This is a genomic window from Allorhizobium ampelinum S4, assembly GCF_000016285.1.
Classification (GTDB): domain Bacteria; phylum Pseudomonadota; class Alphaproteobacteria; order Rhizobiales; family Rhizobiaceae; genus Allorhizobium; species Allorhizobium ampelinum.
Genome location: NC_011984.1, coordinates 57,672 through 115,342 on the forward strand (window position 1 = coordinate 57,672; position 57,671 = coordinate 115,342).

Sequence of the window (57,671 nt, forward strand, 5' to 3'; positions counted from 1 at the left end):
CGATGTGTACTGGCGACACGGCGCGGGTGATCGACATCGATAAGTCGAGCGGTGGCGTTACAGCATCAGCGGGAGGTAGGAGCGGTACCGTTGGCGCCGTGACGTCCGCTATAATGCGGAATGGGTTGCGCAGGTAAAGTTCGCGAGCCTGACGCGGGATGTCAGATGCGGGATAATGGAGACCGAGAAAGCTTTCCATTCCAGCGCGTGCCGATTCCGCGATGACTTCGCCATGGCCCTCGGTGTCGAACTGATAGATCATGACGCGATCAAAGCCTGTGATCGCCAGCACCTGTCGAGCCGTATCATGGTGAAACTTAGCGATCGTTGGTGATTTAAGGAGACGTGCAGCCATCGCACGAACCATCGAGGCCGCCTCCACCCGTTCGGCCTTCTGTGTCCGTTCGCCTTCGATGATCAGCAGGTCGCCCTGGAAGTGGATCGAGAGATCGACGTTGGGCAATCCCTGCACCAGCTTCAAGTCGAAAATCCGCTCACCTGTCGTTGACGCCAGGATCGCCATCCGGTTGCGAATGTCGTGGAGCGCGATCTCACTGATCCATCGGTCGAAGCGAGTGCCGAGCAGTTCCTGGGGTTTAACTTTAAAGAACTTCTCGCAATTTTCGGATGCGCGAACAATCGTCCAGTCGTTCGACATTGCGATGAGGAACGCAAAGTTCTGGATCTCATCGAGTCGCGTGATCGGTTCCCGGTCGCAGACAGTCAGGTTCGCATCGGTGTAGTCATTGCCCATTGGTTGGCCCCCGCCATCTATTTTAACGTCGCAGACGATATTTCAGCGGAGAGGTACCCATTACCTCATGAAACGCCCTTCGAAACTGTGGTGTGCCCTTGTACCCGACTGCCCCCGCAATCGCGTCGATAGGGAGTTCAACCTGTTCCAGTAGTTTGACAGCTCGCGAGATGCGCCGCCTTTGGACGAACGCATGGGGATTTTCCCCGGTTGTCGCCTTGAAGGCACGAGAGAAATGAAAACGGCTAAGCCCGGCGACGGCGGCCAGCTCAGCCAATCCTATGGTTTCGTGAAGATGCCCCTCCACAAAATCCGTCACCGAGGCGATCTGTCGGTCGGACAGGCGCCCCTGCCTATCGGCCATGACGCCAAAGACTTCGAGCGACGCCACCAGGCACACGCTCTCGGCATGAAGTTCATCGACTTGAGGCGCCCTTACGAGCGCTGCGAGTTTTTTGAGCGTCGCGCGCAGTTGCGGATCGCGCGAATAGGCGAACGGCGGTAGATCGCGTCTGGCATATCGGCTCCCGAGATCTTGGTGGATCACCTCAGGATCGAAATACATCGCCACAAAACTGTTGACCCGTGGTTTAGGCTTACTCCAGCCTTCAATGCCGCAGCCCTTGGGCACGAACGTGATCGTGTCACGTAAATCCCGCACATGAAGCCTCGGCAGGCTGTCTACGCGAAGCTCGCCGTCCGTAAGGGCGATGTCGTGCAGTGCCAGATAATGGCTATCACCACGGCTTCTAAATTCGTACGGTTCCGCGCTGCCCAGCTCCACATACTCGACTGAAAATCCATGGGAATGGTGCGCCCGTCGTGAGACGGGTGCCAAGTCCGGTTCCGCAAAATCAATTTTGAGCGCGCGAGGAGAGGTCATGAGCCTGTTTAGCACGATATTTGCTAATGAAAAACAATTTTTGCGCGAAAGTTTTGCGATTATAACTAAGCTTTCTTGGGAAAACACCTACGTCGGTGACGAGGTTGAACCGCCTATTGTTGAACGGACGCTGCAACGGTCCAGGTATCTGTCTGCTGACCCGTCATACAAATTTCCTTCAGCGACTTCCTGCAGCGGTGATCCTCCACCCGCCTCGGCAGTGACTTCTGAACAGGGGCGCTATGGGCTGCTTTCTGCGTGGGAAGTCCCTACAGCTGACTGTCCGCTCCCGGCCCCATTTACGACATTCCGCCAAGACATTCATATTCTGTGTGAAGTTGCGTTCAGCACAGAAAAGTCCCTTGACGCTCAACCATACTGTTGCCTACCCGCACTTATATTACTATCAGTCACTTAAGGTTTTTGAGCTTCATAGATAAGAGCGGGTCCGAGGTTCAACCCGCTCAAGGCAAAGACGGCTGCTGCGGAGATCGTTTCCGCATCTACATGGACAATGTGGATCAGCTCTTTATCTGACGGGCTATGTAGCTTCCCAAACCTGATCCAGGATTTTTGCCGCAAGTGCCGCCTTCTCCTGCTGACGGCGTCCGGTGTGTCCTAGAAGGCATGGCTGGCGTGCTCCCGTGACCCGGTCTGCTTGAGGATATGCGTTGCCAGAATATCCCGAAAGTTGTGCGGCCCTTGTGGCAGCAAACTCTTGATGGCTCCGCGCCCCGTACTGGGGTTGTCGACGCCATAGCGTTGGATCACAGGTCGGAGCAATAGATGGAGGGGGACGCTGCCGCGAAGGGCAGGGGTGTCTAAAAGGGCACAAGCCAAAGTTCGATGCAGCCGAAATTCGCCGCTTGCGAGACGAAGGAGCCGGACCGACTAGAACCGCCAGCAGCTCGGGATCCGCGCGAGCGCTGCGCCTCCATGTGGTCGGTAAACGTGAATCGCCAAACCGTCCGCAAAATCAGCCCATTTATTCAAAATTGACGAATGTAAAATATAGTTCCGGCCAAACGACTTATTTATGCTTTGGAGAAAGTAATGAGCGATCACACAGTTAGGCGGCCATTATGGATTCAGATTACTGGTTACGGGTTTGCCGCGGTTATGTTTGCCAGTGCTGCAATCGGCGGCCTTGCCTGGCACGCGCAATCGACGATGAACGACACTGCGGTAAAAAGCAAAACCGCAAGCGACCTCGCCGTCATCCAGGCCGAAATGGCCGCCATTTCGAGATCGGCAGCAGCGCTTGCCTCCTCCGTCGCCAATGATCCCGGTACGGTACAAATGATCGCAAACGGCGACCGCGAGGGTCTGCTGACCAAATACCAGCCCGGCATGGCGGCGGTTGCCAAGGAAGGCGCTTTGCAAACCTTCACTTTCCTTGACGTGACCGGAACGGTCGTGGCCCGGTCGCATTCGCCTGCGAAATTCGGCGACATGATTATCGGCAGACGGCAGACGGTGGCTTCGGCGATAAACACCGGTAAACTCTCCGCTGGCATCGAACAAGGTCGCACGGCCATCAATACCAGCGCTACAGCGCCCGTGATCCGGGACGGCAAGGTCATCGGTGCGATCGACGTGGGCACAGAACTCAGCAACGCCTTCTTCGGCCCAATTGCCGACCGCCTCGGCGCGGAAATTGCCGTGGACGTGCTGGTAGAAGGCAAGGTGCAAACCCAGGCTTCGACGCAGGGGGACAAGAGCATTCTTGCGGAAGAGCAGATCAGGGCGGCCCTCGATGGCAAGCCGGTGACGGCGGGCGTTACACTCGACGGCCGCGACATGATCATCAACGCTATTCCCTTCAACAATTTTGGCGGCGCCAAGCTCGGCGTCATTGAACTTGCCACCGATGCAACGACGATTCTTGCCGATGGTCGTCAGTCGACGCTGAACTCGATTGGCGCTTCCGTTCTGGTGTCGCTGCTCTCGCTGTTCGGTTTCCTATTCTTCGCCCGTGCGCTGGGTGGAGCGATTTCCCGGCTGACCGGGACGATGACACGGCTCGCCACGGGCGATCTGTCGGCCAGTGTCGAAGGCGGTCGTCGCCCCGACGAAATTGGCGCAATGGCCCGCGCGGTCGACGTGTTCAAGGAAAACAGCTTAAAGGCGCGCGAGCTGGAGCGGCAGGCGGAAGAAAACCGCAGCCTCAGCGAGGAACAGCGTCAGCGCAGCGCCGAACAAGAGCGCAGCCGTTCGCAGGCCATGGCGGAAGCGACCAGCGGCCTTGCTACCGGCCTGAAGCATCTGTCCGAGGGCGACCTGGCATACCAGCTCGACCGTGCATTCGTGGCCGACTTCGAACCGCTGCGCGCCGACTTCAATGCCGCCGTCAGCCAGTTGCGCGGCACGCTCATTTCGTTTGCGCAGGCCACCAGCTCGATCGACAGCGGCTCGCGTGAAGTCAGTCAGAGTGCCGACGATCTGGCCAAGCGGACAGAACAGCAGGCCGCCTCACTGGAGGAGACAGCCGCCGCCCTCGACCAGATCACTGTCAATGTCGCGAGCTCCTCCAAGCGAACCGAAGATGCCCGTACCGTCGCCATCCAGGCCAATGAAAGCGCCCGCCATTCTGGTGCTGTCGTTGCCAATGCCGTCGACGCGATGGGCCGCATTGAGCAGTCGTCGGGCCAGATCTCGAACATCATCGGCGTTATCGACGACATCGCCTTTCAGACCAATCTTCTGGCGCTGAACGCCGGCGTCGAGGCAGCCCGGGCCGGCGAAGCAGGCAAGGGTTTTGCTGTCGTCGCCCAAGAGGTGCGCGAACTTGCCCAGCGTTCCGCCAAAGCCGCCAAGGAGATCAAGGACCTGATCGGCAAGTCATCGGTGGAAGTCGGGACCGGAGTCAAGCTGGTTAGCGAAACCGGCGACGCGCTGCGCAAGATCGAGACCTATATCGTCACCATCAACCAGCACATGGATGCGATCGCCACATCCTCGCGCGAGCAGTCGGTCGGCCTGGCGGAGGTCAACACGGCCGTCAACCAGATGGACCAGGTGACGCAGCAGAATGCCGCGATGGTGGAAGAAGCCAATGCGGCCGGCGCTACGCTTGCCAACGAAGCCGGCCGCCTGCGCGAACTGATCAGCCAGTTCCAGCTCGGCCATGAACACGCGGTTTCGCGGCAGGACCCCGCGCCGCGCCGGGCAGCCCCGGTTACGGCAGTTTCCGGTCGCCCGTGGGCGTCGGCTTCAGCACCCTCGGTGCCGGCAGACTCGCCGGCACGCGGCATGGTCAGCAAGATCGCAAAGGCATTTGGCGGCGGGCAAAGCCGTGTTGCAGCAGCGCCATCGACGGACAGCTGGGAAGAGTTCTGATCGCTCCGACGATCCGGCTTTGACTTCCAGAAGCGGGGATGCTCAGGCATCTCCGCATTTTTGATACGCCGTCATGCCTCGAAGAAATGCAGTCTTTTGATCGGAACTCTTCCAAGACTGAGCCACAGTGCCGCTGATCTACCACTGAAGGCAGTGGTTTTCGTGCGGCCAAGCGCCCGTGCTGGCGATGCGGTGGGCGGCTCGTGTTTAAAACGGCGTCAACGGAGGGACTACGTCTGGAACGCTGTCCCTGGCCGACTTTATACTGCGAAAGCAGTTCGTTTAAAGACGCCACTCCTTTGCTAGTCACCCGAATCTGAAGTTCGGCTCATTGTTTTTTGGCAGAATCGCTTGACGGAGGCGAGGATTTGGCCGGCGGATTTCACCCATCTGTATGGCTTGGGATTCTCGTTGTGCGTTGCGATAAACGCGTCGATGTCGGCTTCCAGTTCGGCGGTGGAACGATGACACCGCGTTGCAATTGCTTGCGCATCAGCTCTGCAAACCACCGCTCGACTTGATTGATCCAGGAGGCTGACGTTGGCGTGAAGTGAACATGCCAATGCGGGCGGCGTGCGAGCCAGGCCTTGATCCTCGGCGTCTTGTGGGTCGCATAGTTGTCCATCACCAAATGCACGTCCGGCCCCTTGGGCATCTCGGCGTCAATCCGCTTCAAGAAGTCGAGAAATTCGGTCGCCCTGTGACGTTTGTAGCACTGGCCGATTACCGCGCCAGTCGCAACGTCGAGCGCGGCGAACAGGGATGTCGTGCCGTTGCGGACATAGGTATGGGTGCGCCGCTCGGCGATGCCCGGCGCCATGGGCAGAACCGGCTGCTCGCGATCCAGTGCCTGGATTTGCGATTTCTCATCCACGCATAGCACGACTGCCCGATCAGGTGGCGACATGTAAAGGCCGACTATGTCTTGCACCTTATCAACGAACAGGGGATCGGAAGACAGCTTGAATGTCTCCGAACGATGCGGCTGCAAACCAAACGCGGTCCATATCCGACGGATGGTGGTGTGCGACAGCCCGCGGTCGGCTGCCATCAAACGGATAGACCAGTGCGTGGCATCCTTCGGGGTGGTGTTCAATGTCCGTTCGACGACCTCAGCTACCTGGGCGTCAGAGACGGTTCGTGGCCGACCTGCGCGATATTCGTCGGTCAGCCCGTCAATGCCACCCTGCACGAACCTGCGGCGCCACTTGCCAACCGTGTGCTCGTGGACGCCAAGGCGTTCGGCAACATCTTTGCTCTGCAAGCCCTGCGCGCACAGCAAAACTATCCGGCATCGATCCGACAGCGAGCGCGGCGCCTTGTGCCGACGCACCTGAGACTCAAGAAAATTTCTATCCTCGTCGCTCAGAGCGACAAAGCCCGCTTGCCTGCCGACCATCAATCAAACTCCCGCTGTTACAACAGAAGCAAAATAAAATGATGCCTACTTTAGTTCCACGTTACTCTGTTATTCGTGGACTCGTCGCCGAAGGCGTGTCCATCAAGGAGATCGCGCGCAGAACCGGGCACAGCCGAAAGCTGGTCCGCAGTGTCGTCCGTGGTCAGCGGACCGACATCTTTCGGGTGCGGCAAACCTCTCTCGAACCGCAGTTGCCTTGGCTGGAAGCGCAATGGGACGCCGGATTGCGAAACGGCGCTGAACTGTGGCGGCAGCTTCGGCTGGTTGGTTTCGGTGGAGGTCTCCGCGTTGTTACAGAATGGGCAACACGACGAAGGCGAGCCGAAAAAGCCGAAAACGGGCTCGGCCACGCGCCCGCAGCACGCACCGTCGTCCGCCTGATGACCCTTGAACGCAACAATTTGACCAAGGCTCAGACGATGACGGTCGCTGCGATCGAGGAGCGACTACCAGACCTTGTCGAGGCCAGAGATGTCGTGGAGAGCTTCCACGAAATGCTGCGGCGCAAGTCTAAAGATGATCTGGACACGTGGATCGACCGCGCCGCAACAAGCTTGGTCGCGTCATTTGCCAACGGCGTTATCCGCGACAGAGCAGCGGTTCAGAATGCAATCACTTCAATTTGGTTGAACGGCCAGACAGAGGGCCAAATCAACAAGCTAAAACTCATCAAGCGCCAGATGTACGGGCGCGGGAAACTCGATTTGCTTGAGGCACGTATCGTCGGAGCGTATCCATCCGAGCAGAACCGCGGGATTTTGCTCGCCGCGCGTGATAATGTGGGTCCATGGAGATTGATGAGGACAAGATCGATGACGCGGTTTTGGCACTGCTATGGCTGACGCTGCATAACGAGGGTTGTGCGTGGAAAGGCTTCGACTGGGCAACGACGGATCGACTTCATAAGAAGGGCATGATCGGCGACCCGGTTAACACGTCAAAGTCGTTGATCCTGACCGATGAAGGCTTGGAGCGTTCGGAGGCGTTGTTCCGAGAGTTGTTCACCCGACCGGCGCTATAGCTATCCCTTTGCGCAACTTCCATTGCCAAGGCAGCAGTTCGTGCAGGCGGGTGACGGGGAGATCGGCGATGCGGGTGAACACATCGGCAAGCCATGCCTTTGGGTCGACATCATTAAGACGGCAGGTTGTGATGAGTGTGAGCATGACGGCAGTGCGCTCGGCCCCACGCTGGGACCCGGCGAAGGTCCAGTTGCGGCGTCCCAATGCAATACCTCTTAAAGCGCGCTCGGCGGCATTATTTGTGAGGCAAATTCGGCCGTCTTCCAGGAATAGCGCAAAGCCGTCCCAGCGCTTGAGCATATAGTCCATGGCTTTGACGAGGTCGGATGATCTGCTGAGCGTGGCGCGCTCGCGTTGCAGCCACGCATGCATGTCGTCGAACAGCGGCCTGCTTTTGTGCTGTCGCACCGCCAATCGCTCTTCAGCGCTCAGCCCATTGATCTGCCGCTCGATGTCAAACAGCGCGTCGAAGCGTTTGACGGCCTCAAGCGCGATCGGGGAGATCGGCCTGCCATTGCGCTTGCTGTCGCGCGCACTTTTTTCGAGATCGGCCAACTCAAAGAATTTTTCGTCGTGCATGCGCATGGCAAAAAGCAAACGTGATCGGCACGTCTTTCTGTGCGGCAATCGATATCGGCTCGAACCCGTTGTAACAATCCGTCTGCAGAATGCCGCCATATCTGGCCAGATGTCTTTGCGGATGCTCGCCTCGGCGGTTGCTCGAGGCGTAATAAACCGCAGCCGGGGGTGCATCCCCCTTGAAGGGCAGATCATCACGCACATAGGTCCAAATGCGCCCAGTTGTGCATTTGCTTTTGCCCCAGATGGGAATGGTGGTGTCGTCACCGTGGAGGCGCTCAGCCGCAAAGACCTGGGCCTCGATGAGATCGAACAGTGGCATGAGAGCCGATGTTCCAAGCCCGACCTGATCGCCAAGCGTTGAGGTCGACAGATCGATCCCCTCGCATTTGAACCGGGTACTCTGCCGATTGAGCGGGCTATGCATGCCGAACTTGTCGAACAGGATCGTCGCCAGCAGTTGGGGTCCTATGAAGCCACGCGGGGTGGCATGGAAAGGGGCTGGCGACTGGCTGATGGCCTCACAGTCACGGCAGGTGAACTTCTCGCGCACCGTCTCGATGACCTTGAAGCGGCGCGGAATTTCTTCCAGCGTCTCGGTAACGTCCTCACCCAGTTTCGACAGGCGCGACCCGCCGCAACACGCGCAGGTGCTCGGAGGGGCAATGACCACGCGCTCGCGCTCGACATCGTCCGGCCAAGGCTTGCGAACTGGACGCTTGCGCACAAACGGACGCACGTTTGCCGTTTTGGCCGCCGCTGCCTGCGCTGCAACTTCATCTTCGCTCGCTGCCGTCACCAGCTCTTCGAGCTGCAATTCCAACTGATCAATCAGCCGCGCTGAGCGTTCACTGCTCTGGCCGTGTAGTTCGCGCTTGAGCTTGTCGATCCGCAATTCAAGACTGGCGATCCGCGCATCGCGATCAGATAGCATGGCTTGCGCATTGGCAGCCTCCGCGACTGCAATGTTCCGCTCGTTGACGACGACATCGTGATTGGCCAGTAGCGCCAAATAGGCGCTGGCAAGGTCTTCGGGAAGAGCGTCAGGTTTCAAAGCCATGACACTATTCGATCAGATTTTCCCTGCATTTTCAATTGAATATTGCTATCCAACCTTTGTTGGACGCCATGTTTGTTGCGGATTTCGCCAGTCAATCCCAGACAGCAGATAAGACAGTTGCGCAGGCGAGATCGCCACCGCGCCACCGTCCGCAGAAGGCCAGATGAACTTGCCCCGCTCAAGCCTTTTTGTGAACAGGCAACTGCCCTGGCCATCATGCCAGATCAACTTGATCAGGTCGCCGCGCCGACCCCTGAAGCAAAACAAATGTCCACTGAGCGGTTCATGCTTCAGCACCTCCTGCACCCGAAGCGCTAACGATGGAAATCCACACCGCATGTCCGTATAACCTGTCGCTATCCAGACACGCACATCCTGGCCAGACGGAAGCGCGATCATTGTTGCCGCCGCAAAACATCAAGCACGCGCTCCAGCGTGTCGGAGGCAAAATCATTGCAAACCCGAACCCGGTGCAGCGGTCCAACCTGAATTTCGATCGCTCCCGAAATCGAAGATGTCACTGACCCACGCTCAGGGCAAGACAGAGCTTCCGCCTGTTCTTGGCCTGCATGTTCCTGGACCGACGCTTGCTCACCATCAGCTGCTGCCCAAATCTGCACGGGCAGAAATTCCGGTGACGTTGCAACCTCCTGAGATGAGAGCCGCGAAACCTTCAGAGCCTTGCGCCACTGATAAATCTGAGATGGGTCCAGATCGTATCCCCGCGCCACCGATGCCACCGTCGCGCCAGCCTCAAGCGTTGCCAGAACAATCTCTTCTTTTAACGCCGCAGGCCAGTGTCGGGTGCCTGCCGCCTTACGCGGTAAATCGATCCTGTGAGAACTCACGTGACGCTCCTTGTCTCTCGCTGTTAATCGCGACAAACAGAATCTTCACCTTCACTCATAACCACAAGACGGCCTTCCTCGGATACGTACGTCGGAGCAACGTGATGTCATCGAGATAGCGTCAGACCCCCGTTACTAAGCCGATTGACATACTGCGCGAAGACCAGCGACTGGACCGAAACGCGATACGACATGGTCGACGCCTTGAAGGGCGGTCTTACGTCGAGAGATTGCGATAAAATAGGCTGACAATCTTACGGCGGAGCTAAAGAAACACCTGGTGACTGGTAGCGGCCGCGTCCGTTGGAGCGACAACTCGATCTCGATCGATAGCGGGTATCAATAGGGTTTGTTACGCTCCACCCGAAGGCAAATTCGGATGATCACAATTCGATAGCCTTCGGTAGGTTGAGAACGAATGCACTCCCACGGCCAGGTCCGTCGCTCTGCACGGTGATGCTGCCCTCGTGAAGCTCTACAAGCTGCTTTACGAGTGCAAGCCCGATTCCGAGCCCTCCATGAGAATGTTCCCGGTGACCATCGACCTGAGCGAACATGGCGAAGATGGTCGTTGAAGCCTCCTGCGTCAGTCCAAGACCATTGTCCGAAACAGTTAGGCGGAAAGACTCGACGTCTTCTACGAGCTCGACGTAGATCTGACCGCCATCCGGCGTGTACTTGGCTGCGTTGTTCAAAAGATTAGCAAGGCATTGTGTAATTCGGACATTGTCTGCCATGGCGTCGCATGACCGCTCGGGAAGTTTAACGACTAGATTGTGGCCCTTCGCATCGATCGCTGGCCGGGTCATGTCGACAGCGGATTCGACTGCGTCCCGCAGGTCGAAGAAGGCCTTGCGAAGGACGATTTTGCCCTGCGTAATTCGCGATACATCTAGGAGATCATCCACCAGATGGCTGAGGTGAGTGATCTGCTCTTGCATCAGCTTTCCGATCTTTGCGGTCTGTTCTTCACCGTTAACTTTCTTCAGGAGCGAAAGGCCGCCTTGCAGAGCGGCGAGCGGGTTGCGGAGTTCATGAGCAAGTACGGCAAGGAACTGATCCTTGCGCTTGTCGGCAAGCTGTAGAGCCTGAGCCTGGGATTGCAGTAGATCCCGCTGCTCGGCGAGCGTCTGGCGCTGGCGGTAGACTTCCAGAAAAACATCCGCCTTGCTGCGAAGGATATGGGCTTCGATCGGCTTCTGGATGAAGTCGACGGCGCCGACCTCATAGCCTTGAAAGCGCCGCTCGGAGCTGTGCGCGCCGGCTGTAACGAAGATGATCGGTATGCGTTTGGTCCGCTCGTTGCCACGCATCAGTTCGGCAAGCTCGAAACCATTCAGGCCCGGCATCTGAACGTCGATCAGCGCCAGTGCAAAATCATGGTGCAGGCATAGCTCGAGCGCCTCGTCGCCCGACCTTGCCTTGACGAGTTCGAGATCAGGACGCCGGAGGAGCGCCTCAAGAGAGAGAAGGTTCTCGGGGAGATCGTCGACGAGCAGGAATTTGACCGGCGTGTTCATCAAGCGATACCTAGAAGATATGACGAAATATTTTGAAGAGAGAGGACGCGGGCTTGAGGGCACGCGGCAATAGCGGCCTCCGGCATCGCGCGTGCGTAAGCGCCAAGCGGTTGCTGGACGATCACGCCGCCGCCGGCCTTGGCTACTGCGGACAGCCCTTTCGCCCCATCGCTATTAGCACCCGTCAGAACAACGGCCAGAAGACCGTCACCCCACGCCTCGGCGGCGCTTTCAAACGCTACGTCGATTGACGGACGGGAAAACATCACTTCCTCGTCAGACGACAGCGCGATGGTCGCCCTGTCTTCGATCAACATGTGGTAATTAGGAGGGGCGAAGTATATTACTCCCGGTTCGATCGGTTCTTTGTCCTCGACCTCCACCGCTCGCAACTGGCACTTCGCATTGAAGATTTCGGCAAGTACGCTGCGTTTGTGAGGTGGCACGTGGACGACCACGAAAACCGGATATGGATACCCGGACGGAAGCGAGGGAAGGATTACGGACAGCGCTTCAAGCGCGCCAGCCGAAGCTCCGATAATGACAGCGCCGTGAGAGGTGTCGGTCATGCGCCGGTCCTCCTGTAGATCTTTTCCTCGCGCACGAAGTCCTGGAAAGCGTCCTCATGACGAGAAAACCGCAACGTCTCCTTGGAGCCCAGCCCGAGGAAACCGTTGCGCGGCAGCGCGTCCCTAAACAGCGAAACCGCGCGATCCTGGAGATCACGATCGAAATAAATCATGACGTTGCGGCAGGAGACAAATTGCATCTCGCCGAACACCTGGTCGGTGACGAGACTATGATCGGAGAAAACCACATTGCGTTTCAGGCTCTTGTCAAAGACACAGCGATTGTAACCAGATTGATAGTAGTCCGACAGGGATGTCTTACCTCCTGCCTGCTGATGGTTCTCAGTAAACAGGCGTAGCCGGTCCAGCTCGTAGACGCCGGCCTCCGCCTGGGCCAGTGCTTCCGGGTTGATATCTGTCGCGTAGAATAGGGTTCGCTCTTCCAGTCCCTCTTCGCGGAACAGGATGACGAAGGAGTACAGTTCCTCGCCGGTGCTGCATCCGGCGATCCAGATCTTCAAAGATGGATAAGTGCGCAGATGAGGTACAACCTTTTCGCGAAACGCCCGGAAATAGCTCGGATCCCGAAACATCTCGCTGACCTGGACCGTGAGGTAGCGCAGCATTCGCGGCAACATGTCGGGATCGTGCAGAACGCGCTCCTGCATCGCGGAAATTGTCGCAAAGCCTAATTGCTCGCGCGCCTGACGCAGCCTTCGGCGGATCGATGACATCGCGTAGTTGCGGAAATCATAGTGGTAGCGATGATAGAGCGCCTCGAGCAAAAGCCTGATCTCGATGTCTTCTATCTTCTCGTAAGTCTCCGTCATTGAGGCATCCAGACACGGACAAGCGACAGGAGTTTCTCGACGTCTAGCGGCTTGGCCATATAGTCGTTGGCGCCGGCCTCGATACACCGCTTTTGGTCGTCGGGCATAGCTTTCGCCGTCAGCGTGATCACCGGTAGCTTCTTCCAGTTCGGATTGTTGCGGATGTGGCGGGTGGCGGTCAGCCCGTCCATCACCGGCATCATCACATCCATCAAAACCAGATCGATCCGGCCATCGGTGCTGGAAAGCGACCGGTCCAGCTTCTGCAAAGCTTCCTCACCGTTACGGGCGATTTCGATAACGGCACCACGCGGCTCAAGAATGTTCGTCAGCGCGTAGATATTGCGCACGTCGTCCTCAACGATCAGGATCCGGCGTCCCTCAAGCAAGGCGTCGCGATTCCTGGCCTTTCGGATCATCTTCTGCTGTTCGTCGGGAAGTTCGGACACGACTTGGTGGAGGAAAAGCGTCACCTCGTCCAAAAGGCGCTCCGGTGATTTGGCTCCCTTGATAATGATCGATTTGGAAAAGCGCCGTAGGCTCTGCTCTTCCTCTGCCGAAAGGACCCGCCCCGTGTAGACGATCACAGGAGGGAAAGAATGGGCAGTGTCCTGACTGATCGTTTCGAGAAGCGCAAATCCCGAGGCGTCCGGCAGCGAGAGATCGAGCACCATGCAATCGAAAGTCTGTTCCTTCAAAAGCGCCAGGCATTCCGCCGCAGTGCCAGCTCCGACGGTCTCCACATCTTGCGATCCAATGAGCTTAGAGACTGCCTCGCGCTGGATCTGGTTGTCCTCAACAATCAAAACGCGGCGCACGTTCTGCGATATTTTTGCCTCCAGCGATTTCAGGACGTCAAGAAGCTCATCGCGTTGGACCGGCTTCATCGCATAACCGATGGCGCCTAGTGACAGAGCGCGTTCGGAATAATCTTCCGCAGATATGATGTGAATTGGAATATGGCGCGTCCGAACGTCACGCTTAAGGCGATCAAGGACCGAGAGCCCAGACTGGTCCGGTAGACCAACGTCCAAAACGATCGCGCTTGGCGCGTGTTGGCGGGCAAGTTCAAGTGCTTCTTGTGCCGTCCCGGCGACCAGCACCTGAAAGCTCAGCTCTCGCGCCAGATCACGCAGAATCATCGCGAAGGACTGGTCGTCCTCCACAACGAGAAGTTTACGGGTGGGGCTACCGCTCAGATGACGATCGTCGTCGACGATGCCATGCGAACGCGGCGAACGTTCTGTTGCAATGGGATTACTGGTGAGGGCAGGTGCTGTGGTGCCCGTAATGATAGCAGGTTCGGGCGCGCGAACGGCACTAGCCGAAAAGATCTTCGGGATGATCACGGTGAACGTACTTCCCGTACCTGGACGGCTTTGCAGATGCATCCTGCCGCCGAGCAGACGGACCAGTTCTCGCGAGATCGAAAGCCCGAGGCCCGTTCCGCCGAACTTTCGACTGATCGTGCTGTCTGCCTGATGGAAGGCCTCGAAGATGTTGCGCTGCTGGTCCTCGGCAATTCCAATTCCGGTATCGACCACGGAGATCGCAATCTGCGCATCACCGGCAGGGCGGACAAGGAGCGATACCTGCCCCTCTGCGGTGAACTTGACGGCATTTGCCAGAAGGTTCTTGAGGACCTGCTCGAGGCGTTGTGGATCCGTCTCGATGACCGATGGGACGTCCGGGGCGACTTCGATCGAGAGGTTCAGTCCCTTTTGGGCAGCGAGCGGATCGAACAACTGCCGAAGTCCATCGACAGTCCGGTTGATGGCAACTGGCTCCGGACTGACCTCCACATGGCCGGCCTCGATCTTCGAAAGATCAAGGATATCGTTGATGAGGTTCAGCAGATCGTTCCCCGAAGACTGTATCGTCTGTGCGAACTTGACCTGTTCCGCCGTCAAATTCTCGTCGGCGTTGTCCGCCAAGAGCTTGGCAAGGATCAGCGAAGAGTTCAGCGGGGTACGCAGTTCGTGTGACATGTTGGCCAGAAAATCTGATTTGTAGCGGCTGGCACGCTCCACTTCTTGTGCCTGCAATCTGACGGCGTCGTTCGCTTTTTCAAGGTCGTCCTTCTGTCGCTCAAGCTCCTGCGCCTGCTCCTCGAGCTGGGAATTCGTCTGCTCCAGTTCCACCTGCTGCTGTTCCAGACGGGCCTGAGATTCCTTCAGCGCCCTACTCTGCTCTTCCAGTTCCTCGTTGGATACTCGCAGTTCTTCGCCCTGGACCTGAAGCTCTTCCGTCTGCCGCTGCGTCTCGTGGAGCAGTGTTCGTAGCTGTGTACGGAATTCGGCTGAGCGAATGGCTGCCGCGATCGTGTTGGACGACCGCTCGAGGAGGGCGAGAACGTGATCGCCGACCGGGTGAAGAAAGCCCAGTTCGAATACCGCCTTGACCTCGCCGTCCACCATCGCCGGCGCCAGCGTCAGGTAGCGGGGCTTCTGTTGGCCGAGGCTGGAGCCAAAACTGATATAGCCGTCAGGAAGCTCACCTACCGTGACAGGACGGTGATCTCGAAGAACATGACCGAACAGACTATCGCTTTCTTCGAATCGCTCTGGAATAACTGTACCTGCAGGAACACCATGAACGGCTGTAAGAGCGTATCGCGCTCCATCCCTCACATAGAGCGAGCCTGCAACGGCACCCAGGTAGCTTGTGAGAAAGCGCAATATGTTCTGTCCAAGCTCTTGCGTAGACTGTTCCCCGATTACAACCGGTCCAAGACCGACCTGCGCTTCCTGCTGCCACTGCTCGTTCTTGCGTGCCAAGGTGGCACGGCGCATCAGGCCACCGATGACCAGCGTCAGGACGATGCCAAGAAAGCCCGTCAACAGGCTCGTGGCGAATGCAACGACGTAGGCCCTGTTCATCTCCGCGACACGCTGGGTACGCACGTCGGTTTCTGCATTGCGGATTTCTGACACGAGTGTGCGGATCGCGTCCATGTCGAACTTACCGCGGTCCGTATTAACGAGCGCGAGGGCCGCAGCAGGGCCGGCGGTTCGGTAGGTTCGAAGCGTTTCGTCGAGCTCGGCTAACTTTGAGGAAACGGAGTTACGGAGATCTTCTAACCGATAGCTTTGCGCGGTGTCCGTTGTGATCAAGCTCTCGACCCGCGCAAGCCGCGCCTGTATCTGCGCAACGGCCCGCTGATACGGCTGCAGGTACTGCTCTTTGCCGGTCAGCAAATACCCACGCTGACCTGTCTCGGCATCCTGGACATCAGACAGGAGAAGGTCGATCGAGACAATGACCTGATGGGTCTTGACTACGCTTTCGTTGCTCGTCCTCAACGTTTGCGTAGTGTAAACCGCAACGGCGGCACTGATGACGAAGAACGCCAAGGCAGTGGATAGACCGAAGGCCAAAGACTTATCCAGCCCAAGACCACCTATCTTGGTCACAGCAGCACTTTTCCTATGCATCTCTTCTCACACAATTTTCGAAGCGGAAGTTGTATGCGCATGAGCCATGACGACGGGAATCATGCAAGCGTCGAATCTGACTTCTCAGTTGGTTCGCCGCAGATATTACTCATTCTAACAGAGATTCATGAGGGCCGCCCGGGCCGCCACCGGCGAAATCGTACCGCAACATAAAATGGACTTTCAACTGGATCGCCGTTTGCCGCGTGTTGCAACCAAAAATCGCCGACACGGAACATATCGCAATCCGCCGGGTTTGCTTCCCGACCTCGAGGCGTGACCATGACAGACCAAGACGAAACCACAATCCAGATCGTCGAAGAGAGTGTCAGCGTCGGCAAGGAACGCGTCGCGACGGGACGTGTCCGTGTCTCCACTTCCAGCTCGGAAGTAGACGAGCTAGCGCAGGCCACTTTGTATGGCACGCGCGTCGAGGTCACGCGGGAGCGCATAGATCTTGAGATCGATGCGATCCCCGAAACCAGGGTTGAAGGCGATACCACGATCATTCCCGTCCTCGAGGAGATCGTCGTTATTGAGAAGCGTCTAGTCCTTATAGAAGAAATCCGCATCCGCCAAATCGTGACTTCGGAAGACGTCTCCGTCCCGGTAACCGTTCGCAAGCAGACCGCCACCGTCGAGCGTATCGACGAATAGCATAGGAGGAAACACCATGGCCTACATTGACCAGAACACCGTGCCATCCCATTCCAATACGATCACCGCCTTCTTCCACGACCGTTCTGAAGCAGACCGCGCGATCGAAGGACTGAGCGAAGCGGGTATTCCCCGCTCCGCAATCAAGATGATCGCCGACGGCAGTGAGACAACCACGACGACGCACGAGAGCAAAGGCTTCTGGGCTGCGCTTGGTAGTTTTTTCTCGCTGACGATGACCGCAACACCTACGCCGCGTCAAAACGGTGGTGGCGTAGAAGGGCTTTCCGCAATGCTGTCGATACCAGAGTCTGAAATTGTAAAGCTTCTTTTCGGGCTCGTGACGGTTGCCGTGCCGTCTTCAACAAATACGACCTTAACTCCCGGACGAGGCACTCTGAGGCTCGTCAAGATAAGTCGGCAGAAATTGTTCTTAGTCGAGCTGATGACGACTGATTGGCGCCTTGCGTAGTGTCTAATTCATCCCTATATTGGGATGGATTGATGAAGGAGTCATGCTTGTCCCAAATCCAGAATTTCACGCTGAGCGAAGCAGGGTATGTCCTGGGCAGAACCCCAGCGATGCTCAACAAGGCGGTTGACACAGGTGTCATTCACGCCCGGCAAAAGAAGGTGGGGAACATGGTTCAAAGGCTCCTTGGCCCGGCCGAACTGCGCTTCCTGCGGCTTGCAGATGAACTCGACAAGGACCTGACGCCAGCAGGGCGGCGCCGGCTCTATGGTGCCTTGCGCAAATTGCCCGATGATGCTCACAAACTCCAGCTCGGTAGGCTTGAACTGGATCTTGCGCAAATCGATACCGATCTTAAAGTCCGAATGGCGAGACTTGAGGCCGTCAGAGACAGGATTGAGAGAAAGGGCGATCGGGGTGAGGCGGTTGTTCGTGGAACGACTATTTCGGCGCACTTGATTGCCGCTTTGACGCGCGCCGAGGGTGTCGATGTGGTCCTTAAAGATTTTCCTTCCCTTACGCGGGATCAGGTCGAAGCTGCAGTCGAGTATGCGAAGGCTTACCCGAAGCGCGGGCGTCCCTATCCAACGAAGAGCCTGAAGAGCACTTTGGCCGATTTGGCTGATGCTGGTGCATTCGATGATGACGGTGACCCTGGTGAAGTCGCACCAAGGGCCATTCCGTGACGCTTTATCTGCTCGATGAAAATGTTCTCCGTGAACTCAAGCACGGCGGGCACAAGAATGTGCATCAATGGATCGCGACGGTCGATGACACGGATCTTCGGCTGAGTGTCGCGACGCTATTCGAAAAGCGTCGGGGAGCCGAAGCATTGATGAAGCGTGAACCGGAACGCGCTCAAAGGATCCTTGATGGCATCGAGATGCTCGAAAAATCGTTTTCTGATCGCATCATTCCGATTGACGGGCCGGTTGTCGCCGAGTGGACGCGCCTTCTCGGAAGCAAGAACAAGGACCGATGGGACGTTGCACTGGCCGCGACCGCACGCGTCCACCGGCTCGTGGTGGTGACGCGAAACGTCTCCGATTTTACGGGGCGTGGTGTTCGAATCCTCAATCCGTTCAAGTCACCCCCGGAAGTGTTGGATATTTAGGCGACCGCTCCGACGCGCAACGTTTCTTTCGGGGTTACGGGTTGGTTTGCATCTTCGCTTCGAGCGTGAGGCCCAGCGCGGAAATGACCTTGAGTATTGACACCAGTTCCGGATTGCCATCTTTTCCGAGCGCCCTGTAAAGGCTTTCTCTAGCTAACCCTGTTTCTTTCGCTATCTGCGTCATTCCTCCCTTTTTCGCACGGGCAAGATGGCCCAACGCGTCGATAAATGAGGAGGGGTCGCCAGAGGCCAGGGCAGCATTCACATTGGCAGCTGGATCCCCGACCGGTGGAAGGCCTGTGGTGGTGGAGTCCTTCACCGGCTCAACGTCTCGAACCGTTTCCAGCAGATCGGCTTGCGCGCTTGATTCCTCTACTTCCCATTCGTCAGAAGTCGCGCGGTCGCGTAAATTTTCGCGGAGGTCAGCGCTACATTTGGCTAGAAACGCGCTCCATTGTTCTCCGGTTTTAAATGTTACCGGTGACTTCTCAGGAACGTTCAAAAGGACAGCTTTTTTCCCAGCCTTGATTAGGCGCAGGACGTTCAAGACCGTGCCAGGGCTCTTGCCGTCCCAGATCATGAATCCGAAATCGGCCTCTCGGGTCATCTCGCGGTCCTTCGCCGCATAAAACTGGAAGCCCTTCACGTGCTTAGGCGGCGTGATATTTTGCGTTCGCCATTCACCGAGATTATTGCGAGGTTTGTCGCCGGAGCAGAATACGGTCACCTTTTCATAGGCTGCGTCTGAAAAGTGCTTTTGGACTGCTTTGTCCGCACCATTGGCGTCGCCGACAACTACGTGATGCCCATTCTCAATGATATTGTTTAATCGCTCTTTCGCTTGAGCAGGCAGCCGCGAAATGTGTCGCGAGCCACCGATGAAGACGGTGTTCAATGGTTGCTCCGTGTCTTGGTTATCGTGAGGACGCGTACACTAGATGCTTGGCCTTGTCCGAGCAGGACTTTGGTGATCTCGTTTAGCGTGGTGCCGGATCGGAAAACATCGTCGAATAGAAGAATGTTTTTCCCAGCTGTATACCGGGGGTCAACAGCGTAAAGACCGCACGCTAGGTCTTTGCGCTTCGCCGGATCATTCTCATTTTTCAGCTGAGCCGTTGGGCGAGTGGTGGCGACGCATTTTATGACGGGGATCTGGACGCTTGCGCCAATCCCGTCTGCCAGAACGTACACAGGCTGGACAGCGCGGGGGGTGACGGAGGCGCGGGGATAAGAATGTCAAATTTTGCGCGGTGAGGCTGGATGAAGGCGGCCGCGGCTTCGATGATACCCTGCGCCGCCCCTTGGTTGTTCTTATACTTCAACTAATAGAGAAAGTCTGCAATAGAGGGCCTCACAGTATCGAATTGCATATGACCAGCTTCATTGTAACCAACTGGCGTGCTGCTGGTCGTATGGAGATCGAGCGCCACGCCAGACTGCCAGTTGACGTTTATTTCTTGCCAATGAATCTCGACCGCCATTCTGCCCTCAGTTGCGATATATGTAGCCTATGGGTTACATCTCTGCAAGGGCCTTGATCTTATATGGCTCGACCGATCAAGGTGATCCAGTCATAAGAAGCCGGAATTGTACGCGCAACACGCGTTGCGGAGCGGAGCTGATGGCGATGTCCGAAAAGAGCGTATTCCAGGAAACCTATATACGGGCGGCAGGAGCAACAGCCTTTATCGCTGTGGTCAATACGAACGGTGATGAAGGGATTGGTTCGGCATTCCATATCGGCGAAGGTATATTCGTCACGGCTCGGCATGTGATCGATGGCGTTACCATCAAAGAAATTGCGACCACAAAGTCCGCACACCTGAGCGAAGAAACTGGCGGGAAGGCTGCCCCGCCGCGATGGCTTGAGATCATCGATGGACCCTATTACGGACCGGATGAACTAGACGTCGCAGTCTTCCGCGTCGACCTCGGTGAAACGCCGTGGCCTGCGATCACGGTCAGCCAGCACACGGACTATTCCCTCGAAGAGAATGACCTTATCCTATCAGACGTACTTGTTATTGGTTATCCTCCGATTCCATTCACAACTGTGCCAACCCAAGTTGTAACGCTGGGACAGATAAACGCTGTTGCGCGTTCATCATTCGAAGATCCTGCACTTCATCGCATCTGCTACAGCCCGTGGCGGCTTCAGCGGTGGTGTGGTGCTCGACAAGTCAGGCATCGCGCTTGCTTTGGTTACCGAAAGTCTCGGTAAAAGCGATATGCCCTTAGAAACGGGATATATGAGCCTGTTGTCGATCGAGCCCGCGGTGGATCTGGCGGCCGAGAAGTTTGGCTTCAGCACGCACGGCAGCTATCCCGGTCGATACAGTGACACGCTGTTCGCTGTGAAATTCTCAAACCCCAGCGCTCGTCCGCTCAGCTCGTTCATCTGTCCGTCGTCGAATGATTTGAGACTTCCTCGGCTTTGGAAGAATGGAGTTTCCGGCTCGGTTTGCGCGTTGATTTAAGCTGCTTTCTTTTGGTGGTTCAAGCGGCGTTGTCTGATGGTGTCTCTTTTGATCTTTTCGCGTTCGAGCAGTATGGTCTGGCCGCGCCCGGAGTAGACGTCGGCTGGGGTAAGATTGTCGAGGCTTTCGTGATAGCGCCGATGGTTGTAGTGCTCGACAAAAGCCGCGATCTGAGCTTCGAGGTCCTCCTGGAAGAACTAGGACCGGATTCCGTCAACGCGCTCGAAGATGCCGCCCACCAAATACCTGAAGAAATTGTCACGGTCGTTGGTGCCGAAGGCCGTGGAGGCGCCGGCCTTATTGCCGTCCGGGCATTGAATCCGAAGTTTGCACGTAGCCGACCATCACCGGTCGCTGAGCCAGTGACGAAGGGATTTCGCGCTGGCAAGGCTCCGCCAACACTAGGAATTGTGGACAGTTATTTAAGCCACAATATTGTCGCTGCGAGAGCGACCATGGCTCGATAGTTCCGGGCCGTTTTCTCGTATCTGGTGGCAATACGCCGAAATTGTTTGAGCTTTGAAAAGCAACACTCGACCAGATGGCGCTGCGCGTAGAGTTGCTTGTCGAGTGGATATTTCTTTGCGCGAGCGGGGGTGTTTGGAATGACGGCTTTCGCTCCCTTCTCGGCGATAGTTTTGCGCAGTCGGTCACTGTCGTAGGCGGTATCCGCCATGACGACCTCGGCGGGAAGCTCTTCAACCAGAGCGTCGGCCTGTGGTGCATCACCTTTCTGGCCTGCTGTGAGAATGAAGCGCACGGGGCATCCAAGACCACGCACAGCCATATGAATTTTGGTGCTTAGGCCGCCGCGAGAACGGCCAAGGGCCTGATCTTCAGCCCCCTTTTTGCGCCGGAGGCGTGCTGGTGAGCGCGGATGATGGTGCTGTCGATGATCAGGTATTCGAAATCACGGTCATCTGACATCGCTTCGAAAACCCGCCACCAGACGCCCTTTTGGCTCCAGCGGCTAAAGCGCCGAAAGACGCTGTTCCAATCGCCGAACACCTCAGGCAGGTCACGCCAGGGTGAGCCTGTGCGTGCGATCCAAAGTACCGCTTCCACGAACATGCGATTATCCCGCCCGGAAGAGCCGCGGGTGCGAGCATCACCGATGATGTGTCGGGAAATCCGATCCCATTGGTCGTCTCGAAGAATCAAACGCTCCAGGACACCCATGACGGCCTCCAAAAGACAGTCTTGAATCGCATATCTAGATGTTTGGGAATCCTAAGAGTCCACACATCCTAGTCAGTCAGCGATTTTTCGGGAGGACACCTGTGGTGAGATCGTCAGTGCAGCGCGCCGATGCAGCCTGGATACACGGACGAGGGCAGGATCCCCGAACCGAGCGACTTTTCTCCTCCACCGTTGTGATCATCGGTTGCGGTTCGGTCGGCGCGCCGGTCGCCTGTTCGCTGGCGCAAGCTGGCGTCGGCCATCTTGTACTTGTCGATCTTGATGAGTTGAGCTGGCCGAATGTCGGCCGCCATCCTCTCGGCGCGACTGCAATCGGCAAGAACAAGGCGATTGCACTGGCTGAGCGCTTGCAGATGGATTACCCCCATCTTCTTATCGAAAGCCGGTCATGTGGCATGAGCGCGCTCCTTCAGTTGGACACCGAATTGCTCGCCGGGGCCGATCTTATCATCTCGGCGACGGGCAGTTGGGCGGCGGAGCATGCTTTGAACGAGTGGCATCTTGAGCAAGGCAGGAAAAAGCCAGTCCTCTATTGCTGGACTGAGGCACACGCCTGTGCGGGTCATGCGGTGGCAATAGCCGAACACGGCGGATGCCTGCAATGCCATCTTAGCACCACCGGTACCCCGGATTTCAAGGTGGTGGATTGGCCAGATGGCCTTGGGCAGAGTAGGGAAGAACCGGCGTGCGGCGCGCATTTCCAGCCTTACGGCCCTGTTGAGCTTTCCTTTGTGAACGCTATGGCCAGCGACATGGCGCTCGAATGCTTGCTTGATGCACCTAGCACGTCAGTCCATCGGATCTTTGCTGCCCCGCACAAGCGCATTGGAATGCTGGGCGGGGTCTACAGTACTGACTGGTGTTCCGAGTTCGGGACAAAAGATGGCGATGGTAGGGTAGTCGATCGTCACTGGAGCGTACGCGGTTGCGCTGCTTGCCGCCGAGCGCCTTCTGATAAATAATCATGATATCCAGAACGTTGAGGTTCTGGCTGACTTTTTTCTGTGGGTAAGGGAAAATCAGGCAGGACAGGCAGCGGAAGCAAGCAAACGCCTTCTTGTTTTGTGAAAGTCTGGAAATGGCAGATCGCGTTGCACATACCAGCCGGGGCAAGTGGTCTTCACCAGGAATTCCGCATAAGGGGTGGACCTGCGTAGGCATCGACGATCTTGAAGCGCCGTCGCAGGAATGTGAAATGTGCGAAAGCGTTGATGTTCGCTACGTACACTACATGGAGCATCCGAACTATCCGGAGACACTTGCTGTAGGTTGCGTATGTGCAGAACACATGGAAGGCGACTACGTCAGGCCAAAGCAGCGAGAGACGGGGATGCGGCTGATCGCCCGCCGGCGGAAATCCTGGGCCGGGAAGAAGTGGCGGGTTTCGCAACTAGGCAATCATTTCGCCAACACTGAAGGCTTTAATCTTACTGTCTTTGAACGCGGTGAAGGATTTGGGATCTCTGTCGCGCGTCGCGGGACGGATAAGCGTCAGATTGGTAGGAAGAATTATCCGAGCCAGGAAGGGGCTAAAGCTGCCGCACTAAGCGCGCTCCTATGGGCGAAAACGCACTTGTGATGGCGCCGCAAGAGTCTAACGATCGCCCATAGAAGATGTCCCTTCCGGCAATTCGCGGCGTAAGCACCTCATAGGTTGCCCTGTATCACAGCGCAGCTTGATCTCAGGGCGGCTGTGACTAGAATGGGGCCTACCGGGGCGACAGAAACAAACTGAGTTATTGAATTCCAACATATACAATCATGCCGGGTTATGGGGCCGCGCGACCTGCTCCGGGAAACGCACGCCGTCAACCCGTTGCGACACACCAATGCCTAGCAACGCGGCTTGATCTCCTTGACGCGCAGATTGTTGGTGCCGCCGCTCGTCGCGAAGGGAAAGCCCGCGACGATCACGATATTGTCGGACGGACGCGCCATGTTCGCAGCGATCGCCGTGCGTTCGGCAAAATCCACCGATCGCTCGTAATCGAAGACACCGTCAAGCCGGGTACTGGTTACGCCCCACATCAAGCCCATTCGTCGTGCTACATCCGCCGCCTGCGTCACACCGAGGATCGGCATTGACGGACGAGCTCGTGAAATTCGAGACGCCGTCGTGCCGCTGACCGTGAAGGCAAGGATGAGCGGCGCGTTCAGTGCAGTTCCCACACTGGCTGCGGCGTAGGCCACGGCATGCGACGGCGTCTTCTCGATTTCCGGGTCGGTGGCCTCGAGGATGGGGCGATAGAGCTTGTGCCTCTCGGTCTTCTCGATGATCCGGTCCATCATGGCGACCGCCTCGACCGGGTAAGCGCCCGTCGCGGATTCGGCCGACAGCATCACGGCGTCCGCTCCATCATAGATCGCGCCGGCCACGTCGGATGCCTCGGCCCTCGTCGGCGTCGGCGAGGATACCATCGAGTCCAGCATCTGCGTCGCGACGATGACGGGTTTCGCCGCCATCCTGCAGGCGCGAATGATTTCCTTCTGCCTGCCGGGAACGTCTTCCGGTGGGATCTCGACACCGAGATCGCCACGGGCCACCATTATGGCGTCGGACAGCCGGACGATGTCTTCAATTTCGTCGAGAGCCGACGGCTTTTCGATCTTTGCAACAAGGCCGGCACGGTCGCCGACCAGAGATCGCGCCTCGATCATGTCCCGCGCTTTCTGAACGAATGACAAAGCGATCCAGTCGACGCCGAGATTGAGGCCAAATTCGAGGTCTTCGCGATCCTTCGCCGTCAGAGGCGATATGTCCAGAACGGCTCCGGGGATGTTGACCCCTTTCCGGTTGGATATGAGACCGGCAGTTATGACCTCCGCCTCGATGTGGTTGTCATCGACCCGGTTCACCCGGACACGCACGCGTCCGTCGTCGATCAGCAGGTCGTCTCCCGGCACCACCGCTTTGAAAATCTCGCGATGGGGCAGCGGAATATTCAGGAGACCCGTTCCGGGTGTCGAGCCGCACACGAAACGGACTTCCGCTCCCTTTTCGAGAGTTAGTCGCCCGTCGGCAATGGTTCCGATCCGGATTTTCGGGCCTTGGAGGTCCTGCAGGATTCCGATCGGCGATCCAAGTTCCTGTTCGATAGCCCGGATGCTTCGGAACACCTGCTCGTGGCTGCTTCGCTCGCCATGACTGAAGTTTAGCCTGAAGGTATCGACGCCCGCCATAAAAAGTGACTTGAGAATTTCGGGTGTATGCGAGGCGGGGCCGACCGTCGCGACGATCTTGGCCCTGCGGTTGTTGCGAATGAACATGATGGTTTAGCCAATCAGGATTGCACGGATGTCGTTGACGTTGGTGAGTGTCGGACCGGTGATGATGAGGTCGTCGACGGCTTTGAACGCCGTATAGCTGTCGTGGCGGGCCAGAGCGGTGCGTGGCGTGACGCCTGCATTGCGCATGCGCGAAAGGGTGTCGGGCGTTACGATTGCTCCGGCCGCATCCTCGATACCGTCGAGGCCGTCGGTGTCGCCTGCGATTGCCCAGACCCTGTCCAGGCCATTCAATCCGATCGCGAGACTGAGGAGAAATTCTGTGTTTCGACCGCCGCGCCCCGTCGCGTCCGATGAAAGCGAGACCGAGGTTTCGCCACCGGAGAGAATGACAGCAGGACCGGAAACCGGTTCTCCTTTCTGTTTCGCCGAGGTCGCAATTGCGGCGAGGACCGTACCGACGTCCTTGGCTTCACCCTGGAGCGCATCGCCAAGAATGAGAGGATTCAGTCCCTGGTCCCGCGCGACCTGCGCCGCAGCAGCCAGGGCTTTGCCCGGCGAGGCGATCATTCGAACCACGGTGTTCGGATTTGCAGGACCACTCGGTGCGCCGCCACTAGACAGAACTTCTTCTGCAGCCGCCGGCAGCGACAGGCGATACCGCGCGACGATCTCGCGCGCGTCGTCGATGCTGGTTGGGTTGGCGACGGTCGGGCCAGAGGCGATCTCCGAAGGGTCGTCGCCGGGTACGTCGGAAATCAGAAGGCTGACGACACGGGCGGGATAGGCGAGTTGCGCCAGACGACCGCCCTTAATGGTCGACAATTGCCGGCGCACGGTGTTCATCTCGGAGATTGTTGCACCGCTTTCCAGCAGGGCCTTGTTGACCGCCTTTTTGTCGTCGAGCGTCATGCGCCCGGCCGGAGAAACAAGCAGCGCGGACCCGCCACCCGAAATCAACGCAATCACCAGATCGTCAGGACCGAGATCGCGGATACAGGCGGTGATACGTCCCGCCGCTTCAAGGCTCATTGCGTCAGGTACAGGATGGGCCGCCTCGATGATGTCGATCCGTCCCGCCGGAACAGCGTGACCGTAACGGGTGACCACGACACCACTAAGGTCGACACCGGTCCATGCTGTATCGAGGGCAGCCGCCATGGCCGCCGATGCCTTGCCAGCACCGATGACCACGCACCGACCCTTCGGCGGTTCGGGAAGGTGATACGCGACCACCTTCGCCGGGTCGGCACTTGCTACGGCTGCATCGAACATTCGGCGCAGCGCGTTGCGAGCGGAAGTATCCGTCCAGATCATTCGGCAGCCACGAGGATGTTCGAGCCGGCGATCGCCTCGCAGACGGCATCCGTAACTTGCTGGGTCGTTGCCTTGCCGCCAACGTCGGGTGTCAGAATGCCCGCCTCGGTAACCCGCTCCACGGCTGCCATCAGCCGTGCAGCCGCATCGCGCTCGCCCAGATGTTCCAGCATCTGTGCCGCAGTCCAGAAAGTGGCGATCGGGTTTGCGATACCCTTGCCGGTGATATCGAACGCCGAACCGTGGATCGGTTCGAACATCGAAGGGAAGCGACGCTCGGGATCAATGTTGCCTGTGGGAGCGACGCCCAGAGACCCTGCCAATGCACCGGCGAGGTCAGACAGGATGTCGGCATGCAGGTTGGTGGCGACGATCGTGTCGAGGCTCTCGGGCTTGAGCGTCATGCGCACTGTCATGGCATCGACGAGCATCTTGTCCCAGGTGACGTCAGGAAACTCTTTCGAAACTTCGGCCGCGATCTCGTCCCACATGACCATGCCGTGGCGCTGGGCGTTGGACTTGGTCACGACCGTTAGCAGCTTGCGCGGGCGAGACTGCGCGAGCTTGAAGGCGTAGCGCATGATACGGGTGACACCGACACGGGTGAAGATCGCAACTTCCGTTCCGACTTCTTCCGGAAGTCCCTTGTGGGCGCGGCCGCCGTGGCCGGAATATTCACCTTCGGAGTTCTCACGAACGATGATCCAGTCGAGATCGCCCGGGCCGCAGTTGCGCAACGGCGGCGTGATGCCAGGCAGGATTTTCGTCGGACGGACGTTCGCGTACTGGTCGAAACCCTGGCAGATCGGAAGACGAAGACCCCAGAGTGTGATGTGATCCGGCACGTCCGGTGCGCCGACGGCACCGAAATAGATCGCGTCAAAGGGCTTCAGCGTTTCAAGTCCGTCGGATGGCATCATCACGCCATGCTTCTTGTAGTAATCAGAACCCCAGTCGAAGGTTTCGGTGTGAATTTTAAAGTCGCCGCTACGCTTCTCCAGAGCTTCCAGCACCTGCAGGCCGGCAGCGATGACTTCGGGTCCGATGCCATCGGCGGGGATGGCTGCAATCTTGTATTCACGCATGTCTTTCTCCAATTCCAAAAATCAGTGTTGTATGGACGGTTTGTGTTTCGGCGAGCCCGAGGAGGTCTTGGCGAGGATCAGGGTGACGATCGCGGATATGACCAGGAGGGCGGAGACGAAGTACAGGCCGCCTGCGAAGCTACCGGTCGTGTCCTTGATCCAGCCAATCATCGACGGACCGACGAAGCCGCCGAGATTGCCGATCGAATTGATCGTCGCGATGCCCGCGGCCGCGGCCGGGCCGGATAGGAAGAGCGTCGGCATGCTCCAAAGCGGCGGCTTTGAGGCGCTGATGCCGATATTGACCAGCGTCAGGGCAACGAGGACCGTAAAGACCGTCATCGCGCCCGTGGCGAAGGCAAGTCCTGCCGCAGCGAGCAGGCAAGCGCCGACAACATGCCAGGTGCGCTCACCTGTCTTGTCGGAATGGCGTGCCCACAGGATCATCCCGACAACGGCAAAAATTGCGGGAATGGCATTGATCAGGCCGACATGGAAGGAGGCCAGACCGAAGCCCTTGATAATCTGCGGTGCCCAGATGCCGAGTGTATAGAGGCCCGCAGAAGTACCAAAGTAAACCAGCGATAAGGCGAGCACTCGAACATCGGCGAGACCGGCCCAGATGCTGTGGCTTGCCTTTGGCTTTCCGGCCTGCTCCTGCTCCATCGTCTTGACGAGCCAGTTACGCTCTTCGTCGGTCAGCCAGTTTGCCTTTTCCGGGCGGTCCGTCAGATAGAACAGGACGACGACGCCGAGGATAACTGCAGGAATGGCTTCGATAATGAACATCCACTGCCATCCGGCCAGGCCCCAGAGGCCGTGCATCTCGAGGAGCGCGCCGGAAATCGGCGATCCGATAGCTGTCGCGAGAGGCGCGGCAGCCATGAACATGGCGGTAACGGCGGCGCGACGCCGCGCCGGGAACCAGTAGCTCAGATAGAGGATGATGCCGGGAAAGAAGCCAGCTTCGGCGACACCCAGCAGGAAGCGTAGAATGTAGAAGCTCGTCGATCCCTGAACCAGCGCCATACAGCCTGATACGATGCCCCAGGTGATCATTACCCGAGCGATCCAGATACGCGCACCGACTTTGTTCAGAATGAGATTGGACGGCACTTCAAACAGGAAGTAACCGAGAAAAAAGATGCCAGCGCCGAAACCGAAGACCGTGGACGAGAACCCAAGGTCTTGGTTCATCGTCAGCGACGCGAAACCGATGTTCACGCGATCGATGAATGCAATGAGATACAGGACCATGATGAATGGCACAATGCGCCACGTGATTTTGCGCAATACGCGCGTCTCCAATTCGCCAGTCATAGCGAGCTCCTCCCAGATGTAAGTCTTCCGCCCTCCAGCGGCATCGGGCGACCCTATTATCCCCTTTCCTCAGAGCCAACACTCATATAATTGTATAATTAAATGAAATAATGGACTGTTTCGATGGAGCTTGAGCAGCTAAGGTGTTTCGTTGTTGTTGCCGACGAATTGCACTTCGGGAGAGCGGCCCAAAAAGCCGGGATTTTACCTGCGTCTCTCGGTCGTCATGTCCGTCTCCTTGAAGAGTCGCTCGGGACGCAGCTGTTCGTGCGGACGACGCGCAGCGTTAATCTCACGCAGGATGGTGTTTTGCTCCTTGAGGAGGTCAAGCCAATCCTGGACCGTCTTGAGAAGCTCGCGGATCGGTTTCGCGGCGCAAGTCATGAGCATTCCCAGTTCCTTCGCATTGGAACGATAGACAGCGCGGCGGCAGGCCTGGTCCCGCAGCTTCTACAGGATTTTCGAGAAGTCTCTCCGGGCACGATCGTCCAGATCGTCGAAGATAAGACCATTAGGCTGGTGCCTAAGCTTCTGGCCGGACGGCTTGACGTCATTCTGATCCGGCCTACGCATGGGTTGAGCCGCGCCATCTCGGTGAAGCCTTTGTTTTTCGAAACAGCGGTCGTCGCCGTTTCATCTACCAATCCGCTTGCTGCGGCTGGCGAGGTAACGGTGGACGCCTTGGTAGACGAACCGCTCATCGTCCCGGATCGCCGGTCTCGTCCCCACAGTCACGATCTTACGATGAACATATTCGCAAAGGCTGGGCTCCGCCCGCGTATCGCGCAGGTCGCGGACGAGAAGCAGACGATCATCAATCTCGTCGCAGCGGGCATCGGATCCGCGATCGTACCGCGTTGGACGGCGAAGCTGACCGTCAAAGGCCTGAAGTTCCTGTCGATCCGCACGTCGGACGACAGCCGGCTGGAAACGCTTCCGCTCGCGGCAGCCTGGATGAAGGGTGTTAGAGACGCAGGCCGGGATCAGCTCATCAAGCTTATGGGCGACAACGCTGATCGTTATTTCGAACACGCATAGACGGCACTGTGGTTGCCGCACCTAAAGATAATGGCTGCTATATCAAGCTATTACAAGCTACGTCCGAGAAATACTCTTCAAGCCGCCAATCTCGGCGCTGCTCCGCCCTCGGTTGCCAAATTACACCGTTCAAGATTTTGGCTGTATCGTCGCTGCTGTAGGCCAGATATTGGGACCCTAGCCTAGCAGGGAATTTTGTTTGAGCAAACTACCTGACGCCCTACTCGTCAGATCTCGATGCGAATTGTTTGACATTCTAATATTCAGGATAATATTCCCAGGATTTGAGGCGAGCGATTCTGATTCGGTGATTCACCTCTGGTGACTTTGGCAGCCGTAAAAGAATCCGACATATCGCGCGTTAGATAGGCCTCGATTGTTTCAGACTCATCACACTTGGCAATCACCTGGCACCGTAGCCAGTTATACGCCCCTTTTTCGTGAATAGCGCCCGCACGCAATCAAGGATATCCTCGATGCCCAATTCTGCGTTTACTTCATAGGCGTCCGGTTCTCCTGCAGGCGTCTCAAGCGTCGCGAATTGACTGCGAAGCAGTGACGGTGGCATGAAATGGTTCGTCCGGCCGCCAAGTCGGATACTAAGTGCCTCATACGAAGCGTTGAGAAATACGAAATTCAGCCTTCGGCCTAAACGGTCGCGTAGCCGTTCCCGATAAATAAATTTAAGCGCTGAGCAAGAGGCGACAATGCCTTCCCCCTTGTCCGATGCCGACAAAAGTTCGTCGGCAATCCTCTCCAGCCACGGAAGACGATCGTCATCGGATAATGGAATGCCTCGACGCATTTTCAAAATATTGGCTTCAGGATGAAGCGTATCACCTTCCAAAAAACGCCATCCAACTTCTTCCGCTAGTCGCTTCGCGACGGTGGATTTGCCGCAACCTGAGACACCTATCACAACGGTTACGCTGCCAAATGATATGCTTGGCGAGGGTTCAAAAGCAGTCACGTCAAGGCTCTCACTGGGATTGCTGGCAATTTGTCAAACGGCCGGAAGGAGGAGCGAGGCATTGGCCATGATTTCCAGCCAAGCCTATGCAAAAAGCTAGAGCGATACGGTAATCCCGCCATCGACATAAAGTGTATGCCCATTGATGAATGACGATGCATCACTCGCAAGGAACACTGCAGCGCCGATAAGTTCTGACACGTTGCCCCAGCGGCCTGCCGGTGTGCGTGTCTCAAGCCACGCGGAAAACGCCGTGTCATCGACAAGAGCCTGATTGAGTGGAGTTTTAAAATAGCCGGGTGCGATGGCGTTGATCTGTAACCCATGACGGGCCCAGTCAGTGCACATGCCGCGTGTCAGGTTTTTAACTGCGCCCTTGGTTGCCGTATATGGCGCGATGCCGGGGCGTGCGAGTTCGCTTTGCACCGAGGCAATGTTGATGATCTTGCCGCCGCCCCGTTCGATCATTTGCTGCGCGACGGGCTGCGAAACGTAGAAGACGCTCGAGACATTTGTCCTCAGCAGCGCGTCCCACTTGTCGTGCGGAAACTTATCAAGTGGCGAGCGAAACTGCATGCCGGCATTGTTGACAAGGATGTCGACTGGTCCGAAACGTTCCTCAATAAGGCGGACGCCATTCGTCGCTGCCTTTGCGTCCGTGACATCGAACGCAGCGGCGTTGACCTCGGCTCCTGCTTTTTTGAGCGTGTTCCGGGCCGCCTCAAGCTTGGCGGGATCGCGGCCGTTCAGGGTTACGCTTGCGCCATAGCTCGCAAGGCCTTCGGCAATCGCCAGGCCGATGCCCTGGCTTGATCCGGTGACGAGCGCATGCTTGCCGTCCAGATTGAAGAGTGTTCTTTCCAGCATTCTCAAGCCCTTTCCGAGATGGTGGAATGGCCGGATTCCAGTTCGGTGATGCGATGTGTCAACTGGGTCGCCGAGGCATGTTCGTCGATGGCCGCATTGCCCATGATGCGGCCATGCGATACAACGACCACCTCGTCGCCAACCTCATACATTTCCGGGACTTCTGTGCAGAAAAGAACAACAGCGTTACCTTTCGCAGCATAGTCACGAAGGATCGCATAGATGTCCCGTTTACTGCTAAAGTCCACCCCGCGGGTCGGCTCCTCGATGACCAGAAGTTCCGCACCATATTCAACTGCCGCACTGACGACCACCTTCTGCTGGTTTCCACCACTGAGCGAGGTGATCGGATGGTCGATGCTCGCGGTCTTTACAAAGTATTTCTTGACCGCAGCGTCAGCCCGGGCAGCAATCTTCGAGCGGGAAAGAAAGGGTATCGGGCTGCATAGTGACGACCAATTGAGCCGGGCAACGAGATTGTCGCCAACGCTTAAGTTCGGGAAGACGGTCGATCGCCTGCTTGCAGCAACATAACTAACGGCGATTTCATTGCCGTCTTTCCGCCTGGCGTTCAGATTTCCGCTGATCGGACTATAGCGGCCCAGAGCGCGAACAAGTTCGCGCGCTCCGGAGCCCTCAACTCCAGCGACGATGGTAACGGTTCCGGGCACAATATTCAGATCGATCCGGTCAAAACTTCCGGCTGGATCGGAGCAGCTATTGAGCGAGACGATGAACGACGGGTCCGGTGGCATTTGACGGCCCGTCGCGCGTGAAGTCGCCTCCGTCAGGCTAAGGCCATGGGTGAGCTCCCTGACGATTGCCATCTCGGTCATGCGATCGCCCGAGAGGTCGCCTTGAATGGTGCCGTCTCGCAGAACCAGAACCCGGCCGCAGGAATTGACGAAATCCTCGAGCCTATGCGTGATCAGGAGGACGATCTTGCCCGCATCGGCCAATCGCCGCATGACCGAGAAGAGCGATTTCGACTCCTCGTCGGTTAGCGCGGAATTCGGCTCGTCGAACAGGAAGATGTCCGCTTCGTACATGATTGCCCGCGCAATCTCAACGCGTTGCTGAACGGCGAGTGACAGATCGGAGAGCTGGTAGTGCGCGAAACGCTCCAGTTCCAGCAGTTTCAGCGCCGGCGATGGATCTACCTTGGGTCGCGGCGAACCCACGGCGGAGGCTTCGCGGCCGACCGCAAGGTTTTCAAGCACGGTCAGGTTTGGCCAGACCTGGGGTTCCTGATGGACGACCGCAACGTGATCCGTTACGCGGTCGACGCCACGACCGTCCCTTTCCAAGATGATCGAGCCGGAGTCCGGGAGTTCTTCGCCCGCGAGCATGCGGGTGAGGGTGCTCTTTCCAGCCCCATTTGGACCAGCCAGCCCGACGATGTCGCCCGAGGACAGTTCCATGGACAAGCCGGCAAGCGCTCTTGTCGGACCATAATTCTTGCGCAGATTCGTCGCCGAAAGCCTGATCATTCGCTTTTCGCCTCACGCTTGGCGGCAGAGCGCTGGGCCGCGCGCCGGATAAGGATCTGGGAACCCTGATCGAGCCAGACGGCACCGATCGTGACGATACCGATGAAGAGAAGCTGCGCGAAGGAACCGACACCCATCAGCGCAAGCCCGTTCGTCAGAAGCGACAGGAGGATCGCGCCGAGCAGGGTACCGACGATCGTTCCGCGACCGCCCGCCAGGCTTGCACCGCCGATGACCACAGCTGCCACGACTGAGAATTGCAGAGACCCAGCCTGTCTCGGGCCGACCGAGCCGACATAGGAGAAGTCGACGATGCCGGCCAGACCGGCCATCAATCCACTGATGAGGAAGACCAGCAACTTGTACTTGACGATCGGCAGACGGGCGATGCGAGCAGCTTCGGCATTGCCGCCGATTGCGGCGAGGCGAAAGCCGAACACGGTGCGATGCCTTATAAACCAAAAAAGCAGGAAGGAGGCCACGAGCCAGAGCGTCGCGCTCGGGATGTTCCAAAGAAGCGGCGCCTGGCCGATGGCCTTGAAGATGGAGAGCTCCCACTCCGGCGGTGCCGGGTCGGAATAGGCGGGCGTGAATGTCTGCGCGTTGCTGATCAGAAGCTGCAAACCTTCCGCGACATTGAGCATCCCAAGCGTTACGATGAATGAAGGAAGCCTCGCCTTGACGACAAACCACCCGTTCAAAAGGCCTACGAAAGCGGCGATGGCCAGAGAAACGAGGAGGGCGGGAATCAGTGGCAGAGTGAAGGGAAGGGCTCCGCCGCCAAGCCAAAGGGTCGCCATGGTAATCGAGGTCAGGCCGTAGACAGAGCCGACCGAAAGGTCGATCTCGCCAAGCAGAATGATCAACTTCTGCGCGAAGGCGATCATAGCGAGAGCAACCATCGAACGCAGCAGCGTCGTCAGGTTGTTAATGCCGAGAAACGAGTCATGCTGGCTCTGCACAAAGGCCGCAATGACGACGATTGCGAGCACCAGGCCTGCCGTTCGCAGCCCGTTGATCATGTTTCCCGGTTTGAGTATGGCGAGCATGCTGTGGCCCTTTACGATAGTCATGGCGGTATAGGCGCTTGTTCCGGGGTTTCGGCCCGAGACTTCGCGTTCATCACCTGGATTCTATTAAAGTGGGCGGCTCGCCGAAGCCAGCCGCCAGCGCTGGATTACTTTCCGAGCGCAGCCTTCAGGCGGGCCTTGGCGGCCTCGACCGTGATCATCCCATCTCCGCCAGCCTTCGTGATGACGATCGGGTTCAGGTATTGAAGGGGATCAGCGTGAACGTCGCCCTTGGTCAGGTAGGCCACGCATTGCTTTACTGCAGCTTCGGACTGATTGTCGAAGCCCTGATCGATGGTGACGAGCGTCCGGCCCGCTTCGATATCGTCCAGAATTGCGCCGCTGACGTTGAAGCCCGAAGTAAAGGATTTGCCGGTCAGGCCCAGATTGTTGATGACGCGCGCAACGCCCTCGACACCCTGGTCGGTATGGAAAAACAGATTGACCTTCGGGTTGCCCGTCAGGAACGGCGTCACGCTGTCGATGACTTCCGCCGTGGTGTAGTTCCGGCTCGTCGGCAGGCCGGTCTTGTAGTCGTTGAAGAACTTCACATCTGGATAGGAGGCCTTGAAGCCTTCCTGAAAGCCCTGCATGCGGCCCTGGGCCCAGGGCTCATCCGGGCCGCCGCTACCGAGGGCCACCTCGGTTATGGTTAGCCGCATTTCCCTGACCAGCTTTGCCGTCGCTTCGCCGTTGAAACGTCCGGCAGCAACTTCGTTCAGCGCCGAGAATGAGAAGCGCTTGGACTTGGCAGCATCGTTGTTCAGCGTCATCGCCGGAACGCCGGCGTCGACGTAACGGTTGATGATGGCGTTGAACTGATTGGGTAGCGGTGCCTGGACGCCAAGGCAATCGACCTGATCAGAGTTGAGTAGCGTCTCAAGTTCGTTGATCTGCTGTGCCGGATCCGGGTTGACCGGGCCGACCAGGCGGCAGTTTGCGTTGAGGCCGGCCGCCTTGGCATCTTCGCAACCCTTGACGGTACCAAACTTGAACTGGGCGCCGGAAATCGGCACGCCTGTTCCGGCAACTTGAATGACGATGTTGACCGGCTTTCCGGTCTTCAGCTTGTCGGCGATGCGGGGTGCGAGCTTAAAGTCGCCCCAAGCGAACTTGTGCGACATGACGCCATCGGGAACAGCTTTGTCCTGCGCTGCGACCGGTGTGATCGCGCTTGCACAGAGAAGAGCAGCAAGAACGCCAATGCGTGACTTGGTTTCCATGGAAAAGACCTTTCTACCTCTGAAGGAATAGCCGATTATTTTATGATTGTGCGGCAGGTGTATCGGTACACAAATAATTGCCGTCGTCAATCGCATTTTGGCACCCCGCTGAGGAAAATTTCGAATTTTGTCTCGGGCAGTAGAATATCCATACGTGTCAGAACAGCGATAATTACCTAATGAAATCATCCATATGATGGCGGCGCATCTTAATTCTCTTGATGCTGACGTCTCGCCTCATTAAAAAATTGAGGTTGACAGTAGTTGGTATTTTGTGGATCGATACACTAAAACGCAACACAATCCACGCAAATAAGGGGAACGTACGAGAGTACGTCAAAGAAGGCTTCATGGATAATCAGTCTCGTTTCATGCTTGGTATTGATGTCGGCGGCACGTTCACCGACTTCGTCGCCTATGATCGCGAAAAGCGCACCATCAATGTGTGGAAGGTCAGATCCGTACCGACGGATCCTGTCGTCGGCATCCTGAATGGCCTCTCCGAGTTCGCGCACAGGGACGAGATCGATTATGTTCGCCTCGGCACGACGGTTGGCACGAACGCAGTGCTCGAGCGCAAAGGCGCAACAGTTGCCTATGTCACGACAAGGGGCTTCCGCGATATTCCCTTCATTCAGCGCGGAAATCGCCGCTATCACTATGATATGAGCTGGGTGAAGCCGACGCCTCTGGTCAAGCGAAGCCATTCCTTCGAGCTGACCGAGCGTCTTGATGCCAAGGGCAACGTGCTCATGGCGCTAGACGAAGCAGAGGTCCGGACCCTGGCGGCGACCATCCGTGCCATGCCGGATATTCAAGCGGTTGCCGTTTGCACCCTGTTTTCCTACGTGAACCCCGTGCACGAGCTGCGCATCAAGGCAATCCTCGCCGAAGAGCTGCCAGGTCTACCGATCACGGCGTCCTATGAAATTCTTCCGAAATGGAAGGAATATGAACGTGCATCGACCGCCATCGCCGATGCCTATTTGAAGCCTGTCGTCACCCGCCAGCTTGCCAGCATGCGCAAGCGTCTGGACGAGGCAAAGATGGATGCCAATGTCGTCGTTATCAAATCGAACGGCGGTGAGATGACGCTGGACGCGGCCGCGAACGCGCCGGTCAATCTCGTTCTCTCCGGTCCGACCGGCGGCGTCATCGCCAGCCGTGCCGTTGCCAAGCTCACCGGCATCGAAAACCTCGTCACCATCGACATCGGCGGAACGTCAAGCGACGTCGCCACTGTTTTGGACGGTCGCGAGCGTTTCACCACCGCATTCGAAATCGAATGGGGCATGCCGATCCAGATCCCAATGATCGACATCCGCACGATCGGCGCCGGTGGCGGCTCTATTGCCTGGATCGACAATGGCGGCATGCTGCGCGTCGGCCCGCAGAGCGCCGGAGCAAATCCTGGGCCTGCCTGCTACAGCGGGGGCGGAACACTTCCAACGGTCACGGACGCCAATGTCGTGCTCGGCCGCATCGATCCCAACAACTTCCTCGGCGGCCGCATGAAGCTCGACGCTGAAGCGGCGCGAGTTGCCGTATCGAGTGTTGCCGAGAAACTGGGTCGCAGCATTGAGGACACAGCATTGGCAATCCTCAAAATCGCCAACAACAACATGGTCGGCGCGCTTCGTACTGTTCTCATCGAACAGGGTCTTGATCCCCGGGACTTTACACTGGCCGGCTTTGGCGGTGCAGGTCCCCTGCATACCAATGACCTTGCCGCTGATATGGGAATTCCGAGAGCTTTGGTTCCCAACCATCCGGGCCAGTTCTCGGCTTCCGGCTTCATACTGACCGACGCCCGCGTCGATCGGCAGCGCACGACGCATATTACCAGCAGGCACTACGACCCGGTGCTCGGCCAGTCCATCCTTTCCCAGCTGATCGCCGAGGCGACGGCGGAGCTGCATGAACAGGGCTACACCACTGACATCGAGGGGCACTACCTGCTCGAGATGCGCTATCTCGGCCAGAACTATGAACTTGAAATGCGGATCGACGAGACGGCCTTCGAGGCTGCCGATGGCAGCGCGCTCTGGGAGGCATTCCATCGCGCACACAAGGCCCGTTTCGGTTTCTCCTCGCCGGGCGACATCATGGAAATCGTAAGCTGCGCCGTCACCCTTGTGGCAACGACGCCCAAGCCGGATATCCTTCGGCTGGAGCGCACCGCGGGAACCGCGAAGCCGAAATCGGCGCGGTCGGTCTATTTTGCCGACGGTTCGCATCAGGCGCCGGTCTACGATCGCGGCGACCTGCTGTTCGGAGACGTCATTCCCGGTCCAGCCGTTGTCGAGGAGCCTGCATCCGTCACGGTGCTCAATCCCGGCAGCACGCTGTCCGTTGACGAGTTCGGAAATCTGATCATCGACATCCTCGCCTGAGCCCAGTCATTCCCGGCGCCTTGCGTGGATGAGCTATCCGCAGGCCCGATACCCGGAGAAATCAAATGCGTTTTTCTGAAAACGGCTACTACATCGAAAAATATCTGAAGTGCGCCAATTGCGGTCAGCTGCTCTACGGCGTGTCCGACGAACGCTTGCACGGCGGGCACACGCTTTACTGCAGCGAGTGGTGCGAAAGCTGGGATGGCATGCGCGCGGACCGTTCGGCTCGTGCATTGCTGCCCTTCGAGCCATCGGCGCCAGTGGCATCTACGAGCACGCGGCTTGCACCGCTCGATCCCGTCACCATGAACATCCTTGAATCGACCATGGTTTCGGTCTGCCGCGAGATGGGCATATTGCTCATGAAGACGTCCTATTCGACGATCTTCAATGAAGGTCTCGATTTCACCTGCGCTTTCGCCGACAAGGACGGCGAGATGATTGCGGTGGCCGAATTCAACCCGGCCATGATCGGTGGCATGCCCATCCTGATGAAGAGCTGCGCGCAGGAGATCGATTTCGATACTCTGGAAGAAGGCGACGTCATCCTGCATAACGACCCCTATCGGGGCGGCCTCCATCTTCCCGAACATACCTTCTTCAAACCCGTCTTCATCGACGGCGAACTCGTGGGTTTTGCCGTCTGCATAGGCCACGTCGCCGAGATCGGCGGCATGGTGCCGGGCGCATTCGCGGGCGAGGCGACGGAAGTCTTCCAGGAAGGCCTTCGCGTGCCGCCGATCAAGATCAAGAAGGCCGGCAAAGATGTCGACGAGGTCTGGAAATTGCTTCTCGCCAACGTTCGCACGCCGCGCCAGAACTATGGTGACCTTCGGGCGATGATCGCCAGCGTCGATTTGGGTGTCGACCGTCTGACGGCCGTTATCCGCAAGTATGGCAAGGACGTGTTCAAGCAGACATGCTTGGATCTAATGGATTACTCAGAACGCCGTATGCGCGCCGAAATCGCGTCCTTCGATGACGGCATGTACAGCTTCGAGGACACCGTCGAGGACGACGGCATAACGGCGCAGTCTTATAAGGTCGCCGTCGACGTCTTTGTGCAGGGCGACGAGTTCATCGCCGATTTCCGCCGCACGGCAAAGCAGGCACGTGGTCCGATCAACGCCACTTATGGCGTGACGACAAGTGCTACCTACAATGCCGTCCTGCACATGACGGATCCCAGCATTCCGAAGAACTCCGGCTGCTTCCGCCCCATCAAGGTCGTCTCGCCGCCCGGAACTGTCGCCAACGTCGATTTCCCGGCGCCGGAAGTTGCCGGCAACACCGAAACCCATCCACGTCTGGCCGGGATCGTCATCGGCGCAATGGCGACCTGCGCGCCCGAGCGTGTCATGGCTGCTGAAGCCGCCACCGGCACCAACTTCGTCTTCGGCGGCCATCATCCTGATTATGACGAATACTTCGCCTGCTATGACATCATGGCCGGTGGCTGGGGCGGTCGTAGCGGCTTCGACGGCAACAATTGCAACATCGCCATCAACGGCAATTGCCGCTTCAATCCAACGGAAGTCTTCGAAACCCGCTTCCCCATCCGCGTCGAGAATTGCGAGCTGATCACGGATTCGGCTGGCGCTGGCGAATATCGCGGCGGTCTCGGCTATGAGCGGACTCTGCTGATGACCGATGTGGCCATTACCGGCAGCCAGTGCACGGATCGCCATACGATCAGGCCCTGGGCATTGTTCGACGGCAAGGAAGGCGACAATGGCGCGACCCACGTGCTGAAGGCAAGCTCGACCGAGTGGCAGAACGTGAAGGAAGCCTACGGCAAGCGTTCGACCAGCAAGTACGCCAATATCCGCTTCGAGCCAGGCGATCGCATTCGGTTGCGCACGCCGGGAGGCGGTGGCTTCGGCGCGCCGACTGCGCGTGCGAAGGATGCTATCGAACGCGATGTCGCCGAAGGCTTCGTTTCCATCGAAGCGGCAGAGCAAATCTACGGCTGGACCAAGGCCTGACAGGAGAAACGTCCCATGTCCATGATACCGAATTCTAGCGCCGCCCGTGACGTTCGTTTTCACCTGCATGCTCAGACGAATCCCGAGCGGCATGAAGGCGAGGGCCCCCTCGTCATCGCGAAGGCAGACGGCCCCTATATCTTCGACGATGCGGGAACCCGTTATCTGGACGTTATGGCTGGACTCTGGTGCGCCTCACTCGGGTTCACCAATGATGGCTTGGCGAAAGCAGCCTCGGACGCTTACGCGACCATGGGCTTCTATCACACTTTCGGCGGCCGGGCTTCTCCGGCCGTCATCGATGCCGCCGAGGCGATCGCGCAGCTGGTCCCGCTGGACGATGCGCGGGTCTTTTTCGCGACCTCCGGTTCGGAAGCGATCGAGACCATGGTCAAGATCGCCTGGCTTTATCACGCCGCCAATGGCGCGCCGCAAAGGCGAAAGATCATCGCAAGACAGCGCGCATTCCACGGCTCCACCATCTTTGCAGCGTCGTTGACCGGCCTTCCCCATATGCACCGGGAATTCGGATTGCCTCTGGAAGGCGTTGTCCACACGCTTTGCCCAGACCCCTATCGCGAGCAGCGTAAGGACGAGACCACGGGAGCCTTTGTCGAGCGCCTCGCAAATGAACTGGAAGCGCTCATTTTGGCCGAGGGAGCTGATAGGATCGCTGCATTTATCGCAGAGCCGATCAATGCTGGCGCCGGTGTCATCGTGCCGCCATCAGGCTATTTCGAACGTATCCAGGCGGTTCTCGATAAATATGGCATCCTCTGCCTGGATGACGAGATCGTTTGCGGTTTCGGCCGCACAGGCAACTGGTTCGGCTGCCAGACGGTCGGCATGATGCCGGACATGATGGCGATGGCGAAGGGCTTGTCGTCATCTTTCTTCCCCATTTCTGCAGTTGCGGTTTCCGGCAAAATTTACGAGGCGATCAAGTCGATCAACAGGGATGGAAGCCTGTTCGGGCATGGCTTCACAAATTCCGGACATCCTGTGGGTGCCGCCATCGTGACGGAAGCCATTAGGCAGTATCAGTCCATGGAGCTGCCCCGATGGGTGCAACAGCGAGGGCAAATGCTGCGGGCGAAAATCGAGCCAGTCCTTGCGGCGTGCCCGTACGTCGGTCAGTTTCGCGGGGAGGGCCTTCTGCTCGCAGCGGAGCTCGTCGCGAACCAGGAAACGAAAGAGCCCTTTGCCGCTGCTTTCTGCATTCCGCAGCATCTCCAGCGTATCGCCATGCAGAAGGGGCTCATGCTCCGGCCGCAGGGCAACTCAATTACCTTCTGCCCACCATTCATTATCGATGATGCCCAGATCGACTTCATCGTGGATGCGCTGCTGGCAAGCATGAAGGAGCTCGAGCAGGAGGTCATTTCCAAATTGCCGGCAGCCGGATAGAACCTTGAAATGATGAGAATCCAGTCGAGACGGCACAGGCGATGACCACAGGCGAAGGCTCCACGAAAATCACCATCAAAGAGGTCGCGGAAGCCGCCGGCGTTTCTCGCTCCAGCGTTTCGAACTACCTGAACGAGCGCTTTGCAAATATGGGGCTTGAGACGCGGGAGCGCATCAACCAGGCGATCGAGAGCCTCGGCTATCGGCCCAACAACGCTGCACGCCAACTGAAGACGGGCAAGGTACCGATGGTGGGATTGCTGGTTCCCACCGTCATCAACCCGTTCTTCGGTGAACTGGCACTGGCGGTCGAACAGGCTGCGGGCCGGCACAACTATCGTGTCCTGCTGTGCAATACGATGCGCGACGCTGAGCGTGAGTACGAATTCGAGGAGGAGATGCTCAGCTTTGGCATTCGCGGCGTCATCACCGTCTCGCCGATCGTCGGCCGCCGAAAGTCGGCCCCCGCGGATCTGGCGGTGGTGGCAATAGACGCCCGGCGCGGGGATCTCGGCTCGGCAAATGTTGACCTCGTGAATCTAGACAATCAGGCTGCAACGAGCATAGCGGTCGACCATCTCGTGAGTTTGGGACACAGGCATATCGCCTACGTGTCAGACTCGTCGTTCACGTTCGCTCGCGCATCACGGGCTGCAGGGTTCGAGGCCGCCGTCGCTGGACACGGCCTTTCCGATTGCCCTGTCGTCGTCCAGTCCTTTGTCGATGGCATTGCGAGCTATTCCGACGTTGAGCTCTTTGAGATTGGGCGCGGCAGCGTGGCACAATTGCTGTCATCTAATCCGCGTCCAACGGCCATCATCGCCCTTAACGACATGATAGCGGTCGGCATATTGTCTGCTCTCAGGCAGCACGGCGTCGCTGTTCCCGGCGAGATGTCGCTCGTGGGGATTGACGACATCGTGCTGTCGCAGCTGACCACACCTGGCCTTTCCACTATTCGCCAACCTGTGACGCAAATGGCAGAGGCGGCCGTGGAATTGCTGATCGCGCGGCTGCGTTCTCCGACCCGGTCCTCGACCGAAACAGTGTTCCAGCCGGAACTCGTGAGACGCGAATCGACAGAAAAGCCATTTTCGCATGAACGAATATAAAGGCCATCATGACGGAGATCGATCATAGCCTCCGCCGGCTGTGAACTGACTATATCGATCTGTACAACCGTGTGGCGCGCGAGGAGGAGCGCGACTTTAAATGGATGAGGGCATGGCGACGATGATCTACCGTTCTCTGGCGCGTGCAAGCTTGCGCGACGATGGGGCACGACAACGGGACGTACCGTGTCGGAACCCTCTCGCGCGGCTCAAAACCCGGTGACTGCTGAGAGCGACCGCGCGATCATCGAGGCTGTAAATGCGGTTGCTACTCGACAAAAAGCGTTAGTGCCGCCGAAGTTTCGCTGGCATGGCTGCGTCGCAACAAAGTCGTCGCGGTGCCACTCGTAGGCGCGTTGACGGAAAACCACATCGATGACGCCGTGGCGTGGCTTGCAATAAGTCTTGTCGATGACGAAGCCGCGCCAGGTATAAGTAGAGTCGGAGCGTGTTGTGAAGATCCCGGCCGAACGCGGCGGCGAATACTCTCGATGGCATCGTCAACTTAATGGCAACGAGCGCAGACCATGGCGCCGGCCGATTTCGCCGATCATGCTCGGGCGATTTTGGCCCACAGGTTCATCGCCGCTGAACGCAATTGGCGATAATGGTTGGAAGGGATGTCGTGGCGCGGGATGTGGAATAGGTTGGCGATCGGGTCATGGATAGAGACAAATCGTTGTAGATGTCGCTGTGACTTGAAGCGCTTCATGATCCGCTCCAATGAAAGAATGCAAGTGGCAAAACGCCTCCATTAGCGGCTTTTTCTTGGGTTCGGTTAGGTTTTGACTGGCGTTCGCATTGATCGGCAAAGTTTTTCTCTCCGCCGGACAGGTTGTTGTCCTTCGTCGGTTCTCAAACCATTCTCCAATGCGTGACGCTGATGCCGCTCCTGGCTTCGGTCACAGAGTGGCGTTCGGCTCCCGGTTTCCCATTCTCTCGTAGGAGCGCAGCCCGGCGTTGCCAGGCTCGCTAGCGGATCATCAGGACAGCCGGGATATCGTCGACGCGCAATCCTCGCTTCTGCCGCCGCGCCGTTCATATGGGCGTTGGTCACGCAGGATCTGGAAGGCGATCGTCAAAAGCTTGCGCGCGATGGCAACCCGCGCTTTGTTCACTCCTCTGGATTTCAAGTGTTCGTATTGGGCGCGAAGCTGCGGATCGCTAGCAAGAGCAGGTGCCACCGCCTCGACGAAGGCCCAGCGCAGCCACTTGTTGCCCTGCCTGATGATCTTGCCGTGGAAGGTCTTGCCGCCGGAGGAATAGGTGGACGGCACCAGTCCGGCATAGGCGGCGAGCTTCTTGGCGTTGCGAAACCGCTTGATGTCGTCGATCTCCGCATCGATCAGCCGGGCGAAGAACTCGCCGATGCCGGGGATCGTCTTGAGCAGCTTCACATTGGTGTTCGCTTTCGTCATCGCCCGGATCGTTGCTTCCGATTGCTTGATCCGCCCATCGATGTCCCCGATGAAAGCGAGGCCACGGTCGATCTGGATGCGGTCGATCTCTGAGACCTTGACCTGCGCGAGCTGAGCGCGGCCGGCCTTGCCGAACAGGTCGCCCAGCTTCTTCAACTGCGCCGTCTGCTCCGGATAGCGGTCGAACACCGTGACGATGCGGTTCTTCGTCATCGTGCGCAGCCGCAAGTAAAACATCCGCTCACGTAGCGCGACACGCAGTTCTCGGGCCCGTTCGCCGGGCGCCCAGGCCTCCGGCACCAGGTCGGCTCTAAGCAGATGCGTCAGCACAGTCGCGTCGATCTTGTCGGTCTTGATCTTGGCGTCGGCGATCGCCTTGACCTTCAACGGATGGGCGAGAACGACATCATCACAAATGTCATCGAGCCAGTCGTACATCACCATCCAGTTGCGCGTCGCCTCGACAACCGCGTGCGAGTTCTCACGGTATCGTTCCAGAAACCCACCGAGCGACTGGCGGTCGTTCTTAACACGGCCGGAGCGTAGCGTCTTACCGCTACTGTCCTGCACCACCAGGTGGCTGTAGGATTTGTGATAGTCGACGCCGATATGGTAATCATAAGAGGCAGTCATGCTTCCAACTCCTTTATTGAGATTTTCGAAACCCCAATAAGGTAAGCCGAAAGGCTGGAGGTGCGACTGTCCCTCGATCATCACTTGCATCTGAGTGATCCGTTCTCTCTCCGGGCGTGGCCTCTTTCATGCCACCTCTCGTCGCCGGACTGGCTGGTGAGAATTCTCCGCCCGATTATTCAACCCTTTGTGGGAGCGATGCTCGACACCCGGCATGATCTCTCGCTTGGCTGCGCCGTAGGATCGCAGCTTGTCTGTGATCATCACCCGCGGCGATCGTCCCTGGCCCTTCAAGAGCTTCCGCATCAGGCGCTTGGCGGCCTTGGCATTTCGGCGGCTTTGAACGAGAACCTCCAGGACGAAACCGTCCTGATCAACCGCGCGCCAGAGCCAATGCTTCTTGCCGCGGATTGAAACAACGGCTTCATCGAGATGCCACTTGTCCCCAAGCCGACCGGATGATTGACGACGGATCTCGTTGGCAAAGGTGCGGCCGAATTTCTCCGCCCACAGCCGGACGGTTTGGTGCGAGACAATGATCCCGCGGGCAGCCAGCAAGTCCTCGACCATTCGTAGGCTCAGAGGGAAACGGAAATAGAGCCACACGGCCTGGGCAATGATTTCAGCTGGAAAGCGATGTCGGCGATATCGTGGATCACGGTCTGTCATGGCCCGTCATTCGCACATCAAATTCCACATTTCGTTAAGTTGACGATGCCTGACGAAGAACATCGCTGATCGATTTGTCAGCGCGCTTGCAGAGAAAGCTGCGAAATTGCCCGCTGGCGATCCTTCCGGTGCCAATGTTTTGGGAGCGTTGGTCAGCCCGGAAGCGGCAGAGAAGATGGACGAGATCATTTCCGACGCCGTCTCGAAAGGCGCAACAATTCTGGCAGGGGGCCGACGAAATGGCACGGTGGTGGAGGCAACGGTTATCGATAACGTCACTGCCGACATGCGCATCTACCGCGAGGAATCGTTTGGTCCGGTCAAACCGGTGATCCGGGTGGAGGATGCCGAAGAGGCGGTCGAAGTTGCCAACGACACGGAATACGGTCTTTCAGCGTCGATCTACACCCAGAATGTCACGGAGGCGCTCAAGTTGGCCGCCCGCGTCAAGTCGGGGATTTGCCACATTAATGGCCCCACCGTCGCCGATGAACCCCAGATGCCATTCGGTGGGGTGAATTCGTCGGGATGGGGACGTTTTGGCGGTAAGGCAGCAATCGCCGAGTTCACGGATTTGCGGTGGTTGACGATTGAAGACGCTAAGCAACGATTTCCCTTTTAGCGCTGCATGACACGGCTACCTAGTGCACGGGTAGAGGAACTTCCGAAGACGATGCTAGGGATCGGGAACACCACCTGCCGAGCTGTCCAACAGTATCGGGATCGTAACCGGCGCCAAGAAGCGCATCGTCGCTGACAAGCTTCGCTCCTATGCAGCGGCACAACACCAGGTCATTCCGACAGTCGAGCATCGATCGCATCAGGCCTGGACAATCGCACCGAGAACTCGCATGGAAGGCCATCTGATCCAACCGCATCTGTCCCAAAAGACTCTTGCGGATTTATCCTTACATCACCCAGCCAGGAGCTTTCTCGGATCATCCCCAACGAGATGGAGCGACCTGCTCGGATTGTGTGTGGATCCTCCTTAAGTTGGAGGTTGGGGGTGTTAGTCGGCGGGACGCCGGACGGTTGCGTGCAAAGAGTGCGTCGTCCTCACCCACAAGCAGAGCGGCCCGAGGAGGCGCTCGACTACATTGCTCAACTGGAACCTCATGGATTACATTTGAGTGCCGGCGCGTAATCCTGAAAATGAGATATCGTCCCGTATGCAGGCGATCCGGTGACCACCGCTCACTTCCCTGAGCGCCGGACGCGCCAACGAACAAGCCTCAATCGCGAAAGGGCAACGTGTGCGAAACACGCAGCCACTTGGAGGATTCGCAGGGCTGGGTGGATCGCCACGAAGCGCGATCCTCAGGACCGGCCTGACATCCGCATCAACCCTAGGGATGGCGCTCAGCAAAACGGCTGTATACGGGTGACGGGGGTTGGAGAACACGGCCTCCACCGAACCTTCCTCCATGATCCGACCAAGATAAAGTACAACCACCCGGTTGCACAGGTGCTTCACGACCAGTAGGTCATGGCTGATGAACAGAAGGGTCAGGTTCAACGTCTCCCGCAACTCAATAAGCAGTGCGAGAATTTGAGCCTGAACGGATACATCAAGGGCGGAAACCGGCTCGTCGGCGACAATGAAGTCTGGCTCCGTCGCAAGGGCGCGGGCAATCCCGATGCGTTGACGTTGGCCGCCGCTGAACTCGTGCGGAAACCTTTGGGCGTGTTCCGGACGAAGTCCGACCTGAACTAGGAGATCCGCAATCCGGCTTTTGCGTTCGCTTCTGCTCTTGCGGGTATGGAGCTTCAAGGCATCGTTGATTTGCGAACCGATCCGACGCCTTGGATCAAAGCTCGAATAAGGATCCTGGAAAATAATCTGCATCCGTTGACGAAGTCGGCGCAAATCAGTCTTGTTCATGCCGTCGAGCGTCTCACCGTCGAAGGTCACCGAGCCACCGCTCAGAGGGATGAGATTGAGGAGAAGCCGTCCGATTGTGCTTTTGCCGGAGCCACTTTCGCCGACCAGCCCGACTGCCTCGCCGCGGTTGATGGTGATGGACACATCGGAGACAGCTCTGACCGGTTTTTTGGCGGACAGGAACTGCGACGATCCAAAGGTTTTTTCCAGGCACGAGGCCTCGATCAGCGGAATGGTCATAGTTCCTCCCAACGAATACACCGGGTTTTGCGGTCGACTTCAATGCTGACCAAGGAAGGTCGCTGTCTTTCACAGTCGGGAAGGCAAAGCGGACATCTCGGGGCAAACGAACAACCGGGTGGTAGATGATGCGGCGGCGGAACGGAGCCTGGAATACCAACGGGCGCGGGGCCGAACTCCTTGGGATAGCTCTTTAGGAGAGCCATGGTGTACGGGTGTTTGGGTTTGTGGAAGACATCTCCGACCGGTCCTTCTTCCAGAATTTCCCCGGCATACATGACCATCACCCGGTCAGCAATTTCGCGGACGACACCAAGGCTATGCGTCACAAACAGGATCGCGAGATCACCCTCATCCCGGCGTTTGCGGATGAGATCGAGGACCTGCGCTTGAATTGTCACATCGAGCGCCGTTGTCGGTTCGTCCGCAATCAAGAGCTTAGGCTGGTTGGCCAACGCCATCGCAATCATGACGCGCTGCTTCATTCCGCCGGACATTTCGTGCGGGTACACACGAGCGCGACGGGCGGGATCCGCGATCCCGACAGATGAAAGGAGGTCGACGACGGCGTGCGAAACCTGCTTGCGGGTCATCTTCGCATGGGCTTGCAATGCTTCCGCCAGCTGGAAGCCGATCTTCTTGACCGGGTTGAGGCTGCTCGATGGATCCTGGAATATCATGGCGAGCTTGCGCCCGCGACGCTTCAAGAGCTCGCCTTCGCTAAGCCCGAGGATTTCTTCGCGCTCGATCTGGATACTGCCCGACCGCGCTGCAACCCCCTCGGGAAGCAGGCCCATGACCGACAGGCTGAGCAGCGATTTGCCGGATCCGCTCTCACCGACCAGCGCAACGATTTCGCCGCTACAGATCGATAGAGAGACATTGCGCACCGCATAAAGGGGAGCTTTATCGTTGGTAATCGTGACCGACAGGTCATTCACTAAAAGACAGGCGTCGCGATTCGCATCCGCCGCATGTGACAACCGCGGCTCGATTATCGCTCGGGCTCTGAGTCTCGGCTTTGGGTCGAAGTGGTCACGCAGACCGTCGCAAAGCGCATTCATGACGAGGACGATGAAGGTAAGCGCCGCAGCTGGCCAAATGAGGAGATGCGGAGCCTGATACATAGACATACGCGCGGACGCGACCATGAGACCGAGCGATGATTCCGGTGGCGGAACACCGAGACCTAGAAAGGAGAGGCCTGATTCCATGAGAACAGCCGTCGCCATGGCGATGCTACATTGGACCAGAAGCGGCCCGATAATGTTCGGCAATATCGTGCGGAACATGATAAAGGAGCTGCGCACCCCGAGCGCCCGCATGGCTTCGACGAATTCCTGTTCGCGGATACCAAGAACGCCGGAGTAAACGACCCGCACGAAAGTGGGTACGAAAACAACGGAAAGTACCCCAATCAGTGTCGTGAGCCCCGGACCCGCGATCGTCACGACCAGCAGGGCAACCAGCAAGGGCGGGAAACAGAGCATGACATCTGATCCCCTCAATGCGAGAACGGCTGCAATCCCTTTGTAATAGCCTGCAAGAAGTCCAAGCACCGTCCCGATGGCAGCGGCAATCAGCGTCGCGATCACTGCGATCGTCAAGGACACGCGCACGCCATGAAGAAGCCGCACCAGGACGTCGCGACCGAAATCGTCCTGTCCGAGCCAGTGCGAAGCGGACATCGGGCCGAAGCGGCCCGTAAAATCCATGGCAATCGGGTCGGCTCTCAGGAGAAGCGGGCCGCAAAAGGCTGCAGCGACAAGGAGGGTCAGCGCAACAATACTGAAGACAAGTCCGGGCTTCATGCGACGCGGCTCCTGGGATCGAGCACTCCGTAAAGGATATCGATCAGCAAATTGAGGAGCACAAAGACGATCGAAATCGTCATGATGATGCCAACCACCATCGGGTAGTCCCGGTAGTTGACAGAAGACACGAGCAACGACGAAAGGCCCGGCCAGTTGAAGACGTATTCCACGAGGACTGTGCCGCCCAAGAGCCCACCAAGTTGCAGCCCGAAGACTGTGGTTATCGGCAGTAGCGCATTGCGGACGACATGGTGAATCATCGTCCGGGGTCGTGACACACCCTTGGCGCGTGCGGTACGAATATAGTCCTTCAGCGCAATCTCTAGAACGGCCGTGCGCGTAATCCGGAAAATCGTCGCTGAAAGCCCGACCGCGATCGTGGTTGCTGGCATGATCAGCAATATCAGATGCTGAACAGGATCTTCGCTGAAGTTTACGAAGCCGCCGGCAGGTACCAGCCGCCAATACTGCGCCAAAAGGTAAAGAATACCTGTTCCAACGACATAGATTGGAATGGAAATGCCAAGACCGGCAATGGCGCTGAGGACACGATCGATCCACATGCTTCTCGAAAGTGCCGCAGCCACCCCGAAAGGGATACCAACGAGGGCGCTGATCAACGCGGCTGCACCGATCAGTTCGAATGTGCGCGGCAAGCGCTTGGCGATTTCGGCTCCCACGGAGGCTTCGTCACGCAGCGAATATCCGAAGTTTCCGTGCACAAAACCCTTCCAGGCCTGCAGGTATTGTTGGAGGAAGGGCTGATCGAGACCGAGCTGGGTGCGCAAGGCGGCAACAGTTGCCGGATCTGGTGCGGAGCCACTTTGCGAAAGAAGGAGTTCCGCGGGGTCGCCCGGAACGAGGTAGATGATGGAGAAGACGACGCTTCCGACAATCCAGACCAGCAGGATTGAAATCAGCAAGCGTTTTACAAACCAGACCATAATGCTTTCCTAGATAACAGACGTCGGCAGATCCTGGGCATGCGAAAGATAATGCCGAAAACAAATCAGGCGACCGGCAGTAGCCGGCCGCCCGACGCCTCGTTAACTAAAGCGACGTGCTCTCCAGGGTTCTTCCGGAGAAGAATGTGAGCGCTCCGGGAAGGTTGTTGAAGCCCTGGACATTCTTGCGCAGCGCATAGGACTGGTTGCGCCAGGTCAAGCCCACATAGGGGGTGTTTTGGTAGACGAGTTTTTCGACCTCGGCATAGATACCCTTGCGGGCCTCGAGATTGCTTTCCCCACGACCCCTGGCCAACATCTCAGCCAGGCCCGGCGTCTTAATGTTGAGGCTGCGGGTATAGGCGGGCGACAGGGAATCGTCGACGATGGATGTGATCCCGTCCGGGTCATTGTTGTCGCAAGCGGTTCCGTTCACGCCGATATCGAACTGACCCTTGTTGCCGAGCGAAACACGCGTTGCAAAGTCCGGAAGGTTGAGCTGCGCCTGGATGCCGATTGCCGCCAGACCCTGTTGCACAACCTCCGCTGTGGCCTTCTGGATCGCCACGTCGGATGCTGACAGGAGATTGCACGAAAATCCGTTCGGAAAGCCGGCTTCCGACAGGAGTGCCTTGGCCTTCGCCAGGTCTTCGGTCCAGAAATTCGAGCGCAGGGCATCAAAATAGGGAGTGCCCTTGTAGAAAGGAAGACCCCTCAGGGGTTCACCGTGCCCATAGAATGCCGCCTGGACCATGGCCTCACGCTTCATCGCGAAGGCAACAGCCTGGCGAACGCGTGGGTTGGCCATCGGCCCCTGCGTGCCGTTGAACATCAGGTACATGAAGGCGCCCGGTGTCGTATCCAGCTTGAGATTGGGATCTTTCTCAAGGTTGTCGATCGCCCACCATGGGGCGTATTCCGTCATGTCAATGTCACCTGTCTGGAGGGCCGCGACACGCAGGTTTTCGTCCGGAAATGCCTGCAGCCGGATCTTCGAAACTTTCGGCAGGCCCGGCTTGTAATACTTGTCGAAGGCTTCGACGTCGATGTAGGAGCCACGCTCAATGTTGACGAGCTTGAAGGGACCCGTCCCGTTGGCGTTGTTTTCCTTCGTCGTCCCCTTTTTCAGGATCGGCATATAGTAGGTCGCCAGGAGTTGGGTCACCGTCACCGACGGGTTTTTCATGATGACCTTGACGGTCCGCTCATCCGGAGTCTCGATCGAGGCGACTTCCTGAAACTGAGCGCGGAAGTAAGCGGTCGAATCCTTGGCTGCGACCTGTTCCAACGTCCACTTTACGTCTTCTGCCAACAGCGGCTGACCGTCGTGATAGGTCGCCTTGCGCAGCTTGAACGTGAAGACCTTGTTGCCGTCATTTTCAAAACTCTCGGCAAGCTCTCCCTGCAGACTTCCATCCGGGGCAAATGAGAACAGGCCCCTGTGGACAAGGCTCATGAACGTGCCGGCGGCGGCGCCGGCATTCACCCATGGCGTCAGGTTGGCCGGAAAATTGTTGAGGCCATAACGAAGATACTTGCCGGGCGTCTGCGCCAACGCGGTCTTGGCGGCCATTCCGACAAATGGAAGTGTAAGCGAACCGCCTACGAAACCACGACGAGAGATATTCATGCTTTAGTTCCCCTTCTTTAGCTAACTTCCTATTGCGAGAAGGCACGCGGCGCCAAGCGCCGAAGTAGCTGCCCTTGTCGAGCAACCCCTTCACGCCCGCTTGACACGGTGGCCCGGAGTCAAGTTCAGATAGTTATGCAAGAATATATAGCCCAAAATGTAGTCCAGTTGAAATTGGATTGCAAGCTGGTATTGTCGGGCGGTCAAAATTTTTGGTCGCGCAGGCAATCACGCGCGATTTGGTCTAAAACCCCACCCACTGGAGGGCAATCGCGTGAGATCGGTAGAGATCGCCGAGCATTAAGCGGTGAGGGGATGCGCGAATGCGCAAGGCCGGCCGGGCCTGTTGCGGACCAAACCAGAGCGTTGGGGTCGTATGTTAACGTGCTGACCGGTCTTTTTCGTTCGTCCGAAAGACGACCAGTTTAGGATTGTTCAGCGAGTTCATGTACTCGATGGCCTGGCCATCACTGGTTTCGACGGTGAGGCGCAGGGACAGGACTGCAGCGCCCGGGGTCATTTCGAGCAGACGGCTTTCGAGGTCGTTCAGATACGAAATGGTGATGGTTCGGTCCGCATTGATTGTTTCATATCCATAGCGGCTTTTGAGCAACGCGTAGAGCGATTGCCCAGTGATTAGATCCTCAGCCGTCAAATCTGGTACAAGCTTGGTGACGAGATAGCTGGTCTCAATGCAAAAGGGCTTCTGGTTTATACTCCATAGGCGCCGAAGAATGGTGACGTCGTCATCCTCCGCGATGCGAAGGCGCTCCGCCATTCTGGCGCTGGCCTTTTCCACATGGAAATGCAATAGTTTATTGCTCGAAATGCCACCTTCCTCGGTGATGTGGCGCCCTACGCCGATAGACCTGTAGATATCAAGTTTGCGCGCCACTTTCGCTGCAGCGACGCGCGTTCCGCCGGTTCCATTGCTTTCTAGCAGGCCCGCTTTGATCAGATTTGCGACAGCTCGCCTGACGGTCGCCCTGTTGATACCGAGGGTTTCAGCGAAGTCGCGTTCGGAAGGAATACGGTCGCCCGGGCCGTATTCCGAAGAGGTGAGCAGTTCCTTGATGTGTTGCTCCACCTGCCTGAATAGAGGGCCTTTCCCACTGCTGGCCGTCGTTCCGCTTGCTGCTTCCGAAAGAATCTGACGTCGCCCTGTCTGCGTCGGTTTTGCTGCGGTCACGCTCAATTTGTATCCCACCGGTTCTGACTGAAGTGTTCCAATTATAATGGCGCCAAGAGTACCAAAAGTCAACGAAACTGAGCATCCTCAAAAAATGTGGTCTAGTATGCCTTGATCTGGTCCGATATCTGGTATAGCAAAATGACACCGCATATGATCCAGACACATCAGAGAGTAGGTCAAACCATGCAGCCATCCCAAATTGAATCCTCCATCCAGAGCGCGCTTGCAGCGGTTGCGCAGCGGAAATCGGTTTCGACCATCTACTTCGTCGCCTGTGGCGGATCGTTTGCCCAGATGCATCTGCCGAAATATGCGGTTGATCGAAATTCCTCGACTATTTTTGCTGAGACTTTCAACTCGGCCGAGTTCATTGCTCGCAATCCGGTTCATCTCGGCGAAGGAAGCGTCGTCATCCTTTGCTCGAGCTCCGGCAACACCCCCGAAACGGTAGCAGCCGCTGCTTTCGCAAAGAAGAAGGGCGCCTTCACCATCGGACTGACCACGAAACCCGAGTCTGAGCTCGGGCAGGTCTCCGATTCAACGGTTCCCTATGTCTCGACGCCGCTGATCGGCAACCAGGACGCACCGTCCGGTATCATCCTGCGAATCGCATTCGGTATCGTGAACGCTCGCGAAAATTCGCCAAAGGCGGCTGCACTTCTGTCGGCGCTGGAAAAGGTCGGAGATATCGCAGCCTCCGCCCAGAAAGTTCATGCGGAGGATGCCCGCGAATGGGGTGAGCGCAACAAGCGCGAACCGACGATCTACACGATGGCGTCGGGTTCGAACTGGGGTGTCGCCTATTCCTTCTCCATCTGCATTCTCCAGGAGATGCAATGGATCAACTCCCAGGCAATCCATTCCGGCGAATACTTCCACGGTCCCTTCGAAATCACCGACTTCGATACGCCAATCTTACTTCTTGTCGGCCTTGGTCCGACCCGCGAGATGGACACACGGGCACAGAAGTTTGCCGAGAAATACTCCAAGAATCTGCTCGTGCTGGATGCCGCCAAGATCGACATGCACGGCGTCGCGCCCGAGGTTGCCGAATACATCACGCCGTTGGTGTTCCAGCCGCTGATGCGCATCTATGCGGTGGAGCTGGCGGAGCGTCGCGGCCACCCGCTTACGGTTCGCCGATACATGTGGAAGATGGAATACTGATTGACCATAGGGTTGTGTTCTCTCGTCGATCGACACAGCTTCTCTAAAAAGTGTCTTCCCGGACCGCACGCATCGCTCGGTCTTCGTGAGCGATGCGAAACTGACCAGCCCCACGATCTCTGGGGCTGGTCCGAAAGCCACCGAGGCGACCGTAGAAAATGGGTACTTTCATGTGGGATCGCGAGCCGTCACTTCTTGGAATAGGCGACAACACCGTCGACGTCTATGTCGACAAGGGTTGGATGTTTCCAGGCGGAAACTCGGTTAACGTCGCCGCGATGGCCGCCAAACTCGGTGTTTCCGCAGGCTATGTTGGATGTCTTTCCCGCGATCAATACGGCTCGCTGATCTATGACGCCTTAAAAGAAGAAGGCGTTGACCTGTCCCATTGCCGCAGAGCCGAGGGCGCCAATGCCTGCGCTCTTATCGGCCATGACCAGGGAGACCGCCGATTTCTAGGCTCCCGTCCGGGCGTGCGGGAAGACTTTACGCTGATGGACGACGACTACCTTTACATGAGGTCCTTCGACATCGTGCACACGAGCATCTTCAGCGGTCTCGATGATCGTATCGAGACGCTCGCGGAGAACGCCACGATGCTTTCCTACGACTTTTCCAATCGTTGGACGGATACTCATCGGGATCATCTGGCGGACAAGATCGATATTGCTTTTCTGTCCTTGAGCGAGCTTGCACTCGACGAGTGCGAGGGAGTGCTTAAAAGCTGGGCGCAAGCTGGATGCCGGACCGTGGTCGGGACGCGCGGGAGCGAAGGTTCTCTTGCGCTTCACGAGGGACGGCTTTGTTCCTTTGGCGTGAAGCCCGCTAGGGTCGTGGACACGCTCGGTGCAGGTGACGGTTTCGTCGCCGGCTTCCTGGTGGAATGGTCCAAATCGTCCGACCTCACGCGCGCGCTCGAGGCTGGTGCCGTCAATGCTGCTGCAGCTTGCGCGGTCATGGGCGGTTTTGGCCATGGCCGACCCTTCTCGGTTCTCCCGGATGACCTGCCGCCCAGGCGTGCAGCCGCCCGCACCTGACAGGGCGTCGGTCTCTGAAAAGGCGCGGCCGGCGTATATATCAATACTCACACCCGGAGTAACGCTGAACTAGGCGGCCCGGGCTCGATAAAAGGGGATCTTGCTTGAACTGGATTATCGGTGTCGATGTCGGCGGCACGTTCACGGATTTCTTTGCCTTCAACGCTATGAGCGGTGAGAACCGCTACTGGAAGCGCCCTTCCACGCCCGATGATCCGGCAAAGGCGATCATCGACGGACTTGGCGAACTGAGCCGGGCCCACGGCATTGATCTTAAGGACGTCTCGCGACTTTGCCATGGCAGTACCGTTGCAACAAACGCACTTATTCAACGGCGAGGAGCCCCGGTTGCGCTCGTCACGACGAAGGGCTTCCGCGATGTTCTGGAAATCGGGCGGCAGACAAGGCCGGCCATTTTCGACTTCCATCTCGACCAGCCGGCGCCCCTCGTTCCCCGGCGCCATCGTTTCGAAATCAACGAGCGCATCATGGCAGACGGAAGCGTGCGCAAACCCGTTGATGCCAGCGATCTAAGCGCGGTCATCGACGCAATTCGCGCCGAAAAGCTTCCTGCCGTCGCCGTGTGTTTGCTCTTCTCCTACATCAGGCCCGAACATGAAAAAGAGGTCGGAGAGGCAATCCGTGCAGCGCTCCCGGATGTTGCGATATCGCTGTCGAGCGAGGTTCAGCCGGAGTTTCGTGAATTCGAGCGGTTCACCACGACTGTCGTCAATGCCTATCTTCAGCCTCGCCTTGATGTCTACATCACGACCCTGATCGAAACACTGGGCAAAGCCGTCCCCAACGCCAAGGTTGGTATCAACCAGTCCAGCGGCGGATTGATGTCGCTGGCAACAGCGCGCGCGTTTCCGGCGCGGATGGCTTTGTCGGGGCCTGCAGCCGGCATCGTCGGTGCGATCGAGATCGCAAAGGAAGCCGGGCGCTCCGAGGTGATTACGCTCGACATCGGCGGCACAAGCGCTGACGTGGCGCTTATTCGCGACAATGTCGCTGAACTCTCCAGTGGGCGAGACGTCGATGGTTTTCCGATCCGGTTGCCGATGATCGATATTGCAACGGTCGGCGCGGGCGGCGGCTCGATCGCGTGGTTCGATACCGACGGCCTGTTTAAGGTCGGCCCGCAAAGCGCCGGCGCTGTACCCGGTCCCGCCTGCTATCGACGTGGCGGGACCCTGCCGACGGTATCAGATGCCAATCTAGTGCTTGGCCGCCTGCCGTCGACCCTGATCGATGGTGAGATGACGCTCAGCCGCGAACTCGCTGAGAAGGCCCTGAAGTCGGTTGCCGACCCCATGGGCAAGTCGATTGAGGCCACCGCTCTGGGCATTCTCGAAATCATGACTGGCAACATGGTCCGCGCAATCCGCACGATGTCGGTTGAACGTGGCCACGATCCGCGGGATTTCGCGTTGATGCCCTTTGGCGGAGCCGGGGCACTTCACGCCCGCGATGTGGCTGTTGCGCTCGGTATCGGTGAAATTATCGTTCCGCTAGCACCAGGTATTGTCTGCGCCCAAGGGTTGACCGACGCCAAACTTCAGGAGAGCTTTGTCGTGAGCAGCCTGATCGTCTGCGAGGATGATGCCCGCGATACAATCACCGCCACTGTGCAGGGATTGCTCCAAGCCTGCGACGACTGGTTTGAACGCGAGCAGATCGAGGCATCGCATCGAAGCATTGATATCAGCGTCGACGCCCGCTTTCGTGGTCAGAACTATGAACTGAATATCATACTCGGTCAGTCACGTACTGGCGCGCCGCCCGACATCGTCTCCATGGATGAGCTCAGGGAGCGTTTCTTCGCAGCACATCACCGAGCGTATGGGTTTGCAGATCGCCAAGGCTCCGTCGAAATCGTCAACGTCCGGGCCACCGCACACGCCCCTCTGGGCGTGGCAAGATCGCCGATGCAGGTAATTGCCTCCGAACGCCGCCCTCAGGCAAAGCAGTTCCGCGAGGTATGTTTCGGTGTCGCCAAAACAGTGAAGACGCCTGCCTTCCGACGCGATGAGCTTGAGCCCGGAGACCTGATCGAAGGGCCAGCAGTTATCGACCAGATGGATGCCACCACGGTTATTTTCCCGGGCGATATTGCCCATGTCGACACTTTCCGCAATATCCTCATCGAGGTTTCCCAATATGTCTGAGACCGCGACCGTGCTTCACGACCCGATCACGCTGGAAATCCTCTCGAACGCGTTGCGCTCGGTGGCGGACGAGACCTTTGTCGCCCTGCAGAAGAGTGCGTTTTCCACGAATATCAAAGAGCGCCACGACCATTCTACCGCCTTGTTCGACAGTAGCGGCCGCCTCGTCATGCAAGCCCAGAAATCCCTGCCGC

44 protein-coding genes and 8 pseudogenes (2 of these 52 cut by a window edge) are annotated in these 57,671 nt (G+C 57.8%); 21 read left to right on the top strand and 31 right to left on the bottom strand.

What is annotated here, in order from left to right; genetic code table 11:
- From AVI_RS23760 to AVI_RS31885, 3 genes and pseudogenes are all read right to left on the bottom strand, one after another.
- Positions 1-754, bottom strand: partial view of an HWE histidine kinase domain-containing protein gene (locus AVI_RS23760; RefSeq protein ID WP_012650515.1) — the 5' portion only. It extends 1,817 nt beyond the left edge of the window; 754 of the gene's 2,571 nt are visible here — the first part of the coding sequence; it begins with the start codon at positions 752-754; the stop codon falls past the left edge of the window.
- A gap of 22 nt (positions 755-776) precedes the next feature.
- The gene (locus tag AVI_RS23765; protein WP_139191369.1) at positions 777-1,637 is read right to left on the bottom strand and encodes an AraC family transcriptional regulator; all 861 of its coding nucleotides are present in this window, start codon (positions 1,635-1,637) and stop codon (positions 777-779) included.
- 541 nt (positions 1,638-2,178) lie between these two features.
- Positions 2,179-2,414 (bottom strand): annotated as a pseudogene (locus AVI_RS31885) (hypothetical protein); the annotation flags it as partial.
- A 276-nt stretch (positions 2,415-2,690) separates the two neighbouring features.
- Here AVI_RS31885 and AVI_RS23770 point away from each other — a divergent pair.
- Positions 2,691-4,976, top strand: a complete 2,286-nt coding sequence (locus AVI_RS23770; RefSeq protein WP_012650517.1) for a methyl-accepting chemotaxis protein — start codon at positions 2,691-2,693, stop codon at positions 4,974-4,976.
- A 302-nt stretch (positions 4,977-5,278) separates the two neighbouring features.
- On the opposite strand, the pseudogene AVI_RS23775 reads toward AVI_RS23770, so the two are convergent.
- A pseudogene (locus AVI_RS23775) lies at positions 5,279-6,375 on the bottom strand (IS630 family transposase).
- A gap of 65 nt (positions 6,376-6,440) precedes the next feature.
- On the opposite strand from AVI_RS23775, the pseudogene AVI_RS23780 reads away from it, so the two are divergent.
- A pseudogene (locus AVI_RS23780) lies at positions 6,441-7,133 on the top strand (transposase); the annotation flags it as partial.
- Positions 7,134-7,183: 50 nt separating this feature from the next.
- On the top strand, positions 7,184-7,417 hold the full coding sequence (locus AVI_RS23785; protein WP_012650518.1) for a DUF6429 family protein: 234 nt from the start codon (positions 7,184-7,186) through the stop codon (positions 7,415-7,417).
- Here the strand turns inward: AVI_RS23785 and tnpC are convergent.
- From tnpC to AVI_RS23820, 7 genes are all read right to left on the bottom strand, one after another.
- Positions 7,398-9,057 (bottom strand): IS66 family transposase gene (gene tnpC / locus AVI_RS23790; protein WP_015914915.1). Its coding sequence is split into 2 segments (ribosomal slippage): positions 7,398-7,985 and positions 7,987-9,057, totalling 1,659 coding nucleotides; the frame shifts between segments, so codons are not numbered across the junction. The genes AVI_RS23785 and tnpC overlap by 20 nt on opposite strands.
- Before the next feature lie 45 nt (positions 9,058-9,102).
- The gene (gene tnpB / locus AVI_RS23795) at positions 9,103-9,456 is read right to left on the bottom strand and encodes an IS66 family insertion sequence element accessory protein TnpB (protein WP_012650519.1); all 354 of its coding nucleotides are present in this window, start codon (positions 9,454-9,456) and stop codon (positions 9,103-9,105) included.
- Entirely contained in the window at positions 9,453-9,905 is a 453-nt protein-coding gene (gene tnpA / locus AVI_RS23800) for an IS66-like element accessory protein TnpA (protein WP_015914914.1), read from the bottom strand. The genes tnpB and tnpA overlap by 4 nt, the downstream gene beginning before the upstream one ends.
- A 383-nt stretch (positions 9,906-10,288) precedes the next feature.
- On the bottom strand, positions 10,289-11,425 hold the full coding sequence (locus AVI_RS23805; RefSeq protein ID WP_012650521.1) for a hybrid sensor histidine kinase/response regulator: 1,137 nt from the start codon (positions 11,423-11,425) through the stop codon (positions 10,289-10,291).
- Positions 11,425-11,994, bottom strand: a complete 570-nt coding sequence (locus AVI_RS23810) for a chemotaxis protein CheB (RefSeq protein WP_012650522.1) — start codon at positions 11,992-11,994, stop codon at positions 11,425-11,427. The genes AVI_RS23805 and AVI_RS23810 overlap by 1 nt, the downstream gene beginning before the upstream one ends.
- Positions 11,991-12,824 carry a CheR family methyltransferase gene (locus AVI_RS23815; RefSeq protein ID WP_012650523.1) on the bottom strand — a complete coding sequence of 278 codons (834 nt, stop codon included), beginning with the start codon at positions 12,822-12,824 and terminating at the stop codon, positions 11,991-11,993. Before AVI_RS23815 ends, AVI_RS23810 begins: the two co-directional genes overlap by 4 nt.
- A complete protein-coding gene (locus AVI_RS23820; protein WP_012650524.1) occupies positions 12,821-16,258 on the bottom strand; it encodes a response regulator in 3,438 nt (1,145 codons plus the stop codon). Before AVI_RS23820 ends, AVI_RS23815 begins: the two co-directional genes overlap by 4 nt.
- Before the next feature lie 282 nt (positions 16,259-16,540).
- Between AVI_RS23820 and AVI_RS23825 the strand changes: the two genes are divergently transcribed.
- Genes AVI_RS23825 through AVI_RS23840 form a run of 4 tightly spaced genes read left to right on the top strand, consistent with a single transcriptional unit; the run spans position 16,541 to position 18,501 of the window.
- On the top strand, positions 16,541-16,915 hold the full coding sequence (locus tag AVI_RS23825; protein WP_049777445.1) for a YsnF/AvaK domain-containing protein: 375 nt from the start codon (positions 16,541-16,543) through the stop codon (positions 16,913-16,915).
- 16 nt (positions 16,916-16,931) lie between these two features.
- Positions 16,932-17,387, top strand: coding sequence for a hypothetical protein (locus AVI_RS31255; RefSeq protein ID WP_012650526.1), 456 nt, complete (start codon positions 16,932-16,934; stop codon positions 17,385-17,387).
- Positions 17,388-17,434: 47 nt separating this feature from the next.
- The gene (locus AVI_RS23835; protein ID WP_234618167.1) at positions 17,435-18,073 is read left to right on the top strand and encodes a DUF433 domain-containing protein; all 639 of its coding nucleotides are present in this window, start codon (positions 17,435-17,437) and stop codon (positions 18,071-18,073) included.
- Positions 18,070-18,501, top strand: a complete 432-nt coding sequence (locus AVI_RS23840; RefSeq protein ID WP_012650528.1) for a type II toxin-antitoxin system VapC family toxin — start codon at positions 18,070-18,072, stop codon at positions 18,499-18,501. Before AVI_RS23835 ends, AVI_RS23840 begins: the two co-directional genes overlap by 4 nt.
- Before the next feature lie 34 nt (positions 18,502-18,535).
- Here the strand turns inward: AVI_RS23840 and AVI_RS23845 are convergent, their stop codons facing one another.
- On the bottom strand, positions 18,536-19,396 hold the full coding sequence (locus AVI_RS23845; RefSeq protein WP_012650529.1) for an addiction module antidote protein: 861 nt from the start codon (positions 19,394-19,396) through the stop codon (positions 18,536-18,538).
- 726 nt (positions 19,397-20,122) lie between these two features.
- Between AVI_RS23845 and AVI_RS23855 the strand changes: the two genes are divergently transcribed.
- Entirely contained in the window at positions 20,123-20,722 is a 600-nt protein-coding gene (locus tag AVI_RS23855) for a S1 family peptidase (RefSeq protein WP_234618168.1), read from the top strand.
- Positions 20,723-20,974: 252 nt separating this feature from the next.
- Here the strand turns inward: AVI_RS23855 and AVI_RS29890 are convergent.
- Positions 20,975-21,163 (bottom strand): annotated as a pseudogene (locus tag AVI_RS29890) (integrase core domain-containing protein); the annotation flags it as partial.
- A 233-nt stretch (positions 21,164-21,396) separates the two neighbouring features.
- Positions 21,397-22,157 (bottom strand): IS5 family transposase gene (locus tag AVI_RS29895; protein ID WP_085946654.1). Its coding sequence is split into 2 segments (ribosomal slippage): positions 21,397-21,830 and positions 21,830-22,157, totalling 762 coding nucleotides; the frame shifts between segments, so codons are not numbered across the junction.
- Between the two features lie 101 nt (positions 22,158-22,258).
- On the opposite strand from AVI_RS29895, the gene AVI_RS23875 reads away from it, so the two are divergent.
- Positions 22,259-23,140 carry a ThiF family adenylyltransferase gene (locus AVI_RS23875; RefSeq protein WP_012650532.1) on the top strand — a complete coding sequence of 294 codons (882 nt, stop codon included), beginning with the start codon at positions 22,259-22,261 and terminating at the stop codon, positions 23,138-23,140.
- Between the two features lie 116 nt (positions 23,141-23,256).
- On the top strand, positions 23,257-23,757 hold the full coding sequence (locus AVI_RS23880; protein WP_012650533.1) for a hypothetical protein: 501 nt from the start codon (positions 23,257-23,259) through the stop codon (positions 23,755-23,757).
- 254 nt (positions 23,758-24,011) lie between these two features.
- Here the strand turns inward: AVI_RS23880 and pyk are convergent, their stop codons facing one another.
- From pyk to AVI_RS23900, 4 genes are read right to left on the bottom strand one after another with little or no spacing between them, the layout of a single operon-like run.
- The gene (gene pyk / locus AVI_RS23885; RefSeq protein ID WP_012650534.1) at positions 24,012-25,445 is read right to left on the bottom strand and encodes a pyruvate kinase; all 1,434 of its coding nucleotides are present in this window, start codon (positions 25,443-25,445) and stop codon (positions 24,012-24,014) included.
- A 6-nt stretch (positions 25,446-25,451) separates the two neighbouring features.
- Complete coding sequence (locus tag AVI_RS23890) at positions 25,452-26,720, bottom strand: glycerate kinase type-2 family protein (protein WP_041699325.1); 1,269 nt, start codon at positions 26,718-26,720, stop codon at positions 25,452-25,454.
- Entirely contained in the window at positions 26,717-27,805 is a 1,089-nt protein-coding gene (locus tag AVI_RS23895; protein ID WP_012650536.1) for a tartrate dehydrogenase, read from the bottom strand. The genes AVI_RS23890 and AVI_RS23895 overlap by 4 nt, the downstream gene beginning before the upstream one ends.
- A gap of 21 nt (positions 27,806-27,826) precedes the next feature.
- Positions 27,827-29,125, bottom strand: coding sequence for an MFS transporter (locus tag AVI_RS23900; protein ID WP_012650537.1), 1,299 nt, complete (start codon positions 29,123-29,125; stop codon positions 27,827-27,829).
- Positions 29,126-29,248: 123 nt separating this feature from the next.
- On the opposite strand from AVI_RS23900, the gene AVI_RS23905 reads away from it, so the two are divergent.
- The gene (locus AVI_RS23905; protein ID WP_012650538.1) at positions 29,249-30,163 is read left to right on the top strand and encodes a LysR family transcriptional regulator; all 915 of its coding nucleotides are present in this window, start codon (positions 29,249-29,251) and stop codon (positions 30,161-30,163) included.
- Between the two features lie 403 nt (positions 30,164-30,566).
- Here AVI_RS23905 and AVI_RS23910 read toward each other — a convergent pair whose 3' ends face one another.
- From AVI_RS23910 to AVI_RS23930, 5 genes are all read right to left on the bottom strand, one after another.
- Positions 30,567-31,133, bottom strand: coding sequence for a gluconokinase (locus AVI_RS23910; RefSeq protein ID WP_234618169.1), 567 nt, complete (start codon positions 31,131-31,133; stop codon positions 30,567-30,569).
- Between the two features lie 96 nt (positions 31,134-31,229).
- Entirely contained in the window at positions 31,230-32,000 is a 771-nt protein-coding gene (locus AVI_RS23915; protein WP_012650540.1) for an SDR family oxidoreductase, read from the bottom strand.
- Between the two features lie 2 nt (positions 32,001-32,002).
- A complete protein-coding gene (locus AVI_RS23920) occupies positions 32,003-33,421 on the bottom strand; it encodes an ATP-binding cassette domain-containing protein (protein WP_237682045.1) in 1,419 nt (472 codons plus the stop codon).
- A gap of 65 nt (positions 33,422-33,486) precedes the next feature.
- Complete coding sequence (locus AVI_RS23925; protein ID WP_012650542.1) at positions 33,487-34,539, bottom strand: ABC transporter permease; 1,053 nt, start codon at positions 34,537-34,539, stop codon at positions 33,487-33,489.
- A 128-nt stretch (positions 34,540-34,667) separates the two neighbouring features.
- A complete protein-coding gene (locus tag AVI_RS23930) occupies positions 34,668-35,783 on the bottom strand; it encodes a sugar ABC transporter substrate-binding protein (RefSeq protein WP_012650543.1) in 1,116 nt (371 codons plus the stop codon).
- A gap of 350 nt (positions 35,784-36,133) precedes the next feature.
- Between AVI_RS23930 and AVI_RS23935 the strand changes: the two genes are divergently transcribed.
- The 4 genes from AVI_RS23935 to AVI_RS23950 all read left to right on the top strand — a co-directional run bounded on the left by AVI_RS23935 (position 36,134) and on the right by AVI_RS23950 (position 42,683).
- The gene (locus AVI_RS23935) at positions 36,134-38,176 is read left to right on the top strand and encodes a hydantoinase/oxoprolinase family protein (protein WP_012650544.1); all 2,043 of its coding nucleotides are present in this window, start codon (positions 36,134-36,136) and stop codon (positions 38,174-38,176) included.
- Between the two features lie 65 nt (positions 38,177-38,241).
- Positions 38,242-40,164 carry a hydantoinase B/oxoprolinase family protein gene (locus AVI_RS23940; protein ID WP_012650545.1) on the top strand — a complete coding sequence of 641 codons (1,923 nt, stop codon included), beginning with the start codon at positions 38,242-38,244 and terminating at the stop codon, positions 40,162-40,164.
- A 15-nt stretch (positions 40,165-40,179) separates the two neighbouring features.
- The gene (locus AVI_RS23945; protein WP_012650546.1) at positions 40,180-41,571 is read left to right on the top strand and encodes an aminotransferase; all 1,392 of its coding nucleotides are present in this window, start codon (positions 40,180-40,182) and stop codon (positions 41,569-41,571) included.
- A 41-nt stretch (positions 41,572-41,612) separates the two neighbouring features.
- Positions 41,613-42,683, top strand: coding sequence for a LacI family DNA-binding transcriptional regulator (locus AVI_RS23950; protein ID WP_012650547.1), 1,071 nt, complete (start codon positions 41,613-41,615; stop codon positions 42,681-42,683).
- A gap of 550 nt (positions 42,684-43,233) precedes the next feature.
- On the opposite strand, the pseudogene AVI_RS30705 reads toward AVI_RS23950, so the two are convergent.
- The 3 genes and pseudogenes from AVI_RS30705 to AVI_RS23960 form a co-directional block, all read right to left on the bottom strand.
- Positions 43,234-43,404: pseudogene (locus tag AVI_RS30705) on the bottom strand (IS6 family transposase); the annotation flags it as partial.
- 262 nt (positions 43,405-43,666) lie between these two features.
- Positions 43,667-44,734 (bottom strand): IS110 family RNA-guided transposase, encoded by a 1,068-nt coding sequence (locus tag AVI_RS23955; protein WP_041699408.1) that lies wholly within the window; start codon positions 44,732-44,734, stop codon positions 43,667-43,669.
- A gap of 135 nt (positions 44,735-44,869) precedes the next feature.
- Positions 44,870-45,403: pseudogene (locus AVI_RS23960) on the bottom strand (IS6 family transposase); the annotation flags it as partial.
- 61 nt (positions 45,404-45,464) lie between these two features.
- On the opposite strand from AVI_RS23960, the pseudogene AVI_RS23965 reads away from it, so the two are divergent.
- Together AVI_RS23965 and AVI_RS30710 are read left to right on the top strand one after the other, a co-directional pair.
- Positions 45,465-46,025, top strand: a pseudogene (locus AVI_RS23965) (aldehyde dehydrogenase family protein); the annotation flags it as partial.
- A 118-nt stretch (positions 46,026-46,143) separates the two neighbouring features.
- Positions 46,144-46,256, top strand: a pseudogene (locus AVI_RS30710) (IS6 family transposase); the annotation flags it as partial.
- A gap of 267 nt (positions 46,257-46,523) precedes the next feature.
- Here the strand turns inward: AVI_RS30710 and AVI_RS23970 are convergent.
- The 5 genes from AVI_RS23970 to AVI_RS23990 all read right to left on the bottom strand — a co-directional run bounded on the left by AVI_RS23970 (position 46,524) and on the right by AVI_RS23990 (position 53,102).
- Entirely contained in the window at positions 46,524-47,525 is a 1,002-nt protein-coding gene (locus AVI_RS23970) for an ABC transporter ATP-binding protein (protein WP_012650551.1), read from the bottom strand.
- The gene (locus tag AVI_RS23975) at positions 47,522-49,336 is read right to left on the bottom strand and encodes a dipeptide/oligopeptide/nickel ABC transporter permease/ATP-binding protein (protein ID WP_041699329.1); all 1,815 of its coding nucleotides are present in this window, start codon (positions 49,334-49,336) and stop codon (positions 47,522-47,524) included. Before AVI_RS23975 ends, AVI_RS23970 begins: the two co-directional genes overlap by 4 nt.
- A complete protein-coding gene (locus AVI_RS23980) occupies positions 49,333-50,283 on the bottom strand; it encodes an ABC transporter permease (RefSeq protein ID WP_012650553.1) in 951 nt (316 codons plus the stop codon). Before AVI_RS23980 ends, AVI_RS23975 begins: the two co-directional genes overlap by 4 nt.
- Before the next feature lie 106 nt (positions 50,284-50,389).
- The gene (locus AVI_RS23985) at positions 50,390-51,913 is read right to left on the bottom strand and encodes an ABC transporter substrate-binding protein (protein ID WP_012650554.1); all 1,524 of its coding nucleotides are present in this window, start codon (positions 51,911-51,913) and stop codon (positions 50,390-50,392) included.
- A 379-nt stretch (positions 51,914-52,292) separates the two neighbouring features.
- Positions 52,293-53,102 carry a GntR family transcriptional regulator gene (locus tag AVI_RS23990; RefSeq protein WP_234627261.1) on the bottom strand — a complete coding sequence of 270 codons (810 nt, stop codon included), beginning with the start codon at positions 53,100-53,102 and terminating at the stop codon, positions 52,293-52,295.
- A gap of 186 nt (positions 53,103-53,288) precedes the next feature.
- Between AVI_RS23990 and AVI_RS23995 the strand changes: the two genes are divergently transcribed.
- The 4 genes from AVI_RS23995 to AVI_RS24010 all read left to right on the top strand — a co-directional run.
- Positions 53,289-54,272 (top strand): SIS domain-containing protein, encoded by a 984-nt coding sequence (locus tag AVI_RS23995; RefSeq protein WP_012650556.1) that lies wholly within the window; start codon positions 53,289-53,291, stop codon positions 54,270-54,272.
- 158 nt (positions 54,273-54,430) lie between these two features.
- A complete protein-coding gene (locus AVI_RS24000) occupies positions 54,431-55,309 on the top strand; it encodes a PfkB family carbohydrate kinase (protein ID WP_007759465.1) in 879 nt (292 codons plus the stop codon).
- A 104-nt stretch (positions 55,310-55,413) separates the two neighbouring features.
- On the top strand, positions 55,414-57,477 hold the full coding sequence (locus AVI_RS24005) for a hydantoinase/oxoprolinase family protein (RefSeq protein WP_012650558.1): 2,064 nt from the start codon (positions 55,414-55,416) through the stop codon (positions 57,475-57,477).
- A 10-nt stretch (positions 57,478-57,487) separates the two neighbouring features.
- Positions 57,488-57,671, top strand: the start of a protein-coding gene (locus AVI_RS24010; protein WP_234618182.1) for a hydantoinase B/oxoprolinase family protein. It continues 1,499 nt past the right edge of the window; only the first 184 of its 1,683 coding nucleotides appear in the window; its start codon is at positions 57,488-57,490; its stop codon lies off the right edge, out of view.

Excerpts from the sequence above, each read along its gene's own strand:
- AVI_RS23765 (WP_139191369.1), bottom strand. The coding sequence starts at position 1,637 with ATGACCTCTCCTCGCGCGCTCAAAATTGATTTTGCGGAACCGGACTTG.
- AVI_RS23770 (WP_012650517.1), top strand. The coding sequence starts at position 2,691 with ATGAGCGATCACACAGTTAGGCGGCCATTATGGATTCAGATTACTGGT.
- AVI_RS23785 (WP_012650518.1), top strand. The coding sequence starts at position 7,184 with ATGGAGATTGATGAGGACAAGATCGATGACGCGGTTTTGGCACTGCTA.
- tnpB (WP_012650519.1), bottom strand. The coding sequence starts at position 9,456 with ATGATCGCGCTTCCGTCTGGCCAGGATGTGCGTGTCTGGATAGCGACA.
- AVI_RS23805 (WP_012650521.1), bottom strand. The coding sequence starts at position 11,425 with ATGAACACGCCGGTCAAATTCCTGCTCGTCGACGATCTCCCCGAGAAC.
- AVI_RS23810 (WP_012650522.1), bottom strand. The coding sequence starts at position 11,994 with ATGACCGACACCTCTCACGGCGCTGTCATTATCGGAGCTTCGGCTGGC.
- AVI_RS23815 (WP_012650523.1), bottom strand. The coding sequence starts at position 12,824 with ATGACGGAGACTTACGAGAAGATAGAAGACATCGAGATCAGGCTTTTG.
- AVI_RS23820 (WP_012650524.1), bottom strand. The coding sequence starts at position 16,258 with ATGCATAGGAAAAGTGCTGCTGTGACCAAGATAGGTGGTCTTGGGCTG.
- AVI_RS23825 (WP_049777445.1), top strand. The coding sequence starts at position 16,541 with ATGACAGACCAAGACGAAACCACAATCCAGATCGTCGAAGAGAGTGTC.
- AVI_RS31255 (WP_012650526.1), top strand. The coding sequence starts at position 16,932 with ATGGCCTACATTGACCAGAACACCGTGCCATCCCATTCCAATACGATC.
- AVI_RS23855 (WP_234618168.1), top strand. The coding sequence starts at position 20,123 with ATGGCGATGTCCGAAAAGAGCGTATTCCAGGAAACCTATATACGGGCG.
- AVI_RS23880 (WP_012650533.1), top strand. The coding sequence starts at position 23,257 with ATGGCAGATCGCGTTGCACATACCAGCCGGGGCAAGTGGTCTTCACCA.
- pyk (WP_012650534.1), bottom strand. The coding sequence starts at position 25,445 with ATGTTCATTCGCAACAACCGCAGGGCCAAGATCGTCGCGACGGTCGGC.
- AVI_RS23890 (WP_041699325.1), bottom strand. The coding sequence starts at position 26,720 with ATGATCTGGACGGATACTTCCGCTCGCAACGCGCTGCGCCGAATGTTC.
- AVI_RS23895 (WP_012650536.1), bottom strand. The coding sequence starts at position 27,805 with ATGCGTGAATACAAGATTGCAGCCATCCCCGCCGATGGCATCGGACCC.
- AVI_RS23900 (WP_012650537.1), bottom strand. The coding sequence starts at position 29,125 with ATGACTGGCGAATTGGAGACGCGCGTATTGCGCAAAATCACGTGGCGC.
- AVI_RS23905 (WP_012650538.1), top strand. The coding sequence starts at position 29,249 with ATGGAGCTTGAGCAGCTAAGGTGTTTCGTTGTTGTTGCCGACGAATTG.
- AVI_RS23915 (WP_012650540.1), bottom strand. The coding sequence starts at position 32,000 with ATGCTGGAAAGAACACTCTTCAATCTGGACGGCAAGCATGCGCTCGTC.
- AVI_RS23920 (WP_237682045.1), bottom strand. The coding sequence starts at position 33,421 with ATGGAACTGTCCTCGGGCGACATCGTCGGGCTGGCTGGTCCAAATGGG.
- AVI_RS23925 (WP_012650542.1), bottom strand. The coding sequence starts at position 34,539 with ATGCTCGCCATACTCAAACCGGGAAACATGATCAACGGGCTGCGAACG.
- AVI_RS23930 (WP_012650543.1), bottom strand. The coding sequence starts at position 35,783 with ATGGAAACCAAGTCACGCATTGGCGTTCTTGCTGCTCTTCTCTGTGCA.
- AVI_RS23935 (WP_012650544.1), top strand. The coding sequence starts at position 36,134 with ATGGATAATCAGTCTCGTTTCATGCTTGGTATTGATGTCGGCGGCACG.
- AVI_RS23940 (WP_012650545.1), top strand. The coding sequence starts at position 38,242 with ATGCGTTTTTCTGAAAACGGCTACTACATCGAAAAATATCTGAAGTGC.
- AVI_RS23945 (WP_012650546.1), top strand. The coding sequence starts at position 40,180 with ATGTCCATGATACCGAATTCTAGCGCCGCCCGTGACGTTCGTTTTCAC.
- AVI_RS23950 (WP_012650547.1), top strand. The coding sequence starts at position 41,613 with ATGACCACAGGCGAAGGCTCCACGAAAATCACCATCAAAGAGGTCGCG.
- AVI_RS23955 (WP_041699408.1), bottom strand. The coding sequence starts at position 44,734 with ATGACTGCCTCTTATGATTACCATATCGGCGTCGACTATCACAAATCC.
- AVI_RS23970 (WP_012650551.1), bottom strand. The coding sequence starts at position 47,525 with ATGACCATTCCGCTGATCGAGGCCTCGTGCCTGGAAAAAACCTTTGGA.
- AVI_RS23975 (WP_041699329.1), bottom strand. The coding sequence starts at position 49,336 with ATGAAGCCCGGACTTGTCTTCAGTATTGTTGCGCTGACCCTCCTTGTC.
- AVI_RS23980 (WP_012650553.1), bottom strand. The coding sequence starts at position 50,283 with ATGGTCTGGTTTGTAAAACGCTTGCTGATTTCAATCCTGCTGGTCTGG.
- AVI_RS23985 (WP_012650554.1), bottom strand. The coding sequence starts at position 51,913 with ATGAATATCTCTCGTCGTGGTTTCGTAGGCGGTTCGCTTACACTTCCA.
- AVI_RS23995 (WP_012650556.1), top strand. The coding sequence starts at position 53,289 with ATGCAGCCATCCCAAATTGAATCCTCCATCCAGAGCGCGCTTGCAGCG.
- AVI_RS24000 (WP_007759465.1), top strand. The coding sequence starts at position 54,431 with ATGGGTACTTTCATGTGGGATCGCGAGCCGTCACTTCTTGGAATAGGC.